We start from the raw sequence: 57,175 nt of genomic DNA on the forward strand, positions 1-57,175 counted from the left end.
CCGCCTGCCTTGTTGCCGGGCGAGGGGTTGTTATTGAGTTCAGCGCCGTTGATACGCGTGTAGTGCTTCCACCAGGTGATCCGTTCTAGCAACTTGCCGGCCACCGAGGCATCGACGGAACGATCAAGCAGCAGGTGTTCGGCACCATAGATTTCAGGTGTCTCGCTGAGGATCACCCGACCACCATGAGCGACGATCAGATCCGCTGCATGGCCCAGCGCCGGGTTGGCTGTGATGCCCGAATAGCCGTCCGAGCCGCCACACTGCAGCGCTACGGTCAGATGCGACAATGGTGCCGGACGGCGCTCGACAGAGGGACACTCTCGAGCCATCTTGACCAAGCGTTCACAGGCCAGGCGCACGCTGGCGCGAGTTCCCCCGGCTTCCTGGATGTTGAAGTAGGCCAGACGCGAGCCATCGTCGAGACCTGATTTCGCGACCAGTTGCTTGACCTGGTTTGTCTCGCAACCCAGGCCGATGATCAGGACAAAGGCGAAGTTGGGATGACGGGCGTAACCGGCAAGCACCCGCTCGAGAAAGGCAAAGCCCTCCGATTCGGTGTTCATCGCGCAGCCTGACCCATGAGTCACAGGTACCACTCCGTCATAGCCCAGAGCGGCGAGTTCACCGCTCTCATTGAGTGATGATGCGACCATCTTGGCAACCGTGGCCGAGCAGTTCACCGTTGACAGGATGCCGATATAGTTGCGCGTGCCGACCTGACCGTCAGCCCGGTGATAGCCATCGAAGCGACGCTCCTGCTCGGTTATTGGTGTCCGAGGGAAGGGCTTGAAGCCTTGCAGCGTGGTATCCCGCTCGCGCATTTCCAGGTTTTGGGTATGCACGTGCTCACCAATTCCGATAGCGCGACTGGCAACGCCGATGACCTGACCGTACTTGACGATCTCGCCGCCAGCAGCGATTGGCGACAGAGCGACCTTGTGTCCGGCGTCTATGTTGTGGGCGGCCACATGCCCCCGGTCGTCGACCGGCATGCCCTCGGGCAACGGCCTGGCTGCGACGCCGACGTTGTCGTGAGTGTTGAGCCGGATCACTGCCGGTCGATCATTGATGAGTTCCATATTGCACCTCGCTGTGCGGTTGTCGGGTCCGATCGAGCCGAGTGCATACCAGAGCCGGAGAATGTTCGACTCATCGATATCCTTCCACATAATGACTATTGCGCACAATAATCAAAAAACTCGAACTGCATGACCTTGCTCGGCTTCTCTCATGCGGGCTGGGGACTTCCGGCATCGCCTTGCTGATAAACAAAAGGAATCGTAAGGATAAATTTTTTATTGGAAAGTTATCGTGATTCGCACATACCTTGCCTGTAGAGCAATTGCCCGGCCAGACCGGTAATCGTCCACAGGAGTTGACCATGACCACCATCACTCGCCTCGACGTTCGCGACATTCGTTTTCCGACTTCTCGCGATCTCGACGGCTCAGACGCCATGAACGCGGCGCCGGACTACTCTGCTACTTACGTGATCCTCGACACTGACTCCGATGGTGGTCACCAGGGACACGGGCTGACCTTTACCATCGGTCGTGGCAACGAGGTGTGTGTCGCCGCTGTTCGCTCACTGGCCTCGCGTATTGTTGGCCTCGATCTGGAAACGATTACTGCCGACATGGGGCGCTTCTGGCGCGACCTGACCGGTGGCGATAGCCAACTGCGCTGGCTGGGGCCGGAAAAGGGGGTCATACATCTAGCCTGTGCGGCGATCGTCAACGCAGTGTGGGATCTCTGGGCCAAGCGTGAGGGGAAGCCGGTCTGGAAGCTGTTGGCCGACATGACGCCCGAGGAACTGGTGCGTTGCCTGGACTTCCGCTTCGTCAGTGACGCTCTAACGCCTGGAGAGGTCCTGTCTATTCTACGGCGCAACGCGGCCGGCAAGCCTGATCGCGAGGCGCATGTGCGTGACGCGGGATATCCCGGTTACACAACTTCAGCGGGCTGGCTCGGCTACTCCGAGAACAAGATGCGCTATCTGGCTCGGGAGGCACTGGAGTCCGGATGGGAGCACTTCAAGCAAAAAGTCGGTGGTGACCTGGAGGAAGACCGTCGCCGGGCACAGATCCTGCGCGAGGAGATCGGTTGGCAGCGTAGCTTGATGATGGACGCGAACCAGATGTGGGATGTCGACGAGGCAGTCGCCAACATGCGTAGCCTGGCCGAGTTCGCGCCCCTCTGGATCGAGGAGCCCACCAGCCCCGACGACATCCTCGGGCATGCCGAGATCCGAGAGCGTCTGGCGCCCTTGACCGGTGTTGCCACCGGAGAGCACTGCCACAACCGGGTGATGTTCAAGCAGCTGCTGCAGGCGGGTGCAATCGACTACTGCCAACTCGACGCAGCCCGTCTCGGCGGACTCAATGAGGTGATCGTGGTGCTGCTGCTGGCCGCCAAATATGGCGTGCCGGTCTGTCCCCATGGTGGTGGTGTCGGTCTTTGCGAGTATACCCAGCACATCTCGCTATTCGATTACATCGCTGTCTCGGGGTCTCTGGAAGGGCGTTTACTTGAGTACGTCGATCACCTGCACGAGCACTTCGTCGATCCAGTGCGCATCGAGCGTGGCCGTTATCGGGTGCCCGAGTCCCCAGGCTATAGCATCACCATGCACGCTGATTCGCTCGAACGTTATCGCTTTCCCGACGGCGACGCCTGGCAGCAATGATGACGATGGCCCATGCGACCATTGATCAAGCTCTGTCGAGTTTCAAGTGATGTAAGTTCAACATATGCGATGCATGAACGAACATTAATGGAAAACAATAGTTCATACGCGGTCGTTTCGTGGTGCTCCCACCCGGCCGCACGCCACGTGTCCGCTCACGTCAGCCATACCAAGGAGCCAAGCATGAAAACAACCAAAATGACCCGTCTGACCTCATTGATTGGCAGCGCCCTCCTGAGTCTGACCGCCTTGCAGGCCAACGCCGCCAGCGAGATGCCACCGATACCCGACATCAGCGGCGACGTCGTACAGGCCGATGGTGACTTCAAGATCAAGTTCAGTATCGGTACCACCGAGTCGGGCGCACAGTATCGTGGTCTCGAGTACTTCGAGAAAATTGTCGAGCAGCGTAGCGACGGCCACATTCAAGTTGAACTGTTCCCCGGCGCGCAATTGGGTGACGACCTGCAGGCGGTCAGCGCCTTGCAGTCCGGCACTCTAGAGATGACCGCTCCCTCGACCTCGCCGTTGGTCAGCATGTTTCCCAAGTTCGCTCTCTTCGATCTGCCTTTCCTGTTCCCCCGGCCGGAGGTGGCTGATGAGGTGCTGGACGGTGAAATCGGTCAGCAGATGCTGGAGGAGGCCTCGACCAACGGCCTGGTGGCCATTGGCTGGGCGGAAAACGGCTATCGTCAGTTGACCAATAGCCAGCAGGCAGTGTCTTCGCCGGAAGATTTGGCGGGACTCAAGATTCGCACCATGCAGAATCCTATTCATCTCGACATCTGGCGCACTCTGGGTGCCAACCCGACCCCGATGTCGTTCGCCGAGCTTTTTACGGCGTTGGAACAAGGCGTGGTTGATGGTCAGGAAAATCCTTGGATCACCATCCAGTCCTCCAAATTCAACGAGGTCCAGGATTACGCCACGGAGTCCAACCACGTTTACACGCCGTTTATCACCTTGGTCTCGGAACGCTTCTGGAATCGGCTTCCGGCAGACTATCAGCAGCTGCTGCGTGAGGCTGCTACGCAGATGGGTGAGTACGAGCGTCATGTCAGCCGCGCCATGAATGACCAAATCAAGCAGGAGCTGGTTGATTCGGGCATGCAAATCACCGAATTGACGCCGGAGCAGGTCAAGGCCTTCCAGGAGAAGGTGGCACCCGTGTATGACAACTGGCGTGATCAGATCGGCGGCGAACTGATCGACGAGGTTCGCGCGGTCTCCCAATAATTATCGACAGGCATCGGGCGAGCGAAGGCGTTCGCCCGTCGCAACGCATTCGGAGGGATCCATGAACGTATCCCGACCCTCGCCTGGTCCGCTCGCTCTGATCAAGACTACCCTGGAAATCGCCGTTGGTCTGTTGGTGATCGGCGTGGTCTTCTGTGTGGCTGCCAACGTGTTTGGCCGCTTCGTTCTCAACTACTCCTACGCCTGGGCCGAGGAACTCTCCCGTGTCCTGTTCATTTGGCTTGTACTGCTCGGTGCTGGGCTGGGCAGCATCGATGGTGAGCACGTTGCCGTGGACTACTTCAAACAGAAGGCCTCTAGCCCGCTGAAGACGCTGTTCGGCTTGCTGTCGATCGCCATCATTTATGTCGTCTGCCTGTGCATCCTGCTCGGTTTCCAGGACCAGGTGTCCGGCTTCACCAGTGCCACGCCGATGCTGAAAATTCCCAAGACTGTGCTCTACAGCGCCATGCCCGTCATGGCTGTCCTCACCTTGATTGCCAACACCCTGGCGCTTTATCACCTGCTCAGGAGGAGGCCGCAATGATTCTGTGGAGCATTCTCGTCGGCCTGGTGATCTGCATCGTTATCGGTCTACCGATCTCGTTCGGGTTGGCGGCGATCAGCCTGTTCATCTTCTTCTATGCCGACTATTCGCTGTCACCTATCGTTGCCCAGGCAGTCAACGGCCTCGACTCCTTCCCGCTGCTGGCGATTCCTCTGTTCATCCTGGTCGGCGAAGTGATGAGCCAGGGCGGTATTGCCAAGCGTCTGGTACGTCTGGCCAGTGCACTGGTTGGCTTCATCGCTGGCGGATTGGGCCAGGTGGCAGTGTTGACCTCGATGTTCTTCGGCGGCATCAGTGGCTCGGCGGTGGCCGATGCTTCTGCCGTGGGCAGCATGATGATCGAGCCGATGAAACAGCATCGCTACAGCGGCTCGCTGGCTACCGCAATTGTGGTAGCGGCCTCGGTGGTGGGAATCATCATTCCACCATCGATTCCCATGATCCTGTTCGGCGTGGTGACCAATACTTCGATCTCGGAGCTGTTCATGGCCGGTATCGTGCCCGGCGTGCTGATCACGCTGGGGCTGGCAGTGACTACCTTCTTGCAGGCCCGCAAGACTGGCAAGGGACAGCCTTTCGACATCCGTGAGTTGTGGTTGGCACTCAAGGAATCGGTACTGGCGCTGCTATTGCCGGTGATCATCGTTGGCGGGATTCTCTCCGGAGTCTTCACGCCTACCGAAAGTGCGGCAGTCGCGCTGATCTACGCCATCGTGGTGTCGATGTTTGTCTATCGTAGCCTGACGCTGAAACGTTTTTTCCGGCTGTGCATCACTACTGGCCGGCTGACCGGTGTCGTCATGCTGTTGCTGGCCTTTGCCAGCGTGCTGGCCTGGCTGCTGACTGCAAATATGATTCCACAGCAACTGGTCGTCAGCTTGTCGGCAATCACCGAGAACAAGTTGCTGCTGCTTCTGCTGCTCTCGTTGTTCTTGCTGGTGGTCGGCTTCTTCATGGACCTGACGCCGGCGATGGTGGTTCTCGCACCACTGATGACACCGGTGGTGGTCAAGCTGGGAATCGACCCGGTTTACTTCGGTGTACTGATGTCGTTCATCCTCGGCCTGGGGCTGATAACACCGCCGGTAGGCACTGTGCTTTACGTGGGCTGTGGCGTCGGGCGTGTCGGCATGGAGCAACTGGTCAAGAGCCTGCTGCCCTTCTACCTGACGCTACTCCTTCTGCTGGCGGCTTTCCTGATCTTCCCCGGACTGATCCTCTGGTATCAATGACGTCACGTCACGCAAGGAGACGACAATGGCGAGCGACCCCGTGACACTCAATGAATTCCTGACCGAACGGCTCGGCGCTGGCGGGGTTGTAGATGATCCCAACGACCTGCTCCGTTACATCACTGACTGGGCCGGTGATCATCGAGGTAAACCGCTGCTCGTCGCTCGGCCACGGACCACTGAAGAGGTGGCAGAGATTGTTGCCCACTGTCATTGCCATGGGATTCCGATGGTCGCTCAGGGCGGCCATACCGGTTTGGTGGGCGGTGCTCAGCCCGATGCCGAGCGGCCGGAATTGGTGATCAGCCTAGAGAGGCTGAGCCGGATTCGTGAAATCGATCCACTCAATTTCACGATCAGTGTCGATGCCGGCTGCGTGCTGCAGTCAGTCAAGGACGCAGCCATGGAGCACGATTGCGATTTCCCGCTGAGTCTCGGCGCCCAGGGAAGTTGCCAAATCGGTGGCAATGTCTCCACCAACGCCGGCGGGCTCAACGTGCTGCGTCACGGCATGATGCGACAATTGGTGCTGGGCCTCGAGGTGGTGCTACCAGACGGTCGGGTATGGAACGCCATGCACGCCCTGCACAAGGACAATCGTGGCTATGATATCAAACAGTTGTTCATCGGTGCCGAAGGCACCCTGGGCATCGTTACCGGTGCCGTGCTCAAATTGACGCCCCGGGCGCAAGCAACGCGCACTGCGTTGGTCGCGGTACCCGATGTTGCCGCTGCGCTGGCACTTTATGGCCAGGCAAGACGCAGCTGCTGCGATCTGCTCAGTGCCTTCGAACTGATCCCGCGGGCCTGCCTGGAACTGGCCTTTGAAGCTGCCCCGGACCTGCCGGACCCCTTCGACACAGTTTATCCCGTCTATGTCCTGCTGGAGGTTGCCGCCAGTGGTTCGGTCGATCTTGATGCCATGATCGAACACCTCTTCGAGCATGGCACAACAGCAGGGATGGTTCTTGATGGCGTGCTGGCTGGTAGCGACGCTCAGGCCGAGCGTCTATGGCAGATTCGTGAGCGCATGGTCGAAGGTCAGCAGTTGCGCGGCGAGCACCTGCGTACCGATATTGCCCTGCCGATCTCCTCACTTGGTGATTTCTTCCACACGGCCAGCCGAGCGATGGCAGCTCGTTCACCCGAGACCATGGTGATTGCTTATGGGCATATCGGTGACGGCAATCTGCACTTTAATCTCTTGCCACCAGCCGACCTGGATCTGGCCGCCAAGAAGACGCTGCTTCACGACCTGGAAGCTGCATTGTTCTCGCTGGTCGATGATTATCACGGCAGCATCAGTGCCGAACACGGCATTGGTCGAGTCAAGCAGACGTCCTTTCTGAATGGCCTCGATGCGACGGAGCGCGAACTCTTCGAGGGGATCAAGGCACTGTTCGATCCTGACGAATTAATGGCTGCCGGTCGGATTCTGCCGCGTACGCGCTAGCTTCACACTCCTTCTGCTCATAGGAACCCTCATGCAGTCCATCAATCTTCGCCATTGCCTGCCGGATGACATGGACCACGCCCTGCTGGTCGGCCGGGCGTGGCGCGAAACGCCACATCCAGGTCCCGCTATCGTGGTGGTTCGGGGCGGAGAGGTCCTCGACATCTCCTCGCGGATCCCGACGATGGCCGATTTGCTCGACCTAGACGATCCTGTGTCCTTCGCTCGTGATGTCAGCGGCGTATCGCTTGGCTCGGTGACGACTCTTCTGAGCAACTCTCTTGATGACGACTCCGCCACGACTCGACTACTGCCGCCCTGCGACCTGCAGGCAATCAAGGCCTGCGGAGTGACTTTCGCGGTCAGCCTGCTCGAGCGGGTAATCGAGGAACAGGCTGGCGGCGACCCGCAGCGTGCCAGCGAACTGCGCCGTGAGATCCAGACGCTGATCGGCGGCGACCTGTCGCGAATTCGCCCTGGTTCGCCCCAGGCCATGGCGCTCAAGGAGAAGCTGCAGGCGCGAGGCGCCTGGTCCCAGTACATGGAGGTGGGCATCGGCCCTGATGCCGAGGTGTTCTCCAAGGCCCAGATACTCTCTTCGATGGGCTTTGGTGACAGTGTCGGCCTGCATCCCGCCTCACGCTGGAACAATCCCGAGCCGGAGATCGTGCTGGCCGTCGACAGTCAGGGGCAGGTCAAGGGCGCCACGCTCGGCAACGACGTCAACCTGCGCGATATCGAAGGGCGCAGCGCCCTGCTGTTGAGCAAGGCCAAGGACAACAACGCATCCTGTGCCATTGGCCCCTTCATCCGGCTGCTCGACGACCGCTTCACTCTCGACACGATTCGCCAAGCCCAAGTCTCGCTGCGTATCGAGGGCAACGATGATGGTTTTGTGCTGGAGGACACCAGCGACATGCGTGAGATCAGTCGCGACCCACTGGAACTGGTGTCCCAGACTCATGGTGCCCACCACCAGTATCCAGATGGCTTCATGCTGTTCCTCGGTACCATGTTTTCTCCCATCGCCGATCGTGACGGTCCGGGCCAGGGGTTCACCCACCACCTTGGTGACAGTGTGACTATCGCCACTCCGAGTCTCGGTGCGCTGGTCAACCGTGTTGATCGCAGCGACCAACTGCCTCCGTGGACCTATGGCTTGCGCGACCTGTTTGCCCATCTCGCTCTTCACGACCAAAAGTGATTCGCGGGCCATGCCGTCCAATGACAGCATCTCAACAGCAAGGAGCAACGCATGACACTCGAAGGCAAGCAACTGATTGGTGCCCAGGCCGTCTCGGCTGAAGGCGCTGTGATCCAGGCAGTGAATCCCGCCACCAACGAGCGTCTCGACCCGGGCTATCCCGCCGCTGGCAAGGCCGAAGTCGAGCGGGCCTGCGAACTGGCCTGGGCGGCCTTTGATACCTATCGCGAGACCGGCCTCGAAGCCCGTGCGACCTTCCTCGAAACCATTGCCGATGAGATCGAGGCCATCGGTGAGCCGCTGATCGAGCGTGCCGTGGCGGAAGCGGGGCTGCCGCAAGCGCGTATCCAGGGCGAGCGCGGTCGGACATGCGGCCAACTGCGCCTGTTCGCCAGCGTCGTGCGTGCCGGTGAATGGCTCGACGTGCGTATCGACCCGGCGCTGCCGGATCGCCAGCCGATGCCGAGGGTCGACCTGCGCCAACGCCACGTCGCCCTGGGCCCTGTCGCGGTGTTCGGTGCCTCGAACTTCCCGCTGGCGTTCTCGGTGGCCGGTGGCGACACCGCCTCGGCGCTGGCCGCCGGTTGCCCGGTCGTGGTCAAGGCCCACTCCGCACATCCGGGAACTTCCGAGCTGGTCGGCCGTGCCATTCAGCGCGCGGTGCAGAAGTGCGAGCTGCCGGAAGGTGTCTTCTCCCTGCTGTATGGCTCCGGGCGCGAAGTGGGGCAGGGCTTGGTGAAGGATTCCCGCATCAAGGCCGTGGGCTTCACCGGTTCGCGTTCCGGCGGCACCGCACTGATGGCCGCCGCCCAGGCGCGTCCCGAGCCGATCCCGGTCTATGCCGAAATGAGCTCGATCAACCCCGTGTTCCTGCTGCCCGAAGCGTTGAAATCCCGGGCCGCGGCGCTGGGTGAGGCCTTCGTCGGTTCGCTGACCATGGGTGCCGGTCAGTTCTGCACCAACCCCGGCCTGGTCATCGCCGAGAAGGGCGAGGGCCTCGACGCCTTCGTGGCAGCCGCCGGTGAGGCAGTGAAGGGGGCGGCGGCCCAGACCATGCTCACCCCGGGGATTCATGAAGCCTACAGCAAGGGGGTCGAGAGCCTGGTGGCCAGCGACAAGGCTCGCGAAGTGGCCCGTGGGCCAGTCGGCGAGGGCGCCAACCAGTGCCAGGCCGGTCTGTTCGTGGCCTCCGCCAAGGACTTCCTGGCCGACGAGGCCCTGCAGGCCGAGGTCTTCGGTGCCACCTCGCTGGTCGTCGAGTGTGCCGATCAGGACGAGGTCAAGCGCGTGGCCGAACACCTGGAAGGTCAGTTGACCGCCACCCTGCAGATGGATGATGCCGATGCCGAAACGGCCCGTGGCCTGCTGCCGATCCTCGAGCGTCGCGCCGGCCGCGTGATGGCCAATGGCTGGCCCACCGGGGTCGAGGTGTGCCACGCCATGGTCCACGGCGGTCCGTATCCGGCCACTTCGGATTCACGCACCACCTCGGTGGGCAGTGCCGCCATCCACCGCTTCCTGCGTCCGGTGTGCTATCAGAACCTGCCCGAGGCCCTGCTGTCCGAAGCACTCAAGGATGGCAACCCGGCCGGCGTCAGTCGCCTGGTCGACGGCAAGCGCGAAGCCTGAGAGTTCTCTGTCTGACCGATATGGTGATATCTCGGGCCGACGGCTTTGTCTGCTGGCCCCTTCACGACATAATGGCGCCACACTTCTCTGCTTGGTACGTCTGCCATGTCTGACTCTCACCATCGCTCCGCTTCCCGCGCTGGCCATTCCCGTCGCGAGCCCATGCGCCGGGCCAGGGAGCCCCGGGCCAGTGTCGGCGATGTGGCTTATCTGCCGGTGGTGACAGTCAACGAGACGGGGGCCTTCCTCGATTGGGGCCATGCCCACGATCTCCTGTTGCCCTTTGGTGAGCAGCGCTTTCGTCCCACGGTGGGTCGCCGGGTGCTGGTGATGATCGCCGAGGACGACCGTGGCCGGCCGTTCGCTTCCCAGCGTCTCGATCGCTACCTCGACGATCATGCCGAGGGGCTCTCCGCCGGTGACGCCGTGGCGTTGGTGATCGCCGAGCAGACCGACCTGGGCTACAAGGCAGCGGTGGATGGTCGGTTCTGGGGGCTGCTCTACCATGACGATGTAACGCGGCCGCTGCGCCGCGGTCAGCGCCTGAAAGGTCACGTGAAACGGGTGCGCGATGATGGTCGTCTGGACCTGTCGTTGCTGCCGACCGGCTCGGCACGGCTCGATGCGGTGGGGGAGACGGTGCTCAAGGCGTTGCGCGAGAGCGGCGGTTATCTTCCGTTGGGTGACAAGAGCTCGGCCGCCGAGATCAAGGCGCGGCTGGGTGTCAGCAAGGGCGCCTTCAAGCAGGCCATTGGCCGACTCTACAAGCAAGGGCGCATCAGCCTGGAGCCCACGGGTATCCGCCTGGTACCTGGCGGGAATCAGGACTCTCACGGAACCTCGTAGCGAAGCGCCCAGGGATGGAGTTACGGCGCCTCCTTGAAGGCCTGCCGACGGATCAGCGCTTTGCCTACTACTTGAGCCCGAGCGCCTTGGTGCGCTTGCCGGCCATGCGGCATACTGGCCGCATTGACCCTTTACTCCGGAACCCGATTCGATGAACGATCGTCCCCTCAAGGTCGGCGTGGTGATGGATCCCATCGCCGATCTCAGCTACAAGAAGGACTCCAGTCTGGCGATGCTGTGGGCCGCCCAGGATCGCGGCTGGTCGCTGCACTATATGGAGCAGGAAGACCTGTTCCTGCGCGATGGTCGGGCTCACGCCCGCTGGCGCGAACTCGAGGTGTATCGCGATCCCGAGCACTGGTATGCGCTGGGTGAGTCCCGGGTCGCGCCGCTCGCCGAGCTGGACGTGGTGCTGATGCGCAAGGATCCGCCGGTGGACGGCCGCTTCCTCGATGCCGTGCATCTGCTCGGCTTCGCCGAACGCGAGGGCGTGCTGGTGGTCAACCCGACCCGCGCCCTGCTGGAGTGCAACGAGAAGCTGTTCGCCCAGCAGTTCCCGCAGTGCTGCGCGCCGACCCTGGTGTCCAGCCGGGATACCGAGATCCGCGCCTTCCACGCCGAGCATGGCGACGTCATCCTCAAGCCCCTGGACGGCATGGGTGGCAGCGGGATCTTCCACGTCGGCCCCGAAGGCCGCAATCTCGGGGCGGTGATCGAGACGCTGACCGAGCGGGGCACTCGACAGGCCATGGCCCAGCGCTATCTGCCGGAGATCAAGGACGGTGACACCCGCATCCTCCTGGTGGAAGGCGAACCGGTCCCCTATGGCCTGGCCCGGGTACCCATGGCCGGCGAGACGCGAGGCAATCTGGCCGCCGGTGGTCGGGGTGTCAGCCGCGAACTCACCGACAGGGACCGCTGGCTGGTCGAGCAAGTGCAGCCGATGATCCGCGAAAAGGGGCTGATGTTCGTCGGCCTCGACGTCATCGGCGACTACATCACCGAAATCAACGTGACCAGCCCGACCTGTGTGCGCGAGATCGACGATCAGCGCGGCACCGATATCGCCGGCTCCTTGATGGATGCTATCTCTCGGCGTCTCGCCGGGTAGAGGTGGTACAATCGACGTGAAATGCCGAACTCGGTCAGGCTGCGCTGGACACCGTTCGAGATGCCGTGCCCTGTCGGCCCTTCGATGCGGGCATGGGCAAGGGGCGAGTCGTTCCTCTGCGCGCCTGGTGCTTCGGCGAAGGCAAATATTACGGCGTTCACTAAGTCCGCCGGGGAGTCCCATGCAAAGTTTGAAAAACCACTTCCTGATGGCAATGCCGCACCTGGAAGATCCCAATTTCGCCGGCACGCTGAGCTATCTGTGCGATTACGACGAAAAGGGCACCATGGGGGTGATCGTCAATCGTCCACTGGAGCTGACCCTCGATGCGCTCTTCGAGCAGCTCGAGCTCGAGGGGAGCGACAGCCCGCACCGCAACGTGCCCGTCTATTATGGTGGGCCGACGCACAAGGATCGCGGCTTCATCCTGCACGAAGGGGGCAGCGAGGACTGGGATTCGAGTCTTCAGGTGGCCGATGACATCGCCCTGACCACCTCCATGGATATCCTCCAGGCCCTGGCCGTCGGCCGTGGCCCGGAGCGCTTTCTGGTCTGTCTCGGCTGCGCGGGTTGGGAATCCGGCCAGCTGGAATCCGAGCTCAAGGACAATGCCTGGCTCACCGTGGAAGGTCGGGCCGATATTCTCTTCGAGGTGGAGCCCGAGCAACGTCTCGGCGCCAGCGCCGGCATTCTCGGCGTCGACCTCAACCTGATGACCCGCGAGGCGGGGCATAGCTGATATGCAGGGAAGGGTCTGCGCTCGGCGGGTTCGCGGAGCATGTCCGCCGGGGAAGGGTGCCGATGAGTAGCCAGCGCCTGATCCTGGGCTTCGATTTCGGTACCCGACGCATCGGCGTGGCGGTGGGCAACGAGCTGACGCGCAGTGCCAGGGCACTGGACCCGCTGCCGGCGCGTGACGGCATTCCCGACTGGACGCGGGTCGCCCGGCTGGTCGACGAGTGGCGGCCGGATCTTTTCGTGGTCGGCCTGCCGCTCAACATGGATGGCACCGAGAGTGACATGAGCACCCGGGCGCGCAAGTTCGGCAAGCGCCTGTTCGGTCGCTACGGCATTCCCTGCGAGATGGCCGACGAGCGCGGATCGACTCGCGAGGCCAAGGCCATCGCCCGCGATGCCGGGCATCGCGGCAATTATCGCGACGATGGTGTCGATGGCCTGGCGGCCGTGCTGATTCTTGAAGGCTGGTTGGCCGATCAGGAAGGCCTTCCTTAAGCAACTTCCTTCTCGCCGCGATACTTCTCCTCGAAATCTCCCACCTCGACGCAGGTGAATCTCTCGATGAAAAAGGCGAGGGTCGAGGGGCGCTGGAAGCTCTCCTCGAACCGCTCTTCTTCATCGCCCTGGCCCCGAATCACGCTGGCGCGATAATGCTCGCCCTCCCGGCGGACATTGACGGTGGCGGGGCGCGAGGCGTCGCGTTTTTCCACCTTCAACTCGCCCTGTCGTTCGAGCAGCTCGCTCAAGGTCCGGCCGCCTTCGAGCTCGCCTGGCGTCGCCCAGACGTCCTGGTCGCGATTGCCGTAGCGGAACAGCAGCAGGGTCGGCAGTGCGGTGAAAATGATATTGGCCAGCAGCCAGGTGAGCTCGGCGCTCGAGGGCGACGTCGTGAACAGCAGCCAGACATTCACCGCGATGCCGAGGGCGAGCAGGCAGGCGAAAGGGCGCCAGGTGCGCCAGCTCATGACCTGTCGGCCGAGGAAGTAGCCCCAGAGTCCGGCGACGGTCACGGCGCCGATGGTCAACTGGACCAGTGAGAATGTCGTGCCGCCGCCCATCAAGAGGGCAATGACGCCCACGGCGAGCAGCACAGTATAGAAGATTGCCAGCAGGATATAGGCGCGTTGCAGATTCATCGGCTCGCCTCTCCTTGTCGCGTTGAATCCGTGCAGGCCGCCGACTCATGTCGGCGGCCTTTCTGCCAGCTTAGGCGAAACTCGCCGATCAGGCCTCCCCTGTCAGTCAGCGGTCCTTCAGCGCTCGACGTCGTCCACGCCGACGGTCTTCGGCACGAACCAGGGCACGTCACGCATGTCCTTCTCGACCAGGTCTTCGACCTGGAGCAGGGTCGCGAAGATCGCCATGCGCATGGGGATACCGTTGTCGGTCTGGCGGAAGATCGCCAGGCGCGGGTCGCCATTGAGGTCCACGTCCAGGTCGTTGGCGTCGGGGCGACTGTCGCGCGGCAGCGGGTGCATGACGATGGCGTGGTCGTTGACTCGCTGATCCATGAAGGCCTTGTCCACGGTGTAGTCCCGCGAGAGGCTGAAGCCCTCGCTCATTTCGGCGGTGAAACGCTCCTTCTGGATGCGGGTGGTATAGACCACGTCGACGTCCGAGAAGTCGCCGGCCAGGTTCTCGCGGGTCTCGACGCGGTGGCCGCGGGAGGCGACCAGCTCGACCAGGTGCTGTGGCATTTCCAGCCCCGGCGGCGAAACCAGCGTGATCCGCATCGGCGCGTAGAGCGACAGCAGCTTGATCAGCGAATGCACGGTGCGGCCGAACTTGAGGTCACCGGTGAGCAGGATATGGGCACCAGCCAGCTGCTTGCCGCGCAGGGCGAATTCCTTGTCGATGGTGTAGATGTCGAGCAGCGCCTGACTGGGGTGCTCGCCGGGACCGTCGCCGCCGTTGATCACCGGCACATTGGTGGCCTGGGCGAATTCGGCCACCGAGCCCTGCTCCGGGTGGCGCATCACGATGGCGTCGCAGTAGCCGCTCATCACCCGGCTGGTGTCGTAGAGCGACTCGCCCTTGGCCATGGAGGAGAAGGTGAAGCCGGTAGTGTCGCAGACGCTGCCGCCCAGCCGACAGAAGGCCGCGTGGAAGCTGACTCGAGTGCGGGTGCTGGCTTCGAAGAACAGATTGCCGAGGACCGCACCTTCCAACACTCTTGTGACCTTGCGCCGCTGGGCGACCGGTTCCATACGGGCGGCGACACGAATCAGGTGATCCACATCATCGCGTGACAGGGAATCAACGGAAAGCAGATGGGAGCTCATACGGGCCTCGGCTGGCGGTTGAGATGGCGAGCCTAGTGTAACGTCACGACAGGGTCGCTTCACTGTCTGGGTATTCCAGCATTTCCCCGGCGAGTTCGCCGACGCGGCGGATAGCGGCTTCGAGCGAGGCGGTGGGGCGCTCGGCGTAGTTGAGCCGCAGGCAGTGACGATACTTGCCTGAGGCAGAAAACATCGGCCCTGGCGCCACGTGCAGGCGTTCGGCAGCGAGTCGTTCATTGAGCCGGGGAGTGTCGATGGGGCCGGGAAGCTCCACCCACAGCAGGAAGCCTCCCCGGGGTTGGCTGATGCGGGTGCCGTCAGGGAAGCTCTCGCTGACCCAGTCGGTCATGATGTCGCGCTGGCGCTGGTAGCGGCGGGCGATCTCGCGCAGATGGCGCTGGTAATGCCCCTTTTCGATGAAGGCGGCGACGGCACGCTGGGGCTGAGTCGCCGAGGCGCCGGTGGAGACGTATTTCTCGTGCAGGGCGCGGTCGCGGTATCGCCCCGGTGCGATCCAGCCGACCCTCAGTCCGGGCATCAGGCTTTTCGACACTCCGCTGCACAGCAGCACCCGTCCCTCGTCGTCGAAGGCCTTGATGGCCTTGGGGCGGGGCGACTCGAAGGCCAGGTCGCCATAGATATCGTCCTCGATGATCGCCACATCGTAGCGTCGGGCCAGCCTGATCAGCTCACGCTTGCGTGATTCGGGCATGGTGTAGCCGAGCGGATTGTTGCAGGTCGGCGTGATCTGGATGGCTCGGATCGGCCACTGATCCAGCGCCAGTTCCAGTGCCTCGAGGCTGATGCCGCGGCGCGGGTCGGTGGGGATCTCCATCACCTTGAGGCCGTGCGCCTCGAGGATCTGCATGGCGCCGTAGAAGCTGGGCGAGTCTACGGCCACCACATCGCCGGGAGCGGCGAGCATGCGTAGCGCGATGGCCAGGGCTTCCTGGCAGCCGGTGGTGATGACCACGTCATCGGGATGCAGCAGGCAGCCGGATGTCGTGGCCAGGCGCGCCACCTGCTGACGCAGCGGCGGGTGGCCGGCCAGGCTGTCGTAGCCGAGATCGCGAGGGTCCGGATCACGGTGCAGACCGGATAGCAGTCGGCCGAGCGGTTTGAGGGTTGCAGCGTCCAGGGCGGGCGTGCCGGCCCCCAGGCGACGAGGCTGATCGGCACTCGGCGCCGAGCCGACCATGGCCAGCACCTGATCCCATTGTGCGACCTCGAGTGGCCGCTGGGCGGGGCGGGATACCGTCGGCAGGTCCCGCGGCCGGGGGCGCGGCAACACATAATGACCGGAGCGGGGGCGTGCGGCGGCAAGTCCCATTTCCTCCAGTCGCGCATAGGCGCTCTGCGCGGTGGTGACACTGATTCCCTGTTCGCGACACAACTCGCGAATCGAAGGGAGTCGATCGCCGACCGTATAGGTGCCCTGAGCGATACGGCGGGCGAGAAGGTCGGCGACGTCGTCGTAGCGTGTCGAGGCTGTCATCGCGAAGCCCTGGTAGAAGCGGTACAGATGAGCGAAAAGTGCTCGGTACAGGTGGAGTGATCGTGCAACTGTACCCTATATAAAGAGTGATTCTGAATCTGTATCGGTTGTGGTGTCGAGCTTAGCCTGTCGGGACACCCATGAAGGGCAACGACAGGAGTCCGGCCATGATGCATGTTCGTTTGGCGAACTGGAGGCTGGCCTGGCAGCGCCAGTGGCAGCGTCATTACACCCGCCGCCGGCTGCGTGACCTCGATGCGCGGCTTCTCGACGATGTCGGCATCAGTGCGGCCCGGGCCGAACACGAAGCGCGCAAGCCGTTCTGGCGACGCTGAGTATCGGCAGGGTCGTGTCATGGCCTCTATGCTGGAGGGGCCGGGCCGAGGTTGTGGCTTCGAGGGAAACACGACAATTCGATACAGGAGGTTTCATGCCCAGTCCACTCTCGCGTTACTACCTGCTGGATGTATTCACCGATACACCGCTGGCGGGCAATCCGCTGGCCGTGTTCCTCGATGCCGGGAGCATGGAGGCCTCGGACATGCAGGCGTTCGCCAACGAGCTCAACCTGGCGGAAACGGTCTTCGTGGGGGCGCGGCAGGCAGAGAACGACTTTCCGATACGTATCTTCACGCCGAGCCGCGAACTGCCGTTCGCCGGCCATCCGACCATCGGCACGGCACACCTGCTGGCCGCCCAGGGGCTGGTGGATACCACGCAGCCGTTGATACTGAGGGCGCCGGTAGGACCTCTGGAGGTACGTTTCGAGGGGGAGCTGGCGCGCTTCACCACCGCCGTGCCGGTCGAGGTCGGTGCGAGTTCGCTGGGACGTGCCGCCGCCGCCACGTTGCTCGGTCTTGAAGCGTCGGCGATCGCCGGCGACCCGGTCCAGGCCTCCTGCGGATTGCCGTTCCACCTCATTCCACTGGATAGCGAAGCCTCGCTGGCGAAGGTGGTGCCGGACATCGGGCAGTGGACGCAGCATGTCTCGCCCAGCGGGGTCGACCAGGTCTATCTGTATGTGGAGAACGGCGAATCACTGGCGACACGCACCTTCATTCGCGAGTTCGCCGGCTTGAAGGAAGATCCTGCCACCGGCAGTGCGGCATCGGCGCTGGCCGGCTACCTGGGGACCCGGGATCGGCTCGACGACCGCCAGTGGCGCATTCGCCAGGGTGTGGACATGGGGCGCCCCAGCGAGATCATCGCCCGGGCCCGACGCGACGGCGAACAGGTCCGGGTCGAGGTCGCCGGGCAAGCCTGCCTCGTCGGCGAGGGTGCCTTCTACCCCCGGGACTGACTCGGCGCTTCCTTCACTTCGCCGGCGAAGGGCGGGTCTCGGCCTGCCGCGAGGCGGGCCGGGCCAGGCACCAGAAGCTGGCCATCGAGAGCACGCCGGCCAGGCCGATCGTCAGGGCCATGGCCTGAGAGGTGCCGTCATGGAACTGGCCGACCAAAGTGCCGATCAGTGCCGCCACGGTCATCTGCAGAAAGCCGAACAGCGAGGAGGCCGAGCCGGCGCATTGCGGGTTGGGCGCGAGGGCTCCCGCCATGCTCTGGGGCATCAGGATGCCGAAGCCGACGAGAAACAGGATGTGCGGGCCGATCACTGCCCAGGCAGCGTAGACACCGGCAAAAGCCAGGCTGGCCATGGCGGTACCGGCCAGGGCGCACATCAGGGTGGCGTATTGCAGCAGGCGGTCGCGTCCCAGGCGATGGCTGTAGCGGCCGCTGACCAATGACCCGACGAAGAAGCCCGCGACGATCAGCATGAAGCCGATGCCGTACTGGAAGGGCGTCAATCCCATGAAGTCGATCAGCACGAAAGACGAGCCCGAGAGAAAGGCGAACAGGCCGGCAAAGCTGGTGGCGTTGGTCAGGGTATAGCCGATGAAGGTGCGCTGGGTCAGCAGCATGCGGAAATTGGCCAGGATCGCGCTGGGCTGTATCGACTGGCGCCGCTCGGCAGGCAGTGGCTCGGGCATCGCGAATATCAGCAACAGCAGCATCGCTACGGCGTACAGCGCCAGCAGCGTGAAAATGGCTTGCCAGCCGAAGAACAGCAGCAGGCCGGCACCGATGACCGGTGCCAATGCCGGTGCCAGCGCCATGGTGCTGGCCATGTAGGAGAGCACGCGGCTGGCCTCGATGGGGCCGAAGATGTCGCGTACCGCGGCGCGGGCCAGTACCGGCCCGGTGGCGCCCCCGAATGCCTGCAGGAAGCGGCCGATGAGCAGGGTTTCGATATTGCTGGCCAGCATGCACATCAGGCTGGCGAACAGGAACAGGCCGAATCCCGCGATCATCACTGGCCGGCGCCCGAAACGGTCGGAGATCGGGCCACAGAACAGCTGGGCCAGGGCGAAGCCGGCCATGTAGAGGCTCAGTGTCAGCTGTATCTCGTCGGGACCGGTCGACAGCGCTTCGGCCATGCTGGGCATGGCGGGCAGGTACATGTCGGTGGCCAAGGGACCCAGTGCGGTCAGGGTGGCCAGTAGCGCTATGGTCGCGGTCGAGGTCAGCCTCAGCACGTGCTGCTCCATGGATGAGTGATGATCGTCAGGGACGCGACAGGCGGGCACGGTCTGTGCCGTGCCCGCCTGTTGTCTGCGGCGCCTTATGGATCGAGCTGTTCCAGACTCGTCAGCGTGATCGCCTGGGCATGGCGGTAGCGACGAGATTATTTAGACCGCTCATTATAACTCAGTTTGCATCTGGCTGCTCGCCGGGGGCGGCGAGCCGGAAGGCATCCAGGGCGCGGGCGTTCTCGGTGATGCGTCGGATCCGCGGGTAGGCCGAGAGGTCGCATTCGAAGCGTTCGGCGTTGAAGACCTGTGGCACCAGGCAGATGTCGGCCAGGGTTGGCGCATCGCCGTGGCAGAAGTCGCCGCTGCCGGACTCTCGGCTGAGCATGCTCTCCAGGGCGGAGAAGCCCTGGTGGATCCAGTGGCGATACCAGGTCTGCTTGGCGTCGTCCTCGACCCCGAGTTCATTCACCAGGTACTTGAGCACTCGCAGGTTGTCGAGCGGGTGGATCTCGCAGGCCACCACCTGAGCCAGCGCCCGGACCCGGGCGCGCTCCTCGAGTTCGCCGGGCAGCAGGGCCGGCTCCGGGTAGCGCTCGTCCAGATATTCGCAGATGGCCAGCGACTGGGTGAGCCGGATCCCGTTGTCGGTCATCAACATCGGGACCAGGCCCTGCGGGTTGTGGGCGAGAAAGGCGTCGTCACGCTGTTCGCCCTTGACCAGGTTGATCGGAGCCTGGTCATAGGCCAGGTTCTTCAGGTTAAGCGCGATGCGTACCCGGTAGGCGGCCGACGAACGGAAATAGCCGTAGAGTGTCGTCATTTGCCTGCCTCCTTGAGGGTCAGTGCGGTTGATATTTCACGACCTGCTGGTCGATGGCGCCGAAGATGCTCTGGCCTTCGCGGTCGAACATCTCGATGCGCACCCGGTCGCCGAAGCGCATGAAGGGTGTCTTGCTGTCACCGTGGAGGATCTTCTCGACCATGCGCACCTCGGCCAGACAACTGTAGCCCACTCCGCCGTCCGTGACCGGCTTGCCGGGCCCGCCATTGGCGTCCGGGTTGGAGACGGTGCCCGAGCCGATGACGGCACCGGCGCCCAGGTGACGGGTGCGGGCGGCGTGAGCGACCAGCTCGGGAAAGCCGAAGATCATGTCGGGGCCGGCCTCGGGTTCGCCGAACTTGTCGCCGTTGAGATGAACGCTGAGCGGCAGGTGGACGCGACCGTCACGCCAGGCGTCGCCCAGCTCGTCCGGCGTCACGCAGATCGGCGAGAAACTGGAGGCCGGCTTGGCCTGGAAGAAGCCGAAACCCTTGGCCAGTTCCCCGGGGATCAGGCCGCGCAGGCTGACGTCGTTGACCAGCATCACCAGCTTGATGTGGTCGGCGGCGGTCTCGGCGCCGACACCCATGGGCACGTCGTCGGTGATCACGGCGATCTCGCCTTCGAAATCGATGCCGTGCTCCTCGCTGACCGCCTCGATGTCCTCGGTGGGGGCGATGAAACGGTCGCCGCCGCCCTGATACATCAGCGGGTCGGTCCAGAAGGTTTCCGGCATCTCGGCGCCTCGCGCCTGACGCACCAGTTGGACGTGGTTGAGGTAGGCCGAGCCGTCGGCCCAGTTGTAGGTACGCGGCAAGGGGGAATGCAGTGCGGTCTGGTCGAGCTCGAAGGCGGCTTCGGCCTGGCCGTCGTTGAGCTGGGCATAGCGCTGCTCGAGGCGCAGTGCCAGGGCATCCCAGTTCTCGATGGCGGCTTGCAGGGTCGGTGCGATGTCGGTGGCGCGCACGGCGCGGGTCAGGTCGCGCGAGACCACGATCAGTTCGCCGTCGCGGCCTTGGTTGAGAGAAGCGAGTTTCATGGTGTCGTTCCTGTGCGTGTCAGAGGGTACTTGTCGTCCGGAGTAGCTTGTGTGCTTAGCGTGTTGCCGGGTCGAAGTGCGAGCGCAGGGTCGACCAGACATCGACGTAGTCGCGCTGCCGGAAGTCGGCGTCCAGGGCGGTCTGCGTGGGGTGGAAGACATAGCGGCTCTCGAACATGAACGCCAAGGTGTTGCCGAGGTATTGCGGCGTCAATTCTGCCGCCGAGGCCTTCTCGAACGTCTCTGCATCCGGGCCGTGGGGCGACATGCAGTTGTGCAGGCTGGCGCCGCCGGGCCGGAAACCTTCGGCCTTGGCATCGTAGGTGCCGTGAATCAGGCCCATGAATTCGCTCATCAGGTTGCGGTGGAACCAGGGCGGCCGGAAGGTGTGCTCGGCGACCATCCAGCGCGGCGGGAAGATGACGAAATCGATATTGGCCATGCCGTCGGTGTCCGACGGCGAGGTCAGCACCGTGAAGATCGAGGGGTCGGGGTGATCGAAGCTCACCGTGTTGATGGTATTGAAGCGCGCCAGATCGTACTTGTAGGGCGCGTAATTGCCGTGCCAGGCCACCACATCCAGGGGAGAGTGATCCAGGCGGGTGGTCCAGAAGCGGCCGGAGAACTTGGCCACCAGCTCGATATCGCCTTCGCGATCCTCATAGGCGGCCACCGGGCTTTCGAAGTCACGCGGATTGGCCAGGCCATTGGCGCCGATGGGCCCCAGGCCCGGCAGCTCGAAGGGCATGCCGTAGTTCTCGCAGATGTAGCCGCGGGCGGCGTCGCAGTCGGCGGCGAGGCGGACCTGGAACTTGACGCCACGCGGGATCATGGCGATCTCGCCGCCGCTGACGTCTAGCTCTCCCAACTCGGTGCGCAGGCGCAGGCCGCCCTGCTGAGGGACGATCAACAGTTCGCCGTCGGCGTTGTAGAAGAAGCGCTCGGTCATGTCGCGGTTGCAGGCATAGACATGCACGCCACAGCCGCGCTGTGCATCGGCGTTGCCGTTGACGGCCACACTCAGCAGCCCATCGATGAAGTCGGTGGGCGCCTCGGGCAGCGGGACGGGATCCCAGCGCATCTGATTGGGGTCGGCGGCGGGATTGTCCAGAGGGGAGGTTGCCACCTTGCCCACTTCCAACGGCTCGTAGCCACTCTGTACCACCGAGGGGCGAATGCGATACAGCCAGCTGCGCAGGTTGTGATGGCGCGGCGCGGTGAATGCCGAACCGGAAAGCTGTTCGGCATACAGGCCATAGGGGCAGCGTTGCGGTGAATTCTGTCCCTGGGGGAGCGCTCCGGGGAGGGCTTCGGTGGCGAAGTGGTTGCGAAAGCCACATTGATAGTCGAGCGATGTTGTCATTATGGGTGACCTCACGGCATATGGTTTCAAATGAAACTATATGGTGAAGGTTAGCCGCGCATGGTTTCATGTGCAACTATTGGTTCGACGCACCTGCCGCCACCAGGATGACCCATGACAGACGAGAACCTATCGACGGACTTCGACCTCGAGCATTTTCTTCCCTATCGACTGGATCGACTGGCGGATCGCGTCAGCGAGGCCCTGGCACAGCTCTATGAAGCCCATTACGACTTGAATGTGGCGCAATGGCGGGTGCTGGCCTGGCTACATCATCGCCACGAACTGACGGCCAAGCAGATCTGTGCGGCGACGCGCATGGACAAGGCTCGGGTGTCGCGGGCCGTTCAGGTTCTCGAGGGGCGCGGCTTGATCGTTCGCCGCCCGTCGCCCAGGGACCAGCGCTTGCACGATCTACGCCTGACCGAGGACGGCCAGGCATTGATGGTCGAACTGGTCCCGCAGGTCAGGGCGTGGGAGGCGGAACTGGTAGCCCCGCTGACGACGGAGGAGTACCGCAGGCTGCTCGACATGATGGGGCGGCTCGAGCAACGGCTGCAGGATGGCGAGTGACTTGCCGGCGCTCCGGGAGCGCCGGCAAGTCAGGCCGGGATTTCGTCCGGGGCGGGCACGCGGCCGCCGAGTCGGGCGGTGATGTCGCTGGCGGCGTCGCGGACCAGCTCGCCGAGCTCCAGCAGCCGGGATTCGGGAATGCGGGCCACTGGGCCGGAAACGGAGATGGCGGCCAATGGGGTGCCGTGCTCGTCGTGAATGCAGGCGGCCACGCAGTGCAGGCCGACGGCATGTTCCTCGCGGTCGCAGGCATAACCGCGTTCGCGGATTTCGGCCATGCTTTCGCGCAGTGCCACCGGGTCGTGCAGGGTGTTGTTGGTGACCCGTGCCAGGCCTCGTTCGTCGAGGATGCGCTCGAATTCATCGTCCGGCAGCCAGGCCATCAACGCCTTGCCGACGCCGGAGGCATGCAGGGGCGCGCGAGACCCGAGGCGGGTGATCATGCGCATCATCTGCGGTGACTCGCTCTGGGCGAGGAAGACCGCCGTGCTGCCATCCCGGACACCGAGGTTGGCGGTTTCGCCGGTCTGGTTGGTCAGGCGGCGCAGGAACGGGCGGCTGGTGCCGACGAAGTCCCGTGCCTCGAGGAAGCTGTTGCCGATGCGGAAGGTCTTGACGTCGATCTTCCACACCCCGAGCTCGTTGTCCTGGGTGACATAGCCCTGGCTCTGCAGGGCCTGCAGCAGCCGGTGGGTCGTCGAGGGGGCGAGTTCCGACTGTTCGGCGATTTCGGACAGGGCCAGGCCGCCGGGGCTGCCTGCCAGGCGTTCGAGCAGATTGAGCCCGCGCACCAGAGACTGGCTGTGCCCACCGCTGCTCTTGCCGGTTGCCGGTCGTCCTGCTGTTCTGCGCCTGCCTTCGGTCACCTCGTCGTCTCCCGCGTTGCTGCCGTTGTTATTGACCTGGCCATCGAGGCGTTGCTCCTGAGCGCCTCGATGGAGCCGGCTTGAAAGCGTAACCGGCTCGTTGAATCGTCAGCATACCGTGTCGTGGCCAATCTGTCTCGCTTTCGGAAATGGTTTCCAGACTCATCTTTGGTGGAAGACGTGCCCGCCACCCCCTTCGGCTGACGTATCATCGTGCATTCGCGTCGTTATCGGGGGAGAGTGGCGATGCAACAACAAGATCAAGAACATGTAGAGGGAGCGAGTCCGGATGGCTTGACCGGGCGGCTGGCCCAGGCTGCCGTGCTGGTGATCGACGACGAGCCGGGCATGCGCAACTTCCTGGTGAAGACGCTGCGACTCTATTGTCGCGAGGTCGTCGAGGCCGAGGATGTCGAGCAGGCCGAGGCCCGGATGCGTCAGGCAAGCTTCGATGTGGTGTTGCTCGACAACGTCATGCCCGGGCGCAATGGCATCGAGTGGCTGGCCGAGCGCCATCGCCAGGGAGCCATTGCCGACACCATCGTCGTCACGGCCTACGCCGATCTGGACACCGCCATCGAGGCCATGCGTGCCGGGGCCCGGGACTTCATTCTCAAGCCGGTGCGCTCCAATCAGGTGTTGAACGCCGTACGGCGCTGCATCGAGCTTGGCCAGCTCAAGCGGGAGAACGCCCTGCTGCGTCACGAGCTGCAGAGCGTTGATATCTGGCGACGGCGCCGCAGTGAGCTCATCGGCGATTCCGAGGAGATCGAGGAAGTTCGACGTACCCTCGATCGGGTGACCAACATGCCGACGCCGATCCTGATCCGCGGCGAGTCCGGTACCGGCAAGGAGGTGGCGGCGCGACACCTGCACGCTGCCTCGGAGCGGGCTTCGCGCCCCTTCGTGGCGGTGAACTGCGCAGCGATTCCTGCCGACATGCTGGAAATCGAGCTGTTCGGTCATACGCGCAATGCCTTTGCCGGGGCCGAAGAGCATCGCGAGGGCCTGCTGGTTTCCGCCCAGGGCGGCACGGTCTTTCTCGATGAGATAGGGGAATTGTCGGCCGCCGCGCAGCTGGCGCTGACGCGGGTGCTCGAGGATCGCACCGTGCGGCCGGTGGGAGGCGAGCAGGAAGTGCCGCTGGACCTGCGCTTCGTGTGTGCGACGTCCAAGGATCTGGCCCATGAGGTCGCGGCGGGGCGCTTCCGGGAGGACCTCTATTTCCGGGTCAATGTCATCGAGATCAAGATGCCGCCGCTGCGCCTGCGCGGCGCGGATACCCTGGCACTGGCCGAGCTGTTCATGTCCGAGATCTCACGCCAGCTGGGGCTCGCTCGACTGGAAATCGATGCCTCGACCCGAGCAGCGATCCTGCGCCATCGCTGGCCGGGCAACATCCGCGAGTTGCTGAACTTCATCGAGCGTTCGTTGATCTTCGGCCGCTTTCCGCTCGAGACGCTGGCGCCTCCGCCTGAGACCGAGATCGAGACGCTGGAGGTCGTCGAGCGCCGCCAGATCCTCGATGCCCTGGAGGCGACCCATGGCAATCGTGCCGAGGCCGCTCGACGGCTGGGAGTCTCGCGCAAGACCGTGGATCGCAAGTGCGCCGCCTGGGGCCTCTGACATGAAGCGGGTGCTGCCTGCCTGGGCGCGGTCGGTGCGCGTGCGCCTGCTGGTCATCGCCTTGCTGCCGATGCTGGTGTTGCTGCCGTTGCTGCTGGGCATGACCGTGCTGCGCTGGTCCGGCAAGGTGGATGACCTGCTGACGGTCAAGGTCAACGGCGATCTGACCATTGCCCATCAGTACATGGCTCGGCTCCGCGAGAATTCGGGGGACCGCATCGAGGCCTTGGGCGCGTCCGTCGCCTTTGCCGAGGGAATGGCTCGGCCGGAAACCGGTTCGGCCTCGGATTTTCTCGAGCGGCGTCGCCGTGCTCTGGGCTTCGATTTCCTTTACGTGACGACCCGCGATGGGCGCATCATTCCTTCCGATACGCCGTCCGGGACGGATTTTGCGGCCCAGGACTGGCCGGTGGTGCGGGCGGCGCTCGAGGGCACCACGCGCAGTGCGGTCGATATCTTCGATCATGAGCAATTGACGGCCCTGGCACCATCGCTGGCCGAACGGGCGCGGGTGCCGATCGTGCCGACGCGTGCGGCGGTGCCCACTTCCCGCAGCGTGGTCGAGAACGGCATGGTACTGCATGCGGCGGCGCCGGTCCGGTTGCCGGACGGTCGGCGCGCGGCGCTGGTCGGGGGGCGCTTGCTCAACCGCAACCTCGATTTCATCGATACCATCAACGACCTGGTCTATCGCGATCGTAGCCTGCCCGAGGGCAGTCAGGGCACGGCCACCCTGTTCCTCGATGATGTCCGTGTGTCGACCAATGTACGACTCTTCGAGGGCGCGCGGGCGCTCGGCACCCGGGTCTCGGCCGAAGTCCGGTCGCAGGTGCTGGAGCGGGGCGAGGTCTGGCTCGATCGTGCCTTCGTGGTCAACGACTGGTACATCTCCGCCTATGAACCCATCGTCGACAGCCATGGCGAGCGGGTCGGGATGCTCTATGTCGGCTTCCTCGAGGCACCGTTCCGCCAGGCGCGAATCTCCAGCATCATTCTCATCGCGGTGATCTTCCTGGCGATCACCGCGATCTCCGTGCCGATCTTCCTGCGTTGGGCGCGGCGCATCTTTCGCCCGCTGGAACGCATGAACGACACCATCGGGCGCGTCGAGTCGGGCGATCTGGGCGCGCGCATCGGAACGGGAGGCGGCCGTGGCGAGATCAGCCGGGTGGCCCGTCATCTCGATGATCTGCTCGATCAGGTCCAGGAGCGGGATCGTCGGCTGCGTGACTGGGCGGGCGAACTGAATGACAAGGTCGAGGAGCGTACCCGTGATCTCCAGGAGGCCAACCGGCGCCTGGAGCGCACCACCGAGCAGTTGGTGATGTCGGAGAAACTGGCGGCGGTCGGCGAAATCACCGCCGGCGTTGCCCACGAGATCAACAATCCCGTGGCGGTCATCCAGGGCAATCTGGATGTGGCCCGCCAGAGCCTCGGTTCGCGGGTCGATGAGGTCGCCACCGAGTTCGATCTGATCGATGACCAGGTGCATCGCATCTCGGCGATCATCTCCAAGCTGCTGCAATTCGCGCGCCCCGGCGAGTTCTCGGGCTCGGCCAATCGCCTGGTGCCTGCCGAGGTGATCGACGACTGCCTGGTGCTGACCCGCCACCTGTCGAGCAAGGCCGGTGTCACCGTCGAACGGGATGATCGGAGCATGGCCAGCATCCTGGTGGAGCGAACCGAGTTGCAGCAGGTCATCATCAACCTGGTGGTGAATGCGATCCACGCCATGCCCGAAGGCGGCACCCTGACCCTGGAGACCGAGGATCGCGATGTCGAGGGCGTGCCGGGGGTGGCGATCATCGTGACGGATACCGGGCGTGGAATGATGCCCGAAGTGCTCAAGCGCATCTTCGATCCCTTCTTTACCACCAAGCGTTCTCAGGGCACGGGGCTCGGTCTGTCGATCAGTCAGACGCTCATGGGCCGTGCCGGGGGCTGGATCGAGGCGGCCAGCGAGGAGGGGGCCGGCAGCCGATTCACCGTCTGGATACCGGCTTTCCAGTGAAAGGGTCAGAATGTCCCGTTCTAGTGCGATCGCGTGGATGGTCGGGGACAATTCGACCAAGACAATGCCGTCGAGGGCGTGGTGTTGATGACAAGATGTCATTCTATCTAGTTGATAATAAAGGGTTTTGATTTGACGGCGATGGGCCGGAGCCCCATTCTTCCGTGGGTGTGACAGCGTGTCGCATCACGACCTGAAAGCGCCTCCGAAGAGGATGCGCGGTCAACACGGGAGACATGACAACAATGAGCAACGCCAACTCTCGCGGCATGTTCTCTTTCCTGATGAAAGAGCACATCGTCGCCAAACCCGGTTTCAATCGCTGGCTGGTGCCCTTGGCATCGATTGCGATCCATCTTTGCATCGGCTCGGTGTACGCCTGGTCCGTCTTCAATCCGGCCCTGACCCAGCAGTTCGGGGTGGTGGCGCCGGCCGCCGGTGACTGGGATCTGTCATCCGTCGTCTGGATCTTTTCCGTGGCCATCTTCACCCTCGGTCTCGCCGCGGCGTTCGGCGGCAAGTGGCTCGAGGAAGTCGGGCCGCGCATGGTCGGCGTGGTCTCCGCCTTCTGCTGGGGTGGCGGTTTCCTGGTCGGCTCGCTGGGCATCGTCAGCCATCAGTTGTGGCTGATCTATCTCGGCTATGGGGTCATCGGCGGCTGTGGGCTGGGGCTGGCCTACGTCTCGCCCGTCTCGACCCTGATCCGCTGGTTTCCCGATCGTCGGGGCATGGCGACCGGCATGGCGATCATGGGCTTCGGGGGCGGCGCGATGATCGGTGCGCCGCTGATCGGCTATCTGTTGAACACCTTCGCCGAGGCACCGACCTATCTCGGCAGCGCGGATGCGATGAACCTGGTGACCGAGGCAGGGCGCCGTTTCGCCGAGACGGCCAACGGTCAGGTCGAGGTCGTCGTGGCTTCGGCTGCTCAGGCCGCGGAACTGCCGGGCGGCGGCGAAGCCGGTGTCTACGCGGTGGGCACGGGGGACACCGGGGCCGCCGCGACCTTCGTGACCCTCGGGGTCGTCTACTTCGTCATCATGATGGTTGCCTCCTTCAGCTATCGGGTGCCGCCGGCCGACTGGAAGCCGGAAGGCTGGACGCCGCCCGAGGAGCGCGATGACAAGGCGATGATCACCCGCAATCACGTGCACATCAATCAAGCGCTCAAGACACGGCAGTTCTGGCAGATGTGGATCATGCTGTGCTTCAACGTGACCGCGGGCATCGGTGTCATCGGCGTGGCCAAGACCATGATGACCGAGATATTCGGTTCCACGATGCCGGGCATCGTCACCGCGGCCTTCGCTTCGACCTATGTGTTGATGATATCGGTCTTCAACATGGTGGGGCGCTTCTTCTGGGCTTCGACATCGGACTACATCGGCCGCAAGAACACCTACCATTGCTTCTTCGTGCTGGGCACCCTGCTCTATATGTCGATCCCCTTCCTGGCATCGGCCGTCAGCAGCAATCCGAGCGTCATCTACCTGGCGGGCTTCTATGCGGCGACCATGGTGATCTTCACCATGTACGGGGGCGGCTTCGCGACCATTCCGGCCTATCTGGCCGATGTCTTCGGCACCCTGCATGTCGGCGGCATTCACGGGCGCATTCTCACGGCCTGGTCGACCGCCGGTGTGCTGGGGCCCTTCGCCATCACCTTCCTGCGTGACATGTCGCGTCACAATGCCATCACCGAGCTGGTCGCCAAGATTGATCCAGCGGTGTTCCGCGAGGCATTCGGGGCGCCGGTGGCACAGCTGGATGCGCTGGTCGAGGCGAATACGGTCACCATCGCGCGGTTGATGGAGATCGTGCCGCCCGGGACGGTGGATCCGACGTCCAGCCTCTACAACACCACCATGTATGCCATGGCGGCACTGCTGGTGATCGCCTTCTTCGCCAATCTGTTCATCCGTCCGGTGGGTGAGCGGCATCATGTGGAGAACACGCACCCCGAGGCGGCGCCGGCGAAATAACGGCGCTCGGGGCATGCCCACGAAAAACGGGGCCTCGCTGCGCGCGAGGCCCCGTTGCGTCGAAGGGTAGAGCCGTCGTTCAGACGTCGTCGCGGAAGACGCGATCCTGACGCGGCAGCACGAGATTGAGTACGATGGCGCACAGCGCGCCGGGGATCAGGCCGGACTCGATGATCGCCTTGACGTTCTCGCTGAAGTCGACGTAGATGCCCTCCTGGGCCGGCAGGCCGATGGCCGCCGACAGCGAGACCCCGATGATCACCATGTTGCGCTTGTTGAAGTCGATGTGGGAAAGCATCTTGATGCCGGCGCTGGCGATCATGCCGAACATGATCAGTACCGTGCCGCCCAGCACGGCGTTCGGAATGCCCGAGACCAGTCCGCCCAGCTTGGGCAGCAGCCCGGCCAGCATCAGGAAACCACCGCCGATGGCCACCACGTAACGGCTGACGACCCCGGTCAGGGCGACGATACCGACGTTCTGGCTGAAGCTGATCTGCGGATAGGCGTTGAAGATGGCGGCGAAGACGCTGGCCAGGCCATCGGCCATCACACCGCCGGAGAGTTCTTTCTTGGTGGGCTCGCGGTCCATGCCACCCGAGGTGGTGCCGACGATGTCGCCGATCGATTCGGCGCAGGTGACCACCGCCAGCAAGACCACCGGCACGATGGCGGCCAGGTGGAATTCGACGCCGATGGCGAAGGGCACCGGCAGCGAGAACCAGTCCGCCTGGGCGACCGAGCCGAAGTCCACGTAGCCCATGGCTGCCGCGATGATAAAGCCGATGACCAGCCCGATCAGTGGCGCCGTCTCGGACCAGATGCCGCGGCCGAACTGGTGCAGCCCGAGGATGATCACCAGCACCAGGGCGGCCAGGATCAGGTTGTGGGCGGCCCCGAAGTCCTCGGCGCCGAAGCCGCCGGCGGCATAGGCGAAACCGACCGGCATCAGCAGGGTACCGATCATGATCACGAAGGTGCCGGTCACCACCGGCGGGAACAGGAAGCGCACCCAGGGCAGGAACAGGCCCACCAGGGCCATGGCGACCCCGCCGCACAAGGCCGCGCCGAGGGCCGCAGGCACGCCCATGCCCACGGCGATGGGGATCAGTACCGGCACGAAGCCGAAGCTGGTACCCATCACGATGGGCAGCCGGGCGCCGATGGGGCCCAGGCCCAGCGACTGCACCAGGGTGGCGACCCCGGCCACGAACATCGCCGCCTGGATCATCAGGGTGGTCTGGGCCTCCGAGAGATCGGCGGCGCCGGCGATGATGATGGGCACGGTGACGTTACTGACGAACATCGCCAGCACGTGCTGGATACCCAGTGGAATGGCCCGCGACAGTGGCGGCATGGCATTGACGTCGTGGGTGCTGCGTACCTTCGGCCGGTTGGCCTCGGTGGCGGCATCGGGTGTCGACATTGGGCATCTCCTGTTGTCGTTGTTGGAAACCCGTTGGTGAGTCGCCCCGCGACGGCGCTATGTCAGAGCGCTCGTCTCAATGCGGCGGCGGCTTCGTCATGCCGGGCCAGCAGGGCGTCGAGGTCGACGTCCACCGGCCGGCCCTCGGTCACCCGCCATTGCCCGGCGACCATCACGCGGTCCGCGCGATGGGCACCGCACAGCAGCAGGGCGGCGATGGGATGATCGGCGCCGGAAAAGCGCGCCTCGTCCAGGCTGAACAGCGCCAGGTCGGCCTGTTGGCCGGGTGCCAGCCCGCCGATATCGGTGCGCCCCAGACAGGCGGCAGAGCCGCGGGTCGCCCAGCGGATCACGTCGTCGTGGGTGACCTGGCTGGGGGAATAGCGCAGGCGTCCGAGCAGCAGTGCCTGGCGCATCTCTTCGGCGAGATTGGAATGGTCGTTGGAGGCGGAGCCATCCACGGCCAGGCCCACCGGGCAACCGGCGGCTTCCAGGTCCAGGGTGCGGCACATGCCGGAGCCGAGCACCATGTTCGACGAAGGGCAGTGGGCGATGCCGGTGCCGGCGGCACCGAGGCGTGCCACTTCATCGTCATTGAAGTGGATGCCGTGGGCCAGCCAGGTACGGTCGCCGAGCCAGCCGGTCGCCTCCAGGTAGTCCAGCGGGCGCATGCCGAACAGGCGCTGGCAGTAAGCCGTCTCGTCCTCGGTTTCGGCCAGGTGGGTATGCAGGCGCACGTCTCGCGTCTCGGCCAGGCGTGCGCTCTCCTGCATCAGTTCGCGACTGACCGAGAAGGGCGAGCAGGGGGCCAGCGCCAGGGTGACCATGGCGCCGTCGCCGCGCTCGTGGTAGGCGTCGATCAGGCGGGCGCTCTCGTCGAGGATGGTGGCTTCATCCTGCACCACCGACTGGGGCGGCAGGCCGCCATCGTCGCGACCGACGCTCATCGAACCGCGGGTCAGGGCGGCGCGCACGCCGAGGCGGCGGGCGGTTTCCACCTGGATGTCGATGGCACGGGTCAGGGCGCCGGAGAACACGTAGTGGTGATCGGCCACCGTGGTGCAGCCCGACATCAGCAGCTCGACCATGGCCAGCTCGCTGGCCAGGGCCATCTGCGCTTCGTCGAGATTGGCCCAGACGTCGTAGAGGGTGGTCAGCCAGGGAAAGAGTTCCTTGTTCAGGGCCGGAGAATAGGCCCGGGTCAGGGTCTGGTAGAAGTGATGATGGGTGTTGACCAGCCCCGGCAACAGGACATGGCGAGAGGCATCGAAGGTGGCATCGACCCGGCTCTGGGGATTAGCTCCCGCGGGTATCGCTTCGATGATACGCGAGCCCTGGACGACCACGCCGCCGGCGGCGTCCGTTTCACTGCAAGCGAGTGGATGCTTGATCCACAGAGTCTGTTCGTTCGAGGTCATCGGTGGAGTCCTCCTCGGGTCCCGCGCGCACGCGGCCCCTGCCAGTGGCAAAGGGTTACCCAAGTCTCACGATCCGACCTGAGCCTTGGTTCAGGTGCCTTTGTATTTGTGTGTACCCATTGTGCAACAATTATGGGCAGTGATTGTGTACAAAATGAAAGCCGCAAGCGCGACTGTCAAGTCATACCTGTGGGGGCAGGCGCTGTGGAGCCTGCTTTCAACGCTCAGCGATCCAGCACGGATGCTTAACTTTATGAAAAAGTTTGGCTTTGCGTGAGCCTGCCGAGAATCAGGGGTGGAATGTGGGTTGGCACTATCCTGGCGTGGCGACGGATTTCTCACTGTGGCTACAAATGGCTACAACAATATACATATGAATTACTGTTTCCTTTCATGACGTCAGCCATGCTGAAGGCAAGCAGGTTGAAACCTGCATGGCGCGCAAGGGACAAGGGAGAAATGTCATGTCGAGATGGCAATGCGTCCTGCTGTTCAAGAGGGGTGTTCTCATTCCATCTCTCATTCCATCCTTGTTGGCCGGCTCGGCGTTTGCCCAGAGCGTTACCGGTACCGTTGATGTCTCGATCGAATTGGCGGCAGCCTGTGAGGTCAATGGTTCGACGGCCACCAGCGGCGTGGATTTCGGGAGTCTGGAGTTTGGCAGCCATACTACGCTGTTCTCTGAAGCGGACTCCGAGGTGCTCAATGGCGGCGACGCGATCGAGGTACTATGCTCGCCCGGGGTCACGCCCTCCTTCCAGATCACCGGCGGGGCAAACGATGTCGAAAGCGGTGCACAGAACCATGCCATGGCCAATGGCAGTGGCAGCTTCGTGCCCTACTCGATCTACACCGATGCCGCGCGAACCAGCGCCCTCGAGTCCGGCACGCCATATGATCTGTCCGGCACGGCCGATGGCATAACGCCCCAGACCTTGTCGCTGTATGGCCGGGCCTATGGTCAGCCAGGGCTGGCGGCAGGTAGCTATAGCGATACCTTGAACGTCGAACTGTCATTTTGAGGCGAGGTGCGTCGTTGGTGGCGGCGCTGTTGGTGAGCTTGACGCCGGTACAGGAGGGGGTGGCGCAGACCGCGCCCCAGACCAGCTTTCAGGTTGCCGCCACCATCAGCGAGGGTTGTCTGGTCGACAGCGAGATCCCCGGGGATGGTGCATCGCTGGGAAGTCTGGGGTCGCTGGATTTCGGCACGGCCTCTTCACTATCGCAACAAACCCGTACGTCGATGTTGGTCGATACCGCTGGTGTGACCCTGAGTTGCACGCCGGGGATCGCGCTGATCATGCGAATTGACGGCGGGCTTCATGCCAGTGGTGGCGTGCGCCACATGGAGAGCGATGCTGGTGCGGGCCTGGCCTATGCCCTGTTCGCTGATGCCAGCTACCAGCAGGCCATTGGCATCGACGCCTCGATCGCCGTCGACACACTTTCCGACCCGAACAATATTTCCCTGCCGATATATGGGCGGCTGACATTGCCCGGCGCTCGGCCGTCGGGTGTTTACACGGATCGTTTAGCCGTGACACTGGAGTGGTAATGACAATGAGACGGCGGAGTCTCGCGCTGAAAGGCTTGCTGATGGCCGGCCTTCTGGTGATGGCCTTGCCGGCCAGCGCTGGTGCCTTGCTGATCTGGCCGATTCATCCGGTCATCGAGAACGGACGGTCGGCGACGGCGTTGTGGCTGGAGAACCGTGGCAGCGAGCCGACACTGATTCAGCTACGCATCTTTGAGTGGCAGCAGCGGGAGGGGAAGGACCAGTACCAGAGTCAGGACGACCTCGTCGGCAGTCCCCCGATGATGGAGATAGCTCCAGGACAGCAGCAACTCGTGCGCCTGATCCGTCGAACGCCTCCACCGCCCTCGGGGGAAGAGCAGGCCTGGCGTGTCATTCTGGACGAGGTTCCGACCTCCTCCGCATCCGACGGGCCGGCTGGTCAGACCCGAGCCGGTGTCGAACTGCAGATGCGCTACTCCTTGCCGTTGTTCGATTATGGAGAGGGTGCCGCACCCGAGGATGGCGCGGAGGCCAGTGAGGTCGCGAGCATGCTCGGCTGGCGCATCATTCGCGAGAACGGCCGACGCTATCTGGAGGTGCGCAATCGTGGCGAGCGACATGCGCGCCTCACCGAGGTGGTGTTTGGTCAGGGAGCCACTGTCACCAAGGGGTTGCTGGGGTACGTGCTCGCCGACAGCTACCGTCGCTGGCCACTCGAAGAGACGACTCCAGGCGATACCCTGTTCGCCCGCGTCAATGGTGGGGAGACAGTGCGCCTCGCGAGATGGTCTCCGGCACCTTGAGCCCGGATTGGGATAGGGCTTGCCGATGCAAAGGCTGCAACGACTGTGCCGAGATGGCCTCTGCCTGGGATGGCTAGCCGTGTCGCCGCATGCCGTCGGCCAGGACTTGCCACCGCCACCGGTCGCCGATGCCGCCCAGGAACGCGAGGCTCTGTTGCATCTGGAACTGGTGCTCAATCAACGCCCGACCGGACGGGTGGTATCGGTGACGCGTCGCGGGGGGCATCTCCTGGTAACGCCGGAGGCGTTTGGTGCAATCAGGTTGCCCGAGCGCCTGGCATCGATGGAGCACCTGGACCTGACGTACCTTGAGGAGGTCGAAGCGCACTATGATGCGCCTCGCCAGCGTCTGGAAGTGACAGTGCCGACGGCATGGTTGCCCCGACAGCAGTTGGGCGGCCGACAGGCAGGAGCCTCCTCCGAGGCGTTGAGCAGCCCCGGTGCGCTGGTCAATTACGACCTGCATGTCAGCAAGGCGCGTCAGGGAACCACACGTGCTTCGCTATGGCATGAAGCGCGGCTGTTCGGTCTGGGAGGAAGCTGGCGCAGCAGTGGTGCCTGGCGCGAGGCCCTGGAGTCGATGCCTGACGGTTCAAGCGACGAATCGGCCTATGTGCGTTACGACACGACCTGGCGCCATGATGATCAGCAACGTCTGTTGAGCTACGAGGCGGGGGATGTCGTCACCCGTCCTTTGAGCTGGACGCGGGCGGTGCGGTTGGGCGGTGTGCAGGTGTCGCGCGATTTTGCGATTCGCCCGGATCTGATCACCTACCCGTTGCCGAGCTTCTCCGGCGATGCCGAGGTGCCCACCACCCTGGATCTGTTCGTCAACGGCAATCGGGTCGAGCGTCGGGATATCGAGCCGGGCCCCTTCACGCTGTCCGATGTCCCGAGTATCAGTGGGGCTGGCGAGGCAACGCTGGTCACCGAGGATATCCAGGGGCGCCGGGAAGTCAGGACCCTGCCTTTTTATGTGACCAACGAGCTGCTGCGGCCGGGGCTGGCGAGCTTCAGCATTGCTGCCGGCGCGTTGAGGCGAGGCTATGGGCAGCGCAGTTTTGATTACGATGAAGCGGCGGCCAGTGTCTCGCAGCGCATCGGGGTCACCGATCAACTGTCGCTTGGCGGACATGCCGAGTTGGCCGATTCCCTGGCGCTGGGAGGTGCGGGGGTGACCCTCGGTCTATGGCGTGCCGGCACTCTGGAGATGGCTTACCAATACAGCGATAGTGAATTCGGCACGGCGGCGGCTAACAGCCTGGGGTATCAGTATCGGGGCCGAAACGTCAGTCTGGGGGCGCGTCATGAGCGCCGGGAGGCGGGGTTCGCCGATTTGTCCGATGTCTTGGCGCGGCAGATCCCTGAACAGGCCCGCACGCGGACCCAAGTGACCGCCAGCACGTCGCTGGGGAGATGGGGCAGCATGGCCGCCGGATACTTCGAGGTCGACGACGGTGTGTCGACCCGGCTGCTGAATCTTTCCTATCAGCGTCCACTGTGGCGTAACGCGCATCTGTCGTTGAGTGCCAATCGCGAGATCGGCGGGGCCGGAGGCTGGGGCGGGTTACTGCAGGTCACACTTGCCCTCGACCATGGCCGTGGCGTTGTGAGCGCCGGCATGGACCGCGATGCCGAGGGCAATGCAGCACAGCAGCTGCAGTACTCGCGAGCTGCTCCTCTGGAAGGGGGCTGGGGCTGGAATCTGGGAGTACGCCACCGCGAGGGGCAGACAGTCTATCGTCAGGCGGATGTTCGCCACCGTGGGGAAAGAGCCTCCTGGCGGTTGGGCCTGCAAGGGGCCGGCGAGGACGATACCTATTTCGGTGGCCTGAGTGGGTCGGCTGTCTTCATGGCCGGGCGTAGCTTTCTGGCCAACGAGGTCAATGACAGTTTTGTGGTGGTGTCCACAGACGGCGAGGCCGGTGTGCCGGTGCGTTATGAAAACCAGACGGTCGGTCATACTGATGAAGATGGCTATCTGCTGGTGCCCTGGGGGACCGCCTATTATCCAGGCAAGTACGAAATCGACCCGCTTGCGCTGCCTGTCGAGGTGGCCACACCGGAAGTCAAGCGGCGTGTGGCCGTCGAGCCGCGCAGCGGTTACTTGCTATCGTTCGACCTGCCGCGTCGTACATCCGCCAGTCTTCGCCTGGTGGATGCCGATGGCAAGGATCTGCCGCTCGGTGCGAAGGTGCGCTCGTCGAGCGGCGAACGTGCCGTGGTCGGCTGGGATGGCATGACGTATCTCGAGACGGTGTCGACGGGAATGCGGCTGCGGGTGACGCTGCCGGATGGCAGCGAGTGCCTGGCACCTCTGTCCTTGCCCGATGAGGTGTCGGGGCGCCTGGATCTGGCATCCGTGACGTGCCGTATGGAGGAGATGTGATGGGTAATGCCGGCGTAATCCGACTTGGCTGGCGGAGTCTCGTCACGTTCTGCCTGTTGCTGGCCGTGGTATGTGGTACGAACTCCGCCCTGGCTTGCGATGTGGTGGCGCCGAATCCTTTGGCGAGTTTTGGTGTCGCGAGCTCGCTGACGGTGGCCGGCAGTGCCCAGCAGACATCGGCACAGCCCAACGCCGGGGTGGAGTGCTCGGCTCCGATATTGTCGGTGCTCGGCAGCGACTACGTGAATGCGACGATCACCAGTGCCAACGGCGGTCAACTCCAGGTGGCAACCGGCGACACCATCGACTATGACATTTCGGCCGACCCCGGCGGCGAGGTGCCCCTGACGCTCGGGACCACCTACGATTACTACAACGCTACCTTGCTGGATTTGCTCGGTTTGCTGGGGAGCAGCGATCCGATCGAACTGCCAATGTATTTCCGCACTCTGCCGGGCTCAGCGGATAATGTCGCCGCCGGTCTCTATATCGATACCCTGACCGTCAACTGGAACTGGTCCGTCTGCGAGGGGATCGGGATCGGTGGGTTATGCCTGGGGCGAGACAACGGGAGTGGCACCAGTACCGTCACCCTGCAGCTCGAGGTCCTGCCGGATTGCGTGATTGATGCCCCCGATCTGGATTTCGGCTCGGCACCGCTGGTGGCCGGCTTTAGCCCGGTCACCCGGACGCTTTCGGTGCGCTGTACCAAAGGGCAGGCCTACAGCGTGGGGTTGAGCGATGGTCAGCATGCTGCGTCCGGTCAACGGCGCATGGCATCGTCGGGAGAGTTTCTACGCTATGAGCTCTACAAAGGGGCCAGTGGGCTGTCGCGTTGGGGACGCCAAGGGGCGGAGCGACGCGACTCGACCCAGGCTGACAACGCGCCGGGAAATCACGATGGCGTGACCGCCCAAGGCTTCATCTACCGTGGCATCATCGATGATGCTCAGTCGACGCCACCCGCTGGCGTCTATACGGATACCGTCGTCGTGGATATCGAGTTCTGAACGCAAGGCGCCGCCCCTGGGCGGCGCCTGCGGCGGGAGGATCAACCCTCGAAGCTGGTTTCCGAGTAGAGCACCCGCACGCGCAGGGTGTGTGTCACCTTGCTCAGGGCCTCCAGAGCGCGGGGGCCGTACTCCTTGTCCACGTCGATGACCACGTAGCCGATGCGTTCGTTGGTCTGCAGGTACTGGCCGAGGATGTTGATGTCTTCCTCGGAGAGCACCCGGTTGATCTCGGACAGCACACCGGGCACGTTCTCGTGGATGTGCAGCAGGCGGTGCTTGCCGGGGTGCGCCGGCAGGGCGACCTCGGGGAAGTTCACCGAGGTGATGGTGGTGCCGTTGTCGGAGAAGGTCACCAGCTTCTCGGAGACCTCGATGCCGATGTTTTCCTGGGCCTCCAGGGTGGAGCCTCCGATGTGCGGGGTGAGGATGACATTGTTCAGGCCGCGCAGCGGGCTGACGAACTCCTCGTTGTTGCCCTTGGGCTCGACCGGGAAGACATCGATGGCCGCGCCGTTGAGGCGGCCGGCCTGGAGGGCCTCGGCGAGTGCCTCGATGACCACCACGCTGCCGCGTGAGGCATTGATCAGGATGCTGCCCGGCTTCATCAGGCCGATCTGCTCTTCGCCGATCATCCAGCGGGTGGAGGGCAGGTCCGGTACGTGCAGGGTGACGATGTCGGCGCGGGCCAGCAGTTCCTCGAGGCTGCCCACCTGGCGGGCATTGCCCATGCCGAGCTTGGTCACCACGTCGTAGTAGATGACGTCGAAGCCCAGGGCTTCCGAGAGAACCGAGAGCTGGGCGCCGATGCTGCCATAGCCGATGATGCCGAGCGTCTTGCCGCGAGCCTCGTGGGAATTCTTGGCGGACTTCAGCCAGCCTCCCTGATGGGCGCTGGCGCTCTTCTCGGGGATACCGCGCAGCAGCATGATGGCCTCGGCCAGCACCAGTTCGGCCACCGAGCGGGTGTTGGAATAGGGCGCGTTGAAGACGGGGATGCCGCGCACCAGCGCCGCGTCGAGATCGACCTGGTTGGTGCCGATGCAGAAACAGCCCACGGCCACGAGCTTCTCGGCGGCGGCGAAGACGCGTTCGTTGAGCTGGGTACGCGAACGGATGCCGATGAAGTGGACGTCGCGGATCTTCTCGATCAGCGTTTCTTCGTCCAGCGAAGTCGACAGGTGTTCGATGTTGGTGTACCCGGCATTCAAGAAATTGTCCACCGCGCTCTGGTGGACGCCCTCGAGCAGCAGGATCTTGATCTTGCTCTTGTCCAGGGACGTTTTGGCCATGGTCGAATCAACCCCTTCTATGGTGCGCGCCGCATGCGGTTAAGCAGGTGAAGCCTGAGGTTGCCAGACGCCCTTGGCCCTGGCCGCGACAGGCTTTAAACGAGGGCCAACATCCTACCACAGCCCGGCCCGTTGCGGATGAAAATGCCGCGTCGTCTGGATGAGCGGCGTGCATGATGGCCGAGACGCGCCCGGGTGCGGGGCAGACGACCCCCCGGGGGGAGCGTGTATACTATCGCCCTCATGGTGAAATGGCCGACGAGGGTAGCCATGGCGGGACAGGACAAGCAGCGACAGGATAGCGAAGAGACGGCACCGGAGGATTTCGCGGCGACCGTGGAGCGTCTGGAGGCGCTGGTCGAACGACTGGAATCCGGCGAGTTGTCGCTGGAGGCGTCGTTGACGGCCTTCGAGCAGGGAGTTCGCCTGACCCGCGACGCCCAGCGTCGGCTCGACGAGGCGGAACTCAAGGTCCGCACCCTGACCGAGGGAGAGGAAGGCGGCATCGACCTCAAGCCCTTCGCGTCACCCGAGGAGGATGACGGTGAATATTGAACGCTTGATGGCCGCGGATCGTCGCCGCGTGGACGAATGCCTGGAAACGCTCTTCGCGCGCGGCGAGTCGGCGCCTTCGGAGCAGCTGGACGCGGCCATGCGTCATGGCGTGCTGGTCGGTGGCAAGCGCTTGCGGCCGGTGCTGCTCTATGCCACGGGGCGCGCCCTGGGCGCGAGCGACGAAGCGCTCGACGGTCCGGCGATGGCGGTCGAGCTGGTGCATGCCTATTCCCTGGTGCACGACGACCTGCCGGCCATGGATGACGATGACGTGCGCCGTGGCCGGCCCACCGTGCATCGCGCTTATGACGAGGCCACCGCCATCCTGGCCGGCGATGCGCTGCAGACCCTTGCCTTCGAAGTGCTGGCCGATACCGGCCACCCGCGCCTGGCGGCGATGGTCGGCACCCTGGCCCGAGCTGCCGGGCGTGACGGCATGGCGGCCGGCCAGGCGCTGGATCTGGATGCCGTGGGGGGCCACCCCGACCTGACGGCGCTGGCGACGATGCATCGCCACAAGACTGGTGCGCTGATCCACGCCGCCGTGCGCCTGGGAGGCCTGGTGGCGGTGCCCGAGGACGATGAACGCCTGCTGGCGCTGGAGCGTTACGCCGCCGCCATCGGGCTGGCGTTCCAGATTCGCGATGACGTGCTCGACGTGACCGGCGACACGGCCGTCCTCGGCAAGACCTCAGGGGCGGACGCCGCCCGTGACAAACCGACCTATCCCACCCTGCTGGGGCTGAAGGGGGCCGATGACAAGGCCCGATCCCTGGTGGACGAGGCCGTATCGGCCCTGGCGCCGCTGGGCGAGGCCGGCAGCGTGCTGGCCAACCTGGCCCGATACATGATCGAGCGTGACCACTGAACCACAGGGCCAACATGAAGCTGTTCGATGACATCCCGGTCGAGCGTCCGGCCACGCCGCTGCTCGACACCCTGGAAACACCGGCCGCACTGCGCGCCATGAACGAGGCTCAGCTGGTACAGGTAGCCGACGAACTGCGCGCCTACCTGCTCTACAGCGTGGGCGTTTCCGGCGGCCATTTCGGTGCCGGGCTCGGCGTCGTGGAGCTGACCGTGGCGCTGCATCATGCCCTGGAGACGCCCCATGACCGTCTCGTCTGGGACGTGGGCCACCAGGCGTATCCGCACAAGATTCTCACCGGCCGCCGCGAGGCGATGCAGAGCATCCGCCAGTTCGGCGGCCTGGCGGCCTTCCCGCGACGCAGCGAGTCGGAATACGACACCTTTGGCGTGGGGCATTCCAGCACCTCCGTTTCCGCCGCCCTGGGCATGGCGCTGGCCGCTCGCACGCGCGGCGAGAAGCGTCGGGTCTGCGCGGTGATCGGTGACGGCGCCCTGTCCGCCGGCATGGCCTTCGAGGCCCTGGCCCACGCCGGTCATGTGGACGCCAACCTGCTGGTGATTCTCAACGACAACGAGATGTCGATCTCCGAGAACGTCGGCGGCATGGCCAGCTACCTGGCGAAGATCCTGGCCAGCAAGCCCTACACCAGCATGCGCGAAGGCGGCAAGAAGGTGCTCTCGCACCTGCCCGGCGCCCTGGAGCTGGCCCGGCGCACCGAGGAGCACATGAAGGGCATGGTCAGCCCGGCTACGCTGTTCGAGGAAATGGGCTTCAACTACATCGGCCCGCTCGATGGCCATGACCTGCCGACCCTGGTCCAGACTCTGCGCAACATGCGCGACATGGACGGGCCGCAGTTCCTGCATGTGAAGACGCGCAAGGGGCGGGGGTTCTTGCCCGCCGAGGCCGATCCCATCGGCTACCACGCCATCACCAAGCTCGAGAAGAACGGCGAAACGCCGCCGCCGTTCAAGCCGACTCAGCCGGCCGCCGCGCCCGGGGCAAAGAACGAGGCAACGTCCCCGAAGCCGCGCAACGATATATCGCGCCCGAAGCCGCGCAAGTATTGCAACGTCTTCGGCGACTGGCTGTGCGACATGGCGGCGGTGGACGAGCGCCTGATCGGCATCACGCCGGCCATGCGCGAGGGCTCGGATCTGGTCCGTTTCTCCCAGGAATATCCCGAACGCTACTACGACGTGGCGATCGCCGAGCAGCACGCGGTGACGCTGGCCGCCGGCCTGGCCTGCGAGGCGATGAAGCCGGTGGTGGCCATCTACTCCACCTTTCTGCAGCGCGGCTACGACCAGCTCATTCATGACGTGGCGGTGCAGGAGCTGGACGTCACCTTCGCCATCGATCGCGCCGGTGTGGTGGGCGAAGACGGCCCGACTCACCACGGTGCGCTGGATCTGAGTTACCTGCGCTGCGTGCCGGGAATGGTGGTGCTGGCGCCGGCCGACGAGGCCGAGTGCCGCGCACTGCTCAGTGCCGCCTATCATCACCCCGGCCCGGCCGCGGTGCGCTATCCGCGCGGTACCGGGCCCGGCACGCTGATTCCCGAGCATCTCGAGGCGCTGCCCATCGGCAAGGCCGAGACGCGTCGCCGGGCCGGCGGCGAGGGCCCGAAAGTGGCGCTGCTGGCCTTCGGCAGTCTCAACGGGCCGGCCGCCGAGGTGGCCGAGCGCCTCGATGCCACCCACCTCAACATGCGCTCGGTCAAACCGCTGGATCGCGAGGCGGTACTGGCGGCGGCCGACGAGCATGACCTGCTGGTGACCCTGGAGGAAAACGTGGTCGCCGGTGGTGCCGGTAGTGGCGTCGGCGAGTTGCTGGCCGCGGAAGGTCGTCGCACGGCGCTGCTGCATCTGGGCCTGCCCGATGTCTTCGTCGAGCACGGCAAGCCGGCGGAGCTGCTGGCCGAATGCGGCCTCGACGCCGAAGGAATCGAGGCCTCGATCAGGCGTCGCCTCGGCTGAAAGCCCCTCCATGCGCGATGTGCGGACTCCGTGGATGATATGCCGCGCATCGCGCCCGTCCTCGGCGGGGTGCTATGCTCTCCACCCTCATAGCGAGACAAGCTTTTAAGGAGTCGACATGCTGGCCATGGTGCTGATTGGTGGGGTGCTGGGTTTTCTGATCGGCGGGCCCTTGGGCCTGTTGATCGGGGGCGGCCTCGGCTATTGGCTCGTCCGGCGTCTGCGCCGGAGCATGCTGGGCCGCCTGGCCGGCGTGCAGGCCCAGTTTCTCGAGTCGACCTTCGCGGTCATGGGCTGCATGTGCAAGGCCGACGGACGCGTCACCGAGGCCGAGCTCGATGCGTCCCGTCAGTTGTGGGACCGCCTGCGGCTGAGCGAGGAACAGCGTGCCAAGGCGCGGGCCGATTTCACCCGCGGCAAGAGCGAGGATTTCGACCTCGAGGCGGAACTGGCCAAGATTCGTCAGATCGTGGGCAGCCAGCCGGCCTTGCGGCAAGTGTTTCTGCAGGTGCAGCTCGCGGCCATCGCCGCCGACGGTCAGCTTCATCCCGCCGAGCGCGATATGCTGATGCGGGTAGTGCGTGGGCTGGGTTGCTCCGAGGCCGAGATCGCCCAGATCGAGGCCATGCTGCGGGGTGCGGCTGAGGGCGGCGGAGCCCCGCACGAAACCTCGCTGGAGGATGCCTACCAGGTGCTGGGCGTGTCGTCGGAGGCCAGCGACGCCGAGATCAAGCGTCAGTATCGTCGCCTGATGAGCGAGAACCACCCCGACAAGCTGGCCGCCAAGGGGTTGCCGGAGAACATGCGCGAGGTGGCCAAGGAGCGCACCAGCGAGATCGGCAATGCCTATGAGCGGATCCGCAAGGCACGCTCTGCCGACGCCGCTTGATCGGTACGGGTTGCATCCCTCTCGACGCTTCTTCCCGCCGGCTTTTTTCACGCCGACTTTTCTTCACGACGGCCCGCGCTTTCCGGAATGTGACATGACGGTTGCCGGCGCGGCCGTACCCGCCTAGGATGCGCGGCGACCCGCCGGCCCGGTGGGGACGACGCCTCTGCCTCGGTCCGGCCAAGCGGATACCGAGGCATTCTTGTGGTGATCGACAAGAATTCCAAGGAGACCCTCGATGTCTTTCGGTCCGTTTTCCCTCCTGCCGCCCGTGCTGGCCATCGTGCTGGCGCTGGCGACGCGCAATGTGATTCCGGCGCTGTTCTGTGGCGTCTGGCTGGGTGCCACCATGCTCAGCGGTGGCAATCCGGCCGCTGGTCTCTATGCCAGCTTCAATGACTTCATCATCCCGAGCGTGGGCGACGAGTGGAGCGTCACCGTCCTGATCTACTGCGGCCTGTTCGGGGTGTTGATCATGGTGCTGCAGCGCACCGGCGGTGCCCAGGCCATTGCCCGGGCGATTTCCGAGCGTGTCGCCTCGCGTCGCGGGGCTCAGGGCGCGACCCTGGGGCTCGGTGTGCTGATCTTCTTCGAGGATTACTTCAATGCCCTGACGGTGGGCAGCGTGATGCGCCCGATCACCGACCGCATGAGGGTCTCCCGGGAGAAGCTGGCCTATATCGTCGATTCGACCTCGGCCCCGATGTGCCTGCTGGGCCCGGTATCCACCTGGGTCGTCTTCGTGATGGGGCTGATCGGCACGCAGTTGACCGAGATGAATATCAGCGGCTCGGAGTACCTGATCTATCTTTCTTCCATCCCGCTGAACTTCTATGCCTGGCTGGCGCTTGGCCTGATCGCCTTCATCGTCATCACCCAGTGGGACTTCGGGCCCATGGCACGCGCCGAGCATCGTGCCCGGACCACCGGCGAAGTGCTGGCCAAGGACGCCACGCCGCCTTCCGACCGGGAGGTCGCCGAGATGGAGGTGATTCCGGAGGCCCAGGCACGCAAGCGCAACATGCTGGTGCCGATCGGCGTGCTGGTGCTGATGATTCCGCCGATGTTCCTGTGGACCGGCAATTATCCCGAGAACGACCTGGTCACCGCCGTGGGCGAGGCCAATGGCGGCCTGTCGATCCTGATCGCCACCTTCGTGGCGGTGGTCGTCGGCCTGGTCATGGGCATGCAGCAGAAGCTCTTCGACTTCCGTGAGTCCATGGACATTGTCGTCTCCGGGATCAAGAGCATGACGCTGGTCTACATCATCCTGACACTGGCCTGGTCGATCGGCAGCGTGACCTCGGAGCTGGGCACCGCCGATTATCTGGTGACCCTGGCGGAGGCGAACATCGCTCCCAGCCTGGTGCCGGTGCTGCTGTTCTTGATCGGCGCCCTGGTCGCTTTCACGACCGGTACGTCCTACGGCACCTTTGCGATCATGATCCCCATCGCCATGCCGGTGGCGATGGCCATGGATCTGTCGTTGTCGCTGGCGATCGCCGCGGTGCTCAGCGGCGGTATCTTCGGCGATCACTGTTCGCCGATTTCCGATACCACGATCCTCTCCTCGGCGGGTTCCTCCTGCGATCATATCGACCACGTGCGCACCCAATTGCCCTACGCGATATCCGCCGGACTGGCCGGTATCCTGGCCTTCTTCGTCGCCGGCCTGACCGATAGCGCTCTGATCGGCGGCCTCGCCGGTGCCGGGGCCCTGGTGACGACGGTGGTGCTGCTGCGCCTCCTCTGGGGCGGAGTGAAGTCGCGTGACGAGGCGCTTGCCGATTGAGAGAGCCCGCGAATGACGGTGCTCGCCCATGAAAAAAGGCCCCTCGATGAGGGGCCTTCTTGCGTCTAGAGCAAGTCTGAGCGCTTCAGTACCGGCGGCTCAGGTGGTGGCTTCGCGAGCCGGCGCCAGGGAATCGCCGCTATCGGCGATATGAGTCTCGTGCTGCTGCTGGGCGCGCAGCTTGAGACGGGCCTTGGCCATGGCATCGCTGCCGCCTTCGGCGACGATGTCGGAAGAGGCGTCGGCCTGGGCCTGGGTAGCCGGTGCGTGCTGGCTTACGGCGGCCAGCGGCTCGTTGAGCTGCAGGGTCCGCTCGGTGGCCGGATCGGCCTGGGCGGCCAGGGGCAGGGCGGCGAACAGCAGGCTGGCGGTCATCAGTTTGGCTTTCATCTCTAGGTCCTCGCTTGCGATGTTTTGATAACTTGCATGTTATTAGCAAGCTAAGAGTGAGACCAGAGAAATATTTCGATCGGTTCGATCAATACAGGCTATCTGGACTGCTGGAGCGCGATCTCAAGGTTTGCGCTCAATGTCCACATCGCTGGCCGGAGTGAAATCACCTAGTGCCATCATGTGGCCGAGTTTGCCGGCCTTGGTGGACAGGTAGTGTTCGTTGTGCGGGTTGAGGCCTGTGGTCAGCCCCACGCGCTCGACGACATCCACGCCGACACGGGTCAGGGCCTCGACCTTGCGGGGATTGTTGGTCATCAGCCTGAGCGAGTCGATGCCCAGGTGCTCGAGCATCGGCAGGCAGAGGTCGTAGCGACGCAGGTCGGCGGAGAAGCCCAGTTGCTCGTTGGCCTCGACGGTGTCGGCGCCCTGGTCCTGAAGATGATAGGCGCGGATCTTGTTGAGCAGGCCGATGCCGCGACCTTCCTGGCGCAGGTAGAGCAGCACGCCGCGTCCCGCTTCGGCAATGCGCTTGAGCGCCTCCTGGAGCTGGTAGCCGCAGTCGCAGCGCATCGAGAACAGGGCATCACCGGTGAGGCATTCGGAATGCACACGGCCGAGCACCGGCTGGCCGTCGCCGACCTCACCGAGGGTGAGGACGACGTGATCCTTGCCGGTGGCTTCGTCCTCGAAGCCGTGCATGGTGAAGGTGGCCCAGGGTGTGGGGAGCCGGGAGGCGGCGATGTAGCGAATCGTCACGATATACCTCGATGAAGGACCGGGCGTGGCCGTCGGGATGATTTCATTCTATCAGGAAGGTGAGGCGGGCTCACGGTCGAGCCGGATGGGTTACAATGTCGACCACATTTTCCGTGGATGAGCGAACGCATGGAACTCGAGAACGACCGCCTGTTGCGCGCCCTGGCGCGTCAGCCCGTGGACCGCACGCCGGTCTGGATGATGCGTCAGGCAGGCCGTTACCTGCCGGAATATCGCGAAGTTCGCGCCCAGGCGGGCAGCTTCATGGATCTCTGTCGTGACCGTGACAGGGCCTGTGAGGTGACGCTGCAGCCACTGGAGCGCTATCCGCTGGATGCCGCCATCCTGTTCTCGGACATCCTGACCATTCCCGATGCCATGGGCCTGGGCCTGTATTTCGAGACCGGCGAGGGACCGAAATTCCGCAAGCCGGTGCGCACGCCCGAGGCAGTGGAAGCGCTCAGCGTGCCCGATGCCGAACGCGACCTGGACTACGTGATGAACGCCGTCGCCACCATCCGTCGCGAGCTGAACGGACGTGTGCCGCTGATCGGGTTTTCCGGCAGCCCCTGGACGCTCGCCACCTATATGGTGGAAGGCGCCTCGAGCAAGGATTTCCGCCATGTGAAGGCCATGCTCTACGACACGCCGGACACCATGCATCGACTGCTCGACCTGCTGGCCAGGGCAGTGACGGATTACCTCAATGCCCAGATCCGCGCCGGCGCCCAGGTCGTGCAGATCTTCGACACCTGGGGCGGGGCGCTGTCGACGCCGGCCTACGAGGCCTTCTCGCTGCGCTACATGAAGCAGATCGTGGATGGCCTGATCCGTGAGCGCGAGGGACGGCGTGTGCCGGTGATCCTGTTCACCAAGAACGGTGGCCAGTGGCTCGAGGCCCAGGCGGACTCCGGCGCCGATGCGCTGGGCCTGGACTGGAGCACCGAGCTTTCCGGTGCCCGGGCCCGGGTCGGGCAGCGTGTCGCGCTGCAGGGCAACCTGGATCCGAATGTGCTGTTCGCCCATCCCCGGGCGATCCGTGACGAAGTGGCACGTATTCTCGCCAGCTACGGCTCGGGGCCCGGTCATGTCTTCAACCTGGGCCATGGCATCAGCCAGTTCACCGACCCCGAGCGTGTCACGGCCTTCGTCGAGGCTCTGCACGAGCTGAGTCCCGCCTACCATCAGGGATGATGGCGCACCGGATCACACTATCTTGCGGGCCATCGCGAACATGCATGCGTGGCCCGTCACCATTCGTTACCTCGAGGGTTCATGATGAGCACGTCTCTTGATTCCGGCTGGTTCACCGAAGTCTTCGACAGCCAGGGCAGTGCCTTCTCGTTGAAGGTCACCGGCAAGCTGCACGATGTGCAGAGCGACTATCAGCATCTCGAGGTCTATGCGACCGAGACCTTCGGCAACCTGATGGTGCTCGATGGCTGCGTGATGCTGACCGACCGTGACAACTTTCTCTATCACGAGATGATCGCGCATCCGGCACTGTTCACCCATGCCGACCCGAAACGCGTGGTGATCATCGGTGGCGGCGATTGCGGCACCCTGCGCGAAGTGCTGCGCCATCCCGGCGTGGAGCGGGTCACCCAGATCGATATCGACGAGGAAGTGACCCGGGCCGCCGAGCGCTTCTTCCCCGCCCTGACCGAGTCGAACGACGACCCCCGTGCGGAGCTGGCCTTCATCGACGGCGTGCGCTGGGTCGACGAGGCAGAGGCCGAGAGCGTCGATGTGCTGATCATCGATTCCACCGACCCGGTAGGACCGGCGGAAGGCCTGTTCACGACCGACTTTCTGCGCCGCTGCCATCGTCTCCTGCGCTCCGGCGGGGTGATGGTGCAGCAGAGCGAGTCGCCGCTCTACCATAGCGGCTCGATCATCCATTCACTGCGTCGCGACATGCGCGAGGCGGGGTTCGACAGCGTGGCGACCCTGCCATTCCCGCAGCCCGTCTATCCTTCCGGGTGGTGGAGCGTCACCCTGGCCGGCAAGGGCCGCGAGGTGAACGACTTCCGCGAGCAGGATGCACGAGAGGCCGGCCTGCCGCTCGACTACTACACCGCCGACATTCACCGCGGCGCCCTGGCGTTGCCGCCGTTCATGCGTCGGGCGCTGGATTGAGCCCCGACGCCGGCGGCGCCCTCAGAGTCGTGGTTCGTGACGGGAGTAGGGTTCCGCCTCGCCGTCGCCCGGGTTCAGGGTCGGCTCGTTGCCCGCATGGCGCTGGCGAGATGCCGGCTGGGAGACGCGGGCACTGCCGATGACCTCATCGTCCATCGAGACCGAGCGTGCCGAGGAGGTCCAGGCGCGCTCGCTGTCGTGGACGGCGGGTCGCCGATCGAAGGAACGGGTGACCACATCGCCCGGTGCAAAACCGGGGCGCAGGCCCGCCAGGTGGTAGGGCAGCAGCCACAGTTCGGCGATCAGACGAACGCCGACCATGGCCAGCAACAGCACGCCGCCCCCGAGGGCGAGGCGTGGCCAGGCGGCCAGCCAGGTCGTGTCGGCGAGCCAGGGGGTGCGTGGCGCCAGCCACAGGCCGCCGGCCACCAGCAGGCCGAGCTGGATGATGGCGTGGCAGAACAGCAGGGTGCGCCGCGGCAAGGGGTGGCGCGGAAACAGGAATTGCCGCATGTTGAGTCCTCCGGATAGCGTCGGCGGTTGAAGTGCCGAGGTTGCGCCGGCGCTCCTTGCCGGTGAGCCCGCATCCTACCCTAGACAACGGCGGTCGGGCAGTGTCCGCGAAGACCGACGCCGGGTGTCGCCAGGTGCCGTCTAGGGTGTCGCCGAACGGACGGTGGGCCCTCAGGAATACAGTCCCTCAGGAATAATAGGGCAGGTCGATCTGGTCGCTGCTGCGAATGCCTTCCGTCATGTGTCGGCATTGCTTGAGGAATTCCCGCATGCCGGTCGCCAGGTACTTGTGGCGATGCCAGATGAAGGCGAACTGGCGGCTCAGGTCCAACTCGGGCGTCGGGATCTGTACCAGGCTGCCGCGCCGGAAGGCATCGCGCAGTGCCAGCTTGGAGACGCAGCCGATGCCCAGCCCCGACTCCACGGCACGCTTGATGCCCTCGGTATGTTCCAGCTCGAGCAGGGTGTTGAAGCGCCCGCGGCGATGACGCGCGGCCTGTTCCAGCGTCAGGCGGGTGCCCGAGCCTTGCTCGCGCATGATCCAGGCTTCCCTCAATAGACGATCCAGTTCCACTGGCCCCTGGTTCGCCAAGGGGTGATGCGGTGAGCAGAAGACCGCCAGCTCGTCCTCCACCCAGGGCTGGGTAATGACGTCATCCTCCTCGCACTGGCCTTCGATCAACCCCAGGTCGAGTTCATGCTGACGAACCTCGTCGACGATGGTGCGCGTGTTGCGGACCTGCAGACGAACGCGGCTGCCGGGATGGCGCTGCATGAAATCGCTGATCAGCAGGGTGGCCAGGTAGTTGCCGATGGTCAGGGTCGCGCCCACATCCAGGGTGCCGATGCCCTGCTGGCCACGCAGCAACTCCTCGACCTCTTCGGCCCGGTCGAGCAGTGCCACGGCCTTGGGCAGCAGCTGGAAGCCCAGGGCGTTGAGCTTGAGACGCTTGCCGATGCGGTCCAGCAGACGGCAGTCGAACTGCCGCTCGAGCTCGGCGAGGGCGGTACTGGCGGCCGACTGGGAGAGCGCCAGGGCCCGGGCGGCCTGGGAGACGCTCTCGTGCTGGGCCACGGCGACGAAGACCTCGAGTTGTCGCAGGGTATAGCGCATCCGGCTGGCTCCAAGGGTGGTTTATCCAGAGTATAGATAAGCTTTATCCATACAATCCATTTAACAGATATTCTGGCCTTGCTTAGAATCAGCTGCAAAGAGTAAGTGTCGCATATATGCACTTCTGGAATATGTAGGAGCCGACATGAGCAAGTTTGCCGAGGAAGAAGTCCTCAGCGTTCATCACTGGAACGATACGCTGTTCAGCTTCCGTACCACTCGCGAGCGCAGCCTGCGCTTCAAGAATGGCCAGTTCGTGATGATCGGCCTGGAAGTGGAGGGCAAGCCGCTGATGCGTGCCTACTCCGTCGCCAGTCCCAACTACGAGGATCACCTCGAGTTCTTCAGCATCAAGGTGCCGGATGGCCCGCTGACGTCTCGGCTCCAGCATCTTCAGGTCGGCGACAAGATCATGGTCAGCCGCAAGCCCACCGGCACGCTGGTCACCGACGATCTGCTGCCGGGGCGCAACCTTTACCTGCTGTCCACCGGCACGGGGCTGGCGCCTTTCATGAGCTTGATCCAGGATCCCGAGGCCTATGAACGCTTCGAGAAGATCGTGCTGGTGCATGGCGTGCGTACCGTCAGCGAGCTTGCCTATGCCGACTTCATCTCCAAGGAGCTGCCGGCACACGAATATCTGGGCGAGGAGATCAGCGAGAAGCTCGTCTACTATCCGACGGTGACGCGGGAAGACTTCCACACGACCGGACGCCTTACCGATCACATCCGTACGGGGAAACTGTTCGAGGACACCGGCCTGCCGACCATCGACCCCAAGCAGGACCGTGCCATGCTCTGCGGCAGCCCGGCGATGCTCGACGAGACCAGCTCGCTGCTCGACGAACTGGGCTTCAACATCTCGCCGCGCATGGGCGACCCGGGCGACTACGTCATCGAACGGGCCTTCGTCGAGAAGTAAGCCACCCGGCTGCGCCGGGAGCGGTAAGTTCCAATCTATGAGAAAACCCCATTTGCAGGTGCCAGATGGGGTTTTCTACGTCCGTCGGTAGGCTGGAATTTGCACTTACGGCGCGTCATCGATGAGTTCGATTACTTCAGTGCCGTCACGCTTGAACGTGGTCTCATGCGTTGCTGGTTTGACGCGAGCCTTCGGGGCTGCAACGGCTTACGCCTGCGCCTCGATCGCTTCGATCCAGCGCCGGGCACGCGAAGACTGTGAGGCGACCCGATCGCGAATCGGCCGTGTGCGTTCGGCAAATGCGGCCGTGTCGACCTCTATGAATTCGACCCCCATTTCCTCCTTGGCTGTCGAGACTGCAGCGTCGCTGGCGCTCTGCCATGCCGCCTTCTGGCTCGCCATGGACTCGGCGGCGGCGAGACGCAGCGCACGTCTATGTGCGCTGGACAGGCTCTGCCAACTCGCCTCAGAGATCACCAGCATGTCGGGAATCCGAGTGTGCTCGTCGAGGGTGAAGAACTTGGCAACCTCGCCGTGTCTCGCGGTGACCAACGCTGTAGGGTTGTTCTCCGCGCCGTCGACGACACCCTGCTGAAGTGCTGTATAGAGATCGCCGAACGCCAGCGGCGTTGGGCTTGCGCCCATGAGCTCGACCATTTCGATAGCAGTTGGACTCGGCTGCACGCGTATCTTCAGGTTCTTCAGGTCCGCCGGCGATTCGATGGGGCGCGTGGCGTAGAAGCCTCTTGCGCCGGAGTCGTAGTAGGTCAGCCCCCGAAAGCCTTTGCCTGCCGTCGCGCCGAGTATGTCGCGACCGATATCGCCCTCCAGTACGCGGTAGTAGTGCTCGCCGCTCTCGAAGAGATAGGGAATGTTGAGCAGCGAGAAGATCGGGTCGAACGCTTCCAGTTCGCTGGCGTTGGTCTTGGCCATGTCGAGAATACCCGCCTGGACCAGTTCGACGGATTCCCGCTGGTTGCCGAGCTGGGCATTGGGATAGATATCGATCGATAGGGTGCCATCGGTGAGCTCCAGGACACGATCACGCATGACCTGCATGGCCTGATGTACCGAGTGGGCTGTGGTCAGGTTGTGACTGAGTCGTAGAGTGCGAGCCTCGGCGGCAAACGAGCTGCGAACTCCAAGCCCCGCCAGCAGAAGCGTCCCTGCGCCCCACGTACAGAATCTCCGCCGCGTCGTCATTGCTCGCCCTTATCATCGAAAAGTAATTTAGAGCATCAGGTTTGAAGAGGGGCGTCAAACCGACCTTGGTCGATATTGCAAGCCTGCTATCGGGCTGCGACTCTGGACGTTGAATTAAACATCATATGTCAGACAAGGTGGGAGCGATGCCCAGCGTCCAGCACAGTCGCAGTCTGATAGCCAGATCGCGAGAGGCCGCCAACCGAGTGTTGGCGATACTGCTTCTGGTGATTTTTGCCTTGCTCGTGGCGGTGGTCACGGTTCAGGTGCTGAGTCGCTATCTCACCGACTCGCCGACAATCATCACCGATGAGATCGCGCGCTTTCTGTTGATATGGCTTGGCCTGCTGGGAGCGGCTTACGCTTCCGGCGCGATGCGTCACCTGGCGATCGACTTTCTCCCCGAGCGACTGCCGGATATCGCCCGCCGATGGCTCAAGATTGCGCTTCAGGCGATTATTCTTCTGTTTGCCGGCTACGTCATGATGTTCGGCGGCGGGGAGTTGGTTCGCCAAACGCTCGCCAACGGTCAGACGACGCCGATGCTCGGCATCGCCATGGGTTGGGTCTATATAGCGCTGCCGCTGTCGGGAGCGTTCATCGCCTTCTTTTCCCTACTCGAGATCGTGGCGCTCGCTCGTGCGCCCCACCCGTCGGGAGACGATGTATGACACTGATCGACAGCGCCGTTCTGTTCGGCACGTTCTTCCTGCTTCTCGCGCTTGGCCTGCCCATCGTCTTCGCTATCGGTATCGCCTCGCTCGTCTCGATCGCGACCAGCTTCGCCCTGCATGACGCCGCCCTCATTGTCTCCCAGCGGATGCTGAGCGGGCTCGACAGCTTCACCCTGCTGGCGATTGCTTTCTTCATTCTCGCGGGCGCGTTGATGAACCGCGGCGGCATCGCCATTCGCCTGATAGACCTGGCGCGCTTGATCGTCGGGCGACTGCCCGGGAGTCTTGCCCACTGCAATGTGGTGGCGAACATGCTGTTCGGCGCGATCTCCGGCTCCGCCGTTGCCTCGTGCGCGGCGGTAGGGAGCGTCATGACGCCGCTTCAGAGGAGCGAGGGCTACGATCCGGGTTACGCCGCCGCAGTCAACATCGCGTCGAGCCCGGCGGGACTGCTGATTCCACCGAGCTCGACTTTCATCGTCTACTCGCTCGTCTCCGGCGGCACTTCCATCGCCGCGCTCTTCCTTGCGGGCTACTTGCCGGGACTGATGATGGGGCTCGGGCTCATGCTCGTTGCTGGGATCATCGCCAAGCGGCGGGGCTATAGCGCGGATGTGGCGGAGCGCCAGCCGATCTTGCCCACGCTGCTCCACGCCCTGCCTTCGGTTCTGCTGATGGTGATCGTCATCGGCGGCATCGTTGCCGGTGTCTTCACTGCCACGGAAGCCTCGGCGATCGCGGTGATCTATACCCTGATTCTCACCATGGCGATCTACCGCACAATCACTTTCAGGGCGCTCCCGGCGATCGTGCTGGAAGCGGCGATGACCACCGCCATCGTGCTGCCGCTCATCTCGGTTTCCGGCGCGATGTCGTGGGCGATGTCGCTGGAGAGCATCCCGCAACAGATTTCTGCAGCGCTGCTCTCGCTCTCCGATAATCCGCTGGTCATCCTCCTGCTGATCAACCTGATCCTGCTCGCGATCGGCATGTTCATGGACATCACGCCGGCACTGCTGATCTTCACGCCGATCTTTCTGCCCATCGTCACGCAGTTCGGCATGGATCCGGTTCACTTCGGTGTGCTGATGGCGTTCAATCTCTGTATCGGCATCTGTACCCCGCCAGTGGGTAGTGCGCTTTTTGTCGGCAGTTCCATCGCCGGCGTTTCCATCGGCAGAGTGGGGGTGCCACTGTTGCCGATGTTCGTCGTGCTCTTTGCGATGCTGATGGCGATCACCTACCTGCCCCAGATCAGTCTCTTTCTTCCCAATCTGCTGCTCGGCGATTGAGTCGCCCCAACACCGAGGTCTGCATGCGTTTTCTCTCCGATTGGTCGCTGGAAGCGGTCGACACTGACCGGCTCGTACTGAATGCTGGCGACCGGAAAGTCGTCGTCTTCGTGTTCGGCGAGACGCTCTTTCGTATCTTTGTTCACCGTCACGATACGCCTCGCCCCACGCGGACCTGGTCGATCGACCCTGACGGTACGCTCGCCTGGGAAGGACGCGAGCGCCTCTCGGGCGAGGGCTTCACGCCGCCGGCGTGGCGTCTGACGGAGCATGAGGACGGCATCAGTGTGGAGAGCGAGCGCCTGAAGCTCGTCATCGCTCGGCCGTTCAAGCTGACCTGGTACGCGCGAACCGACGGCGAGTGGACACCGATCGCCGAGGATCGCCCCACCGGCGGCGTGGCGGTGGCGCGGCGCGGTAACGGTGTCGAGCACTATCTGAGACGCTATGACGACGAGCGCTATTACGGGCTCGGCGAGAAGAGCGGCGATCTGGAGCGCTCGGGGCGGCGCTTTGAAATGCGCACCCTCGACGCCATGGGGTATCGCGCCGAGACTACTGACCCGCTCTACAAGCACGTGCCGTTTACCATTACCCGGCGTAGTGACGGCCTCGCCTACGGGCTCTTCTACGACAACCTTGCCACTTCGCGGATCGATCTCGGTAACGAACTCGACAACTACCATGCGCCCTACCGCGCGTTTCGTGCCGAGGATGGCGATCTCGATCTCTGGTTTCTGCTCGGCGAGCGCGTGCTGGACGTGGTCAAGGAATTCACCCGGCTCACCGGTGGCGTTGCCTTCGGACCGAAGTGGTCATTCGGCTACTCCGGCTCGACGATGCACTATACCGATGCTCCCAACGCACAAGAGCGACTCGGGGAGTTCATCGCGCTCTGCAGAGAACACGATATTCCGTGTGACTCTTTCCAGCTCTCCTCGGGTTACTCCTCCATCGGCGACAAGCGCTACGTATTCACCTGGAACCGCGACAAGGTTCCCGACCCAGCAGCGATGGTGAGGACGTTTCGCGAGGCGGGCATGCACCTGATCGCCAACATCAAGCCGTGTCTTCTCACCGATCATCCAGCGTACGGCGATGCGGCCGAGAAGCGACTCTTTGTCACCGATTCCGACACCGGCGATGCGGAAGTGTCGCCGTTCTGGGATGCCAACGGTTCGCACTTGGATTTCACCCGACAGGCGACGGTCGACTGGTGGAAGGGCAACGTGGACGAAAAACTCCTCGCGCTCGGCATCGACAGCACCTGGAACGACAACAACGAGTTCGAGATCGAGGATCGCGAAGCACGACTCGACGGCTTTGGTGACCCGCTGCCGGCTTCGGTGGCCAAGCCCGTGCTTTCACTGTTGATGGTGAGAGCCTCACAGGAAGCGCAGATCGCACACGCCCCCTCGCGCCGGCCATTTCTGATTACTCGCTCCGGCGGGCCGGGGCTTCAGCGCTACGCGCAGACCTGGTCCGGCGACAACCGCACCGAATGGCCGACGCTTCGCTACAACCAGCGCATGGGACTCGGACTTGCGCTGAGCGGTATCTCCAACGTCGGCCATGACGTAGGAGGGTTCTCCGGCCCGCGCCCCGACCCCGAGCTCTTCGTGCGTTGGGTACAGAATGGCGTCATGCATCCACGCTTCACTATCCACTCCTGGAACGACGACGGGACGGTCAACGAGCCCTGGATGTACCCCGAGGTGCTCGACGCCGTTCGCGATGCGATCCGCCTGCGCTACCGGCTGCTGCCCTATCTCTACACCGTGGCGTGGCGCGCCCACGCTGAACTCGAGCCGATGATCCGCCCCACCTTTCTCGATCACGAGGACGATCCAGCGACTTTCGAGGAAAACGACGAGTTCCTGCTCGGCGAGGAGCTTCTGGTGGCGACGGTGGTGGAGCCGGGTGCACGAACGCGGCAACTGCACCTGCCGGACAATGGTTGCGGCTGGTATGCCTTCGAAGGGGGAGCCTGGCTGGCAGGCGGGCGCCAACTCGTCGTTGACGCACCGCTCGAGCATTTGCCGCTATTCGTGCGGGCCGGCGGGATCGTTGCCACCTCCGACCGGCTTGCCCACGTCGATCCGGCACAGGATGACGTACGGGCGCTTCGGGTCTATCCGTTCGTGGAAAGCGGGTCGCGCACGGTGCTTCTCTTCGACGACGACGGCGAGAGCACGCTGGGTGAAGGCGGGGGAACGCTCGTTACGCACGTCACGCTCAGTTGCGACGCCAACGCGATTCGACTCGACTGGCAGCATGAGGGGGACTACCGACCCGCCTACCAGGGTTTTCGTATAGAGCTTCCCACCGGCGACTCTCGGCCGCTGTACGTCAATGGCTGCAAGGTTGCGCCGGGGGAGAGCTGCCCACTCTGAGTTCTGGTAGTGCGCCGGAAGAGGGAAGAAACCCTTTTGAGCCTGGCTTCCCTCTTTCCTGAGATTACACCGCGTCCTTGTCGGTTTCGCCGGTACGGATGCGGATGACTTGTTCGAGCGGCGTGACGAAGATCTTGCCGTCGCCGATCTTGCCGGTATTGGCCACCTGGGTGATGGCGTCGATGACCTGTTCGGTCATGTCGTTGTCCACCGCGACCTCGAGCTTGACCTTGGGCAGGAAGTCGACCACGTATTCGGCACCGCGATAAAGCTCGGTGTGGCCCTTCTGGCGGCCGAAGCCCTTGACCTCGGTGACGGTGATGCCCTGGACGCCGATCTCGGAGAGCGATTCACGTACGTCGTCGAGCTTGAACGGCTTGATGATGGCGGTCACCAGTTTCATGGTCTTGTCCTCGCATGGTTCGTGTGCCGACGGCGACGCACGCCGTCCTTGCTGGCCTCATTGTGACAGAGCATACACCCGCAGCGAATAGAATAAAAAAAGCCCCCTTGCGGGGGCCAAGCAGGAGCACGCCAGCTCACTC

General features: G+C 63.9%; 51 protein-coding genes (1 of these 51 only partly in view). 33 read left to right on the forward strand and 18 right to left on the reverse strand.

All coding sequences use genetic code 11. The features are described from left to right. Positions 1–1,082, reverse strand: the 5' portion of a protein-coding gene (locus tag HELO_RS00255; RefSeq protein ID WP_013330807.1) for a UxaA family hydrolase. It extends 448 nt beyond the left edge of the window; the window shows 1,082 of its 1,530 coding nt (coding positions 1–1,082); it begins with the start codon at positions 1,080–1,082; the stop codon falls past the left edge of the window. A gap of 302 nt (positions 1,083–1,384) precedes the next feature. Between HELO_RS00255 and HELO_RS00260 the strand changes: the two genes are divergently transcribed. From HELO_RS00260 to ruvX, 11 genes are all read left to right on the forward strand, one after another. Next, positions 1,385–2,689 (forward strand): L-fuconate dehydratase, encoded by a 1,305-nt coding sequence (locus HELO_RS00260; RefSeq protein ID WP_013330808.1) that lies wholly within the window; start codon positions 1,385–1,387, stop codon positions 2,687–2,689. Positions 2,690–2,872: 183 nt separating this feature from the next. Then, positions 2,873–3,925, forward strand: coding sequence for a TRAP transporter substrate-binding protein (locus HELO_RS00265; protein ID WP_013330809.1), 1,053 nt, complete (start codon positions 2,873–2,875; stop codon positions 3,923–3,925). Between the two features lie 61 nt (positions 3,926–3,986). Then, the gene (locus HELO_RS00270) at positions 3,987–4,472 is read left to right on the forward strand and encodes a TRAP transporter small permease (RefSeq protein WP_013330810.1); all 486 of its coding nucleotides are present in this window, start codon (positions 3,987–3,989) and stop codon (positions 4,470–4,472) included. After that, the gene (locus tag HELO_RS00275) at positions 4,469–5,725 is read left to right on the forward strand and encodes a TRAP transporter large permease (protein WP_013330811.1); all 1,257 of its coding nucleotides are present in this window, start codon (positions 4,469–4,471) and stop codon (positions 5,723–5,725) included. Before HELO_RS00270 ends, HELO_RS00275 begins: the two co-directional genes overlap by 4 nt. Positions 5,726–5,750: 25 nt before the next feature. After that, positions 5,751–7,178 (forward strand): FAD-binding oxidoreductase, encoded by a 1,428-nt coding sequence (locus tag HELO_RS00280; protein WP_013330812.1) that lies wholly within the window; start codon positions 5,751–5,753, stop codon positions 7,176–7,178. Between the two features lie 31 nt (positions 7,179–7,209). Further along, a complete protein-coding gene (locus HELO_RS00285; RefSeq protein WP_013330813.1) occupies positions 7,210–8,382 on the forward strand; it encodes a fumarylacetoacetate hydrolase family protein in 1,173 nt (390 codons plus the stop codon). Between the two features lie 51 nt (positions 8,383–8,433). Further along, the gene (locus tag HELO_RS00290) at positions 8,434–10,011 is read left to right on the forward strand and encodes an aldehyde dehydrogenase (NADP(+)) (RefSeq protein ID WP_013330814.1); all 1,578 of its coding nucleotides are present in this window, start codon (positions 8,434–8,436) and stop codon (positions 10,009–10,011) included. 105 nt (positions 10,012–10,116) lie between these two features. Further along, positions 10,117–10,857: a CvfB family protein gene (locus HELO_RS00295; protein WP_013330815.1), complete on the forward strand. Its 741-nt coding sequence runs from the start codon at positions 10,117–10,119 to the stop codon at positions 10,855–10,857. Positions 10,858–11,008: 151 nt separating this feature from the next. Further along, positions 11,009–11,968 carry a glutathione synthase gene (gene gshB, locus HELO_RS00300; protein WP_013330816.1) on the forward strand — a complete coding sequence of 320 codons (960 nt, stop codon included), beginning with the start codon at positions 11,009–11,011 and terminating at the stop codon, positions 11,966–11,968. A gap of 181 nt (positions 11,969–12,149) precedes the next feature. Continuing rightward, positions 12,150–12,707 carry a YqgE/AlgH family protein gene (locus HELO_RS00305; RefSeq protein ID WP_013330817.1) on the forward strand — a complete coding sequence of 186 codons (558 nt, stop codon included), beginning with the start codon at positions 12,150–12,152 and terminating at the stop codon, positions 12,705–12,707. A gap of 62 nt (positions 12,708–12,769) precedes the next feature. Beyond that, a complete protein-coding gene (gene ruvX, locus HELO_RS00310; protein ID WP_013330818.1) occupies positions 12,770–13,201 on the forward strand; it encodes a Holliday junction resolvase RuvX in 432 nt (143 codons plus the stop codon). On the opposite strand, the gene HELO_RS00315 is transcribed toward ruvX, so the two are convergent. The 3 genes from HELO_RS00315 to HELO_RS00325 form a co-directional block, all read right to left on the reverse strand. Further along, on the reverse strand, positions 13,198–13,842 hold the full coding sequence (locus tag HELO_RS00315; RefSeq protein ID WP_013330819.1) for a hypothetical protein: 645 nt from the start codon (positions 13,840–13,842) through the stop codon (positions 13,198–13,200). The genes ruvX and HELO_RS00315 overlap by 4 nt on opposite strands. A 117-nt stretch (positions 13,843–13,959) precedes the next feature. Then, the gene (gene pyrB, locus HELO_RS00320; RefSeq protein WP_013330820.1) at positions 13,960–14,988 is read right to left on the reverse strand and encodes an aspartate carbamoyltransferase; all 1,029 of its coding nucleotides are present in this window, start codon (positions 14,986–14,988) and stop codon (positions 13,960–13,962) included. A 43-nt stretch (positions 14,989–15,031) separates the two neighbouring features. Then, the gene (locus tag HELO_RS00325) at positions 15,032–16,483 is read right to left on the reverse strand and encodes an aminotransferase-like domain-containing protein (protein WP_013330821.1); all 1,452 of its coding nucleotides are present in this window, start codon (positions 16,481–16,483) and stop codon (positions 15,032–15,034) included. Positions 16,484–16,650: 167 nt separating this feature from the next. Here HELO_RS00325 and HELO_RS00330 point away from each other — a divergent pair, with 167 nt between their 5' ends. Both HELO_RS00330 and HELO_RS00335 read left to right on the forward strand, forming a co-directional pair. After that, complete coding sequence (locus tag HELO_RS00330) at positions 16,651–16,818, forward strand: DUF1127 domain-containing protein (RefSeq protein WP_198410715.1); 168 nt, start codon at positions 16,651–16,653, stop codon at positions 16,816–16,818. 95 nt (positions 16,819–16,913) lie between these two features. Continuing rightward, a complete protein-coding gene (locus HELO_RS00335) occupies positions 16,914–17,783 on the forward strand; it encodes a PhzF family phenazine biosynthesis protein (RefSeq protein ID WP_013330822.1) in 870 nt (289 codons plus the stop codon). A 13-nt stretch (positions 17,784–17,796) separates the two neighbouring features. On the opposite strand, the gene HELO_RS00340 is transcribed toward HELO_RS00335, so the two are convergent. The 4 genes from HELO_RS00340 to hmgA all read right to left on the reverse strand — a co-directional run bounded on the left by HELO_RS00340 (position 17,797) and on the right by hmgA (position 22,233). Continuing rightward, positions 17,797–19,014, reverse strand: a complete 1,218-nt coding sequence (locus HELO_RS00340) for a multidrug effflux MFS transporter (protein WP_013330823.1) — start codon at positions 19,012–19,014, stop codon at positions 17,797–17,799. Between the two features lie 172 nt (positions 19,015–19,186). Next, positions 19,187–19,831 (reverse strand): maleylacetoacetate isomerase, encoded by a 645-nt coding sequence (gene maiA / locus HELO_RS00345; protein WP_013330824.1) that lies wholly within the window; start codon positions 19,829–19,831, stop codon positions 19,187–19,189. 19 nt (positions 19,832–19,850) lie between these two features. After that, complete coding sequence (locus tag HELO_RS00350) at positions 19,851–20,870, reverse strand: fumarylacetoacetate hydrolase family protein (RefSeq protein WP_013330825.1); 1,020 nt, start codon at positions 20,868–20,870, stop codon at positions 19,851–19,853. Between the two features lie 55 nt (positions 20,871–20,925). Beyond that, positions 20,926–22,233, reverse strand: a complete 1,308-nt coding sequence (gene hmgA, locus HELO_RS00355) for a homogentisate 1,2-dioxygenase (protein ID WP_013330826.1) — start codon at positions 22,231–22,233, stop codon at positions 20,926–20,928. A gap of 114 nt (positions 22,234–22,347) precedes the next feature. On the opposite strand from hmgA, the gene HELO_RS00360 reads away from it, so the two are divergent. Further along, positions 22,348–22,806: a MarR family winged helix-turn-helix transcriptional regulator gene (locus HELO_RS00360; protein ID WP_013330827.1), complete on the forward strand. Its 459-nt coding sequence runs from the start codon at positions 22,348–22,350 to the stop codon at positions 22,804–22,806. Between the two features lie 29 nt (positions 22,807–22,835). On the opposite strand, the gene bhcR is transcribed toward HELO_RS00360, so the two are convergent. Further along, entirely contained in the window at positions 22,836–23,672 is an 837-nt protein-coding gene (gene bhcR / locus HELO_RS00365; protein ID WP_013330828.1) for an HTH-type transcriptional regulator BhcR, read from the reverse strand. A 246-nt stretch (positions 23,673–23,918) separates the two neighbouring features. Between bhcR and HELO_RS00370 the strand changes: the two genes are divergently transcribed. The 3 genes from HELO_RS00370 (at position 23,919) to HELO_RS00380 (ending at position 29,291) form a co-directional block, all read left to right on the forward strand. After that, complete coding sequence (locus HELO_RS00370) at positions 23,919–25,298, forward strand: sigma-54-dependent transcriptional regulator (protein WP_013330829.1); 1,380 nt, start codon at positions 23,919–23,921, stop codon at positions 25,296–25,298. A 1-nt stretch (position 25,299) separates the two neighbouring features. After that, the gene (locus HELO_RS00375) at positions 25,300–27,309 is read left to right on the forward strand and encodes a sensor histidine kinase (RefSeq protein ID WP_041601824.1); all 2,010 of its coding nucleotides are present in this window, start codon (positions 25,300–25,302) and stop codon (positions 27,307–27,309) included. 245 nt (positions 27,310–27,554) lie between these two features. Further along, a complete protein-coding gene (locus HELO_RS00380; protein WP_013330831.1) occupies positions 27,555–29,291 on the forward strand; it encodes an OFA family MFS transporter in 1,737 nt (578 codons plus the stop codon). 79 nt (positions 29,292–29,370) lie between these two features. On the opposite strand, the gene HELO_RS00385 is transcribed toward HELO_RS00380, so the two are convergent. Beyond that, positions 29,371–30,717: a uracil-xanthine permease family protein gene (locus tag HELO_RS00385; protein WP_013330832.1), complete on the reverse strand. Its 1,347-nt coding sequence runs from the start codon at positions 30,715–30,717 to the stop codon at positions 29,371–29,373. Positions 30,718–30,779: 62 nt separating this feature from the next. Continuing rightward, on the reverse strand, positions 30,780–32,135 hold the full coding sequence (locus tag HELO_RS00390) for an 8-oxoguanine deaminase (protein ID WP_013330833.1): 1,356 nt from the start codon (positions 32,133–32,135) through the stop codon (positions 30,780–30,782). Between the two features lie 434 nt (positions 32,136–32,569). Between HELO_RS00390 and HELO_RS00395 the strand changes: the two genes are divergently transcribed. The 5 genes from HELO_RS00395 (at position 32,570) to HELO_RS00415 (ending at position 37,853) form a co-directional block, all read left to right on the forward strand. After that, positions 32,570–33,157: a Csu type fimbrial protein gene (locus HELO_RS00395; RefSeq protein ID WP_198410716.1), complete on the forward strand. Its 588-nt coding sequence runs from the start codon at positions 32,570–32,572 to the stop codon at positions 33,155–33,157. Positions 33,158–33,174: 17 nt separating this feature from the next. Continuing rightward, a complete protein-coding gene (locus tag HELO_RS00400) occupies positions 33,175–33,690 on the forward strand; it encodes a Csu type fimbrial protein (RefSeq protein WP_013330835.1) in 516 nt (171 codons plus the stop codon). Then, positions 33,690–34,454 (forward strand): fimbrial biogenesis chaperone, encoded by a 765-nt coding sequence (locus tag HELO_RS00405; protein ID WP_013330836.1) that lies wholly within the window; start codon positions 33,690–33,692, stop codon positions 34,452–34,454. Before HELO_RS00400 ends, HELO_RS00405 begins: the two co-directional genes overlap by 1 nt. A gap of 79 nt (positions 34,455–34,533) precedes the next feature. After that, complete coding sequence (locus tag HELO_RS00410; protein ID WP_049786176.1) at positions 34,534–36,843, forward strand: fimbria/pilus outer membrane usher protein; 2,310 nt, start codon at positions 34,534–34,536, stop codon at positions 36,841–36,843. Further along, positions 36,843–37,853, forward strand: coding sequence for a Csu type fimbrial protein (locus HELO_RS00415; RefSeq protein WP_013330838.1), 1,011 nt, complete (start codon positions 36,843–36,845; stop codon positions 37,851–37,853). Before HELO_RS00410 ends, HELO_RS00415 begins: the two co-directional genes overlap by 1 nt. Before the next feature lie 41 nt (positions 37,854–37,894). Here HELO_RS00415 and serA read toward each other — a convergent pair whose 3' ends face one another. Continuing rightward, entirely contained in the window at positions 37,895–39,145 is a 1,251-nt protein-coding gene (serA, locus tag HELO_RS00420; RefSeq protein WP_013330839.1) for a phosphoglycerate dehydrogenase, read from the reverse strand. 270 nt (positions 39,146–39,415) lie between these two features. On the opposite strand from serA, the gene HELO_RS00425 reads away from it, so the two are divergent. From HELO_RS00425 to HELO_RS00445, 5 genes are all read left to right on the forward strand, one after another. Then, positions 39,416–39,700 (forward strand): exodeoxyribonuclease VII small subunit, encoded by a 285-nt coding sequence (locus tag HELO_RS00425; RefSeq protein ID WP_013330840.1) that lies wholly within the window; start codon positions 39,416–39,418, stop codon positions 39,698–39,700. After that, positions 39,684–40,568, forward strand: coding sequence for a (2E,6E)-farnesyl diphosphate synthase (gene ispA, locus HELO_RS00430; RefSeq protein WP_109637278.1), 885 nt, complete (start codon positions 39,684–39,686; stop codon positions 40,566–40,568). Before HELO_RS00425 ends, ispA begins: the two co-directional genes overlap by 17 nt. 14 nt (positions 40,569–40,582) lie before the next feature. Next, entirely contained in the window at positions 40,583–42,550 is a 1,968-nt protein-coding gene (dxs, locus tag HELO_RS00435; RefSeq protein ID WP_013330842.1) for a 1-deoxy-D-xylulose-5-phosphate synthase, read from the forward strand. A gap of 118 nt (positions 42,551–42,668) precedes the next feature. Continuing rightward, entirely contained in the window at positions 42,669–43,439 is a 771-nt protein-coding gene (djlA, locus tag HELO_RS00440) for a co-chaperone DjlA (protein WP_013330843.1), read from the forward strand. A gap of 238 nt (positions 43,440–43,677) precedes the next feature. After that, on the forward strand, positions 43,678–45,231 hold the full coding sequence (locus tag HELO_RS00445) for a Na+/H+ antiporter NhaC family protein (protein ID WP_013330844.1): 1,554 nt from the start codon (positions 43,678–43,680) through the stop codon (positions 45,229–45,231). Between the two features lie 99 nt (positions 45,232–45,330). On the opposite strand, the gene HELO_RS00450 is transcribed toward HELO_RS00445, so the two are convergent. Continuing rightward, positions 45,331–45,621 (reverse strand): hypothetical protein, encoded by a 291-nt coding sequence (locus tag HELO_RS00450; protein ID WP_013330845.1) that lies wholly within the window; start codon positions 45,619–45,621, stop codon positions 45,331–45,333. A gap of 123 nt (positions 45,622–45,744) precedes the next feature. Continuing rightward, a complete protein-coding gene (ribA, locus tag HELO_RS00455; protein WP_013330846.1) occupies positions 45,745–46,380 on the reverse strand; it encodes a GTP cyclohydrolase II in 636 nt (211 codons plus the stop codon). A 129-nt stretch (positions 46,381–46,509) separates the two neighbouring features. Here ribA and hemE point away from each other — a divergent pair, with 129 nt between their 5' ends. Both hemE and speE read left to right on the forward strand, forming a co-directional pair. Continuing rightward, a complete protein-coding gene (hemE, locus tag HELO_RS00460; protein ID WP_109637280.1) occupies positions 46,510–47,574 on the forward strand; it encodes a uroporphyrinogen decarboxylase in 1,065 nt (354 codons plus the stop codon). An 84-nt stretch (positions 47,575–47,658) separates the two neighbouring features. Further along, positions 47,659–48,519: a polyamine aminopropyltransferase gene (speE, locus tag HELO_RS00465; RefSeq protein ID WP_013330848.1), complete on the forward strand. Its 861-nt coding sequence runs from the start codon at positions 47,659–47,661 to the stop codon at positions 48,517–48,519. Between the two features lie 21 nt (positions 48,520–48,540). Here the strand turns inward: speE and HELO_RS00470 are convergent, their stop codons facing one another. Together HELO_RS00470 and HELO_RS00475 are read right to left on the reverse strand one after the other, a co-directional pair. Beyond that, on the reverse strand, positions 48,541–49,032 hold the full coding sequence (locus tag HELO_RS00470) for a hypothetical protein (RefSeq protein WP_013330849.1): 492 nt from the start codon (positions 49,030–49,032) through the stop codon (positions 48,541–48,543). Between the two features lie 187 nt (positions 49,033–49,219). Beyond that, entirely contained in the window at positions 49,220–50,146 is a 927-nt protein-coding gene (locus HELO_RS00475; RefSeq protein WP_013330850.1) for a LysR family transcriptional regulator, read from the reverse strand. Positions 50,147–50,291: 145 nt separating this feature from the next. Between HELO_RS00475 and HELO_RS00480 the strand changes: the two genes are divergently transcribed. Further along, positions 50,292–51,068: a ferredoxin--NADP reductase gene (locus tag HELO_RS00480; protein WP_013330851.1), complete on the forward strand. Its 777-nt coding sequence runs from the start codon at positions 50,292–50,294 to the stop codon at positions 51,066–51,068. Between the two features lie 207 nt (positions 51,069–51,275). Here HELO_RS00480 and HELO_RS00485 read toward each other — a convergent pair whose 3' ends face one another. Then, positions 51,276–52,271 carry a TRAP transporter substrate-binding protein gene (locus tag HELO_RS00485; protein ID WP_013330852.1) on the reverse strand — a complete coding sequence of 332 codons (996 nt, stop codon included), beginning with the start codon at positions 52,269–52,271 and terminating at the stop codon, positions 51,276–51,278. Between the two features lie 146 nt (positions 52,272–52,417). Between HELO_RS00485 and HELO_RS00490 the strand changes: the two genes are divergently transcribed. The 3 genes from HELO_RS00490 to HELO_RS00500 are packed head-to-tail and all read left to right on the forward strand — an operon-like array spanning position 52,418 to position 56,630. Then, positions 52,418–52,942 carry a TRAP transporter small permease gene (locus HELO_RS00490; protein ID WP_013330853.1) on the forward strand — a complete coding sequence of 175 codons (525 nt, stop codon included), beginning with the start codon at positions 52,418–52,420 and terminating at the stop codon, positions 52,940–52,942. Then, positions 52,939–54,237 (forward strand): TRAP transporter large permease, encoded by a 1,299-nt coding sequence (locus tag HELO_RS00495; RefSeq protein ID WP_013330854.1) that lies wholly within the window; start codon positions 52,939–52,941, stop codon positions 54,235–54,237. Before HELO_RS00490 ends, HELO_RS00495 begins: the two co-directional genes overlap by 4 nt. A 23-nt stretch (positions 54,238–54,260) precedes the next feature. Beyond that, on the forward strand, positions 54,261–56,630 hold the full coding sequence (locus HELO_RS00500) for a glycoside hydrolase family 31 protein (RefSeq protein WP_013330855.1): 2,370 nt from the start codon (positions 54,261–54,263) through the stop codon (positions 56,628–56,630). A 64-nt stretch (positions 56,631–56,694) separates the two neighbouring features. Here the strand turns inward: HELO_RS00500 and glnK are convergent, their stop codons facing one another. Continuing rightward, entirely contained in the window at positions 56,695–57,033 is a 339-nt protein-coding gene (gene glnK, locus HELO_RS00505; protein WP_013330856.1) for a P-II family nitrogen regulator, read from the reverse strand. Between the last annotated feature and the right edge of the window lie 142 nt (positions 57,034–57,175).

It is taken from the genome of Halomonas elongata DSM 2581 (assembly GCF_000196875.2).
Taxonomy (GTDB): domain Bacteria; phylum Pseudomonadota; class Gammaproteobacteria; order Pseudomonadales; family Halomonadaceae; genus Halomonas; species Halomonas elongata.

Excerpts from the sequence above, each read along its gene's own strand:
- HELO_RS00260 (WP_013330808.1), top strand. The coding sequence starts at position 1,385 with ATGACCACCATCACTCGCCTCGACGTTCGCGACATTCGTTTTCCGACT.
- HELO_RS00265 (WP_013330809.1), top strand. The coding sequence starts at position 2,873 with ATGAAAACAACCAAAATGACCCGTCTGACCTCATTGATTGGCAGCGCC.
- HELO_RS00270 (WP_013330810.1), top strand. The coding sequence starts at position 3,987 with ATGAACGTATCCCGACCCTCGCCTGGTCCGCTCGCTCTGATCAAGACT.
- HELO_RS00275 (WP_013330811.1), top strand. The coding sequence starts at position 4,469 with ATGATTCTGTGGAGCATTCTCGTCGGCCTGGTGATCTGCATCGTTATC.
- HELO_RS00280 (WP_013330812.1), top strand. The coding sequence starts at position 5,751 with ATGGCGAGCGACCCCGTGACACTCAATGAATTCCTGACCGAACGGCTC.
- HELO_RS00285 (WP_013330813.1), top strand. The coding sequence starts at position 7,210 with ATGCAGTCCATCAATCTTCGCCATTGCCTGCCGGATGACATGGACCAC.
- HELO_RS00290 (WP_013330814.1), top strand. The coding sequence starts at position 8,434 with ATGACACTCGAAGGCAAGCAACTGATTGGTGCCCAGGCCGTCTCGGCT.
- HELO_RS00295 (WP_013330815.1), top strand. The coding sequence starts at position 10,117 with ATGTCTGACTCTCACCATCGCTCCGCTTCCCGCGCTGGCCATTCCCGT.
- gshB (WP_013330816.1), top strand. The coding sequence starts at position 11,009 with ATGAACGATCGTCCCCTCAAGGTCGGCGTGGTGATGGATCCCATCGCC.
- HELO_RS00305 (WP_013330817.1), top strand. The coding sequence starts at position 12,150 with ATGCAAAGTTTGAAAAACCACTTCCTGATGGCAATGCCGCACCTGGAA.
- ruvX (WP_013330818.1), top strand. The coding sequence starts at position 12,770 with ATGAGTAGCCAGCGCCTGATCCTGGGCTTCGATTTCGGTACCCGACGC.
- HELO_RS00315 (WP_013330819.1), bottom strand. The coding sequence starts at position 13,842 with ATGAATCTGCAACGCGCCTATATCCTGCTGGCAATCTTCTATACTGTG.
- pyrB (WP_013330820.1), bottom strand. The coding sequence starts at position 14,988 with ATGAGCTCCCATCTGCTTTCCGTTGATTCCCTGTCACGCGATGATGTG.
- HELO_RS00325 (WP_013330821.1), bottom strand. The coding sequence starts at position 16,483 with ATGACAGCCTCGACACGCTACGACGACGTCGCCGACCTTCTCGCCCGC.
- HELO_RS00330 (WP_198410715.1), top strand. The coding sequence starts at position 16,651 with ATGATGCATGTTCGTTTGGCGAACTGGAGGCTGGCCTGGCAGCGCCAG.
- HELO_RS00335 (WP_013330822.1), top strand. The coding sequence starts at position 16,914 with ATGCCCAGTCCACTCTCGCGTTACTACCTGCTGGATGTATTCACCGAT.
- maiA (WP_013330824.1), bottom strand. The coding sequence starts at position 19,831 with ATGACGACACTCTACGGCTATTTCCGTTCGTCGGCCGCCTACCGGGTA.
- HELO_RS00350 (WP_013330825.1), bottom strand. The coding sequence starts at position 20,870 with ATGAAACTCGCTTCTCTCAACCAAGGCCGCGACGGCGAACTGATCGTG.
- hmgA (WP_013330826.1), bottom strand. The coding sequence starts at position 22,233 with ATGACAACATCGCTCGACTATCAATGTGGCTTTCGCAACCACTTCGCC.
- HELO_RS00360 (WP_013330827.1), top strand. The coding sequence starts at position 22,348 with ATGACAGACGAGAACCTATCGACGGACTTCGACCTCGAGCATTTTCTT.
- HELO_RS00370 (WP_013330829.1), top strand. The coding sequence starts at position 23,919 with ATGCAACAACAAGATCAAGAACATGTAGAGGGAGCGAGTCCGGATGGC.
- HELO_RS00375 (WP_041601824.1), top strand. The coding sequence starts at position 25,300 with ATGAAGCGGGTGCTGCCTGCCTGGGCGCGGTCGGTGCGCGTGCGCCTG.
- HELO_RS00380 (WP_013330831.1), top strand. The coding sequence starts at position 27,555 with ATGAGCAACGCCAACTCTCGCGGCATGTTCTCTTTCCTGATGAAAGAG.
- HELO_RS00385 (WP_013330832.1), bottom strand. The coding sequence starts at position 30,717 with ATGTCGACACCCGATGCCGCCACCGAGGCCAACCGGCCGAAGGTACGC.
- HELO_RS00390 (WP_013330833.1), bottom strand. The coding sequence starts at position 32,135 with ATGACCTCGAACGAACAGACTCTGTGGATCAAGCATCCACTCGCTTGC.
- HELO_RS00395 (WP_198410716.1), top strand. The coding sequence starts at position 32,570 with ATGGCGCGCAAGGGACAAGGGAGAAATGTCATGTCGAGATGGCAATGC.
- HELO_RS00405 (WP_013330836.1), top strand. The coding sequence starts at position 33,690 with ATGACAATGAGACGGCGGAGTCTCGCGCTGAAAGGCTTGCTGATGGCC.
- HELO_RS00415 (WP_013330838.1), top strand. The coding sequence starts at position 36,843 with ATGGGTAATGCCGGCGTAATCCGACTTGGCTGGCGGAGTCTCGTCACG.
- serA (WP_013330839.1), bottom strand. The coding sequence starts at position 39,145 with ATGGCCAAAACGTCCCTGGACAAGAGCAAGATCAAGATCCTGCTGCTC.
- HELO_RS00425 (WP_013330840.1), top strand. The coding sequence starts at position 39,416 with ATGGCGGGACAGGACAAGCAGCGACAGGATAGCGAAGAGACGGCACCG.
- ispA (WP_109637278.1), top strand. The coding sequence starts at position 39,684 with ATGACGGTGAATATTGAACGCTTGATGGCCGCGGATCGTCGCCGCGTG.
- dxs (WP_013330842.1), top strand. The coding sequence starts at position 40,583 with ATGAAGCTGTTCGATGACATCCCGGTCGAGCGTCCGGCCACGCCGCTG.
- djlA (WP_013330843.1), top strand. The coding sequence starts at position 42,669 with ATGCTGGCCATGGTGCTGATTGGTGGGGTGCTGGGTTTTCTGATCGGC.
- HELO_RS00445 (WP_013330844.1), top strand. The coding sequence starts at position 43,678 with ATGTCTTTCGGTCCGTTTTCCCTCCTGCCGCCCGTGCTGGCCATCGTG.
- HELO_RS00450 (WP_013330845.1), bottom strand. The coding sequence starts at position 45,621 with ATGAAAGCCAAACTGATGACCGCCAGCCTGCTGTTCGCCGCCCTGCCC.
- hemE (WP_109637280.1), top strand. The coding sequence starts at position 46,510 with ATGGAACTCGAGAACGACCGCCTGTTGCGCGCCCTGGCGCGTCAGCCC.
- speE (WP_013330848.1), top strand. The coding sequence starts at position 47,659 with ATGAGCACGTCTCTTGATTCCGGCTGGTTCACCGAAGTCTTCGACAGC.
- HELO_RS00470 (WP_013330849.1), bottom strand. The coding sequence starts at position 49,032 with ATGCGGCAATTCCTGTTTCCGCGCCACCCCTTGCCGCGGCGCACCCTG.
- HELO_RS00475 (WP_013330850.1), bottom strand. The coding sequence starts at position 50,146 with ATGCGCTATACCCTGCGACAACTCGAGGTCTTCGTCGCCGTGGCCCAG.
- HELO_RS00480 (WP_013330851.1), top strand. The coding sequence starts at position 50,292 with ATGAGCAAGTTTGCCGAGGAAGAAGTCCTCAGCGTTCATCACTGGAAC.
- HELO_RS00485 (WP_013330852.1), bottom strand. The coding sequence starts at position 52,271 with ATGACGACGCGGCGGAGATTCTGTACGTGGGGCGCAGGGACGCTTCTG.
- HELO_RS00490 (WP_013330853.1), top strand. The coding sequence starts at position 52,418 with ATGCCCAGCGTCCAGCACAGTCGCAGTCTGATAGCCAGATCGCGAGAG.
- HELO_RS00495 (WP_013330854.1), top strand. The coding sequence starts at position 52,939 with ATGACACTGATCGACAGCGCCGTTCTGTTCGGCACGTTCTTCCTGCTT.
- HELO_RS00500 (WP_013330855.1), top strand. The coding sequence starts at position 54,261 with ATGCGTTTTCTCTCCGATTGGTCGCTGGAAGCGGTCGACACTGACCGG.
- glnK (WP_013330856.1), bottom strand. The coding sequence starts at position 57,033 with ATGAAACTGGTGACCGCCATCATCAAGCCGTTCAAGCTCGACGACGTA.